Source organism: Streptomyces sp. NPDC053367 (genome assembly GCF_044545925.1).
GTDB lineage: Bacteria > Actinomycetota > Actinomycetes > Streptomycetales > Streptomycetaceae > Streptomyces.
Window position 1 is genome coordinate 15,276 of the sequence record NZ_JBITYN010000015.1, and the last position, 57,308, is coordinate 72,583.

A 57,308-nucleotide genomic window follows, 5' to 3' on the forward strand; every position below is an offset into this window, starting at 1 on the left:
TTCGCCGGGGGCCTTACCCCCCCCCCGTTTCGGCGGGCGTTTGGATTCCCGGAGGCCCCAACCCGCCATACCCCCCCCCCCCCCCCCCCCCCCCGCATCGTCGAACTCACCACCGACCACCTCCACCACGACGCGGATCACACCTACCTGACGATCATCCGCCACCCCGTCGTCCTGCCACCGAAGCTCGCCCGCCTCATCAACGACCACCTCGAAGACGGATCCCGGCACGGCAACGAAGCCAGCAGGTACCTGCTGCCGGGCCGAGCCCCCGGGCGCCCCCGCAACCCTGCGGGACTGTCCGACAAACTCAAGCGCTACGGCCTACCCGCCCGCGCAGCCCGGAACACGGCCATGATGCAAGCACTCGTCGACCTGCCACCCGTCGTGCTCTCCGACTTGATCGGCATCCAGCCGAGAACTGCGGAACGCTTCGCAGCCATGACCGGCGAGAACTGGTCCGACTACCTGGCCGCGACCCGCCCAGACCCGCACCAAACGAGTTGATGGGGTGTGTGCATCAGGCAACGATAGGACGCCCGGCGGGATCGGTGATATCTGCACGTTCATGCCGTGCTTCTCATGCTTCCCAAAATAGAAGGGCCAGTCGGCCGCGATTCGGTCGATCGGCAGCAACGTGCTGTCCAAGGATCGAATGCTTAGTGGAGGCGGCGGTGCAGCCCGCGGGCCGCAGGTCCGCAGCCAGAGCGGCGAGGACCGCACCCGCAGCGACCGCCTCAAGCGCTGAACACTTCGCGAAGCGCTGCAGGCGGCCGCGAGCCGGCAGGCCGGAGACGACGAAAGGCGGATCAGCGCGCCGGCTCAGACGTGCCTCGCGCCTGGTCGCGGCTGGCGACCACCAGGTATCCATCGTTCTCGGGGTCGAAGGTGGTGGACTGCACCGTGAGCCCGACACTCCGCAACTGCGCCACGAGGTCCTCGTACCGGTAGGGCCAGATGGACAACCGCTCCGAGCAGGCTCGCACTGCCCCATCCGGCTCGATCTGGGCGACCACGATCTCGAGGAAGTGTTCCTGCTCCCAGCACTGCTCGATCTGCCAGTAGTAGCTGACGACCGCATCGCGGTCGTCGCGGCGGATGAGTCGATCGCGGACGTCTACCCGTGAGCCGGCGGAGCGCACGAGCTCCCAGTTGCGTGAGTGGAGCACAAGGCGTCCGCACGGATTCAGCAGCCGCGACATCGCTTCCAGTGCGGTCAGGCGCCCGGCTGCGCCCTCGGCGTGCCCGAGCGAGTTGCCGACGCAGAACACCAGATCGAACGTGGAGTCCTCCAGGTGGTCGGGCAGCTCATCCCAGCTCGCGCGGAGGGCTCGAAGCGAGACACCCTGCTCGTCGGCGGCCTTCTCGGTCCGGCGAACCATCCCATTGCTGGCGTCTGCGGCGACCACGTCAAGGCCAAGACTCGCGAGACCGACGGCGAGCTGGCCGGTTCCACACGCGCAGTCGAGGACGCGCGCGTTGGGCGGCAGAGAGCCCACAACATCGCTGTAGTAAACCGCGGCTGCCTTGGCGGGGGTCAACCTGTCGTCACCGATCAGCCACTCGTATACCTCGGAAAGCGCCCCATAACCAGCCACCGCGATAACCTCCATCACTCGACGCCACGCGGGCTAGACCGCGCCTGCGATTCGGACCTTGCGCCTCGCACTGTGCCGGGCCGTGTCAGCGCATTGAGCAGGACCCAACCACTTCCGGCCGCTGAGACTCCACCGGATTTCGTGGGAAACCACGACACGCCGCACCGACGCAGGTCCCCACTCCACCAGCGCCCCATCGGCCACGATGGGTACCGCGGCCGACAAGCGCGCGTTCACTGCGGAGCGCTTTACAGGTCATCTCATTTGGTGAGTCGGCGGTAGCAGATGAGTGTGCAGGCGATGCTGGTAAAGGCCAGGAAGTGGCTGGCTTTGCGTTCGTAGCGTCGGTGGAGGCGTCGGCATCCGGCAAGCCAGGCCATGGTGCGTTCGATCGTCCAGCGGTGCCGGCCCAGCCGCTGGCTGGAGTCCGTCCCTTTGCGGGCGATCCGGGGCGTGATGCGGCGGTCGCGTAACCATCGCCGCAGGTGGTTGTAGTCGTATCCTTTGTCGCCGTGCAGCTTGCCCGGCCTGCGCCGCCGTCGACCACGGCGGGAGCGGATCGGCGGTATGCCCTGCACGAGCGGGATCAGGGCCTGGCTGTCGTGGACGTTGGCACCTGAGATGCCGACGGACACGGGCAGACCCGTGCGGTCGTTGATCAAGTGGACCTTCGAGCCGTACTTGCCCCGGTCGACAGGATTCGGGCCTGTCAGTTCCCCCTTTTCAGGGCCCGCATGTTCACCGAGTCGATCGCACACCGGGACCAGTCCAGCTCGCCGCGGGCACCGAGCTCGTCGAGGACCAGGCGGTGGAGCTTGGCCCACACTCTGGCCTTCGACCACTCGGTGAACCGGCGGTGGGCCGTGGCTCCCGAGGGCCCGAACGAGGCGGACGGCAGCTGCTGCCACGTGCAGCCCGACGTCGCGACGAACACGATCGCGGCCAGCACTTCCCGATCTCCGTGCCGTCGCCGACCACCGCCTTGCGGACGGGTCGGCACCTCCGGCACCACCCGCTGGAACAACTCCCACAACTCATCCGGCACCAGCCGCTCAACGATCCCCACGGCGACAGGCTATCGAACACGCCAAATGAGATGACCTGTAAGACCGTGTCCTACGTGGTGAGGCGTCGTTGACCTCGGTATGGGGCGGGGCACATGGAGTTGGATTGTTCCGGACGGGATGTGGGAGATCGCGAAACCGCTGATCCCGCCGTCGAAGGTGCGGCCGCAAGGCGGCGGAACGCAGGACACGCCTGATGAGACGCTGTTCGCGGCCATCATCTACGTACTGATCAGCGGCTGCGCATGGCGCCAACTACCGCCTTGCTTCGGCATATCGAAGTCGACCGCCCACCGCCGCTTCCTGATCTGGTCGAGAGCCGGTGTCTGGGGGCGGCTGCACGAGGCCGTGCTGCACCGACTCGACGACGCAGGCCTCATCGACGTCACCCGCGTCGTCCTCGACACCGCTCACGTCCGCGCCAAAAAAGGGGGGCGAACACACAGGTCCGAGCCCCGTGGACCGGGGCAAACCGGGTTCCAAGATGCACATCCTGTCGGACGCGAACGGCCTGCCCCTCCTCGTCGGCGTCTCCGCCGGCAACACCCACGACAGCGAAGGACTGAAGCCGATGGTGGAGGGTCACCAAACGAGACACGACCCCCACCGCGGCCGCCACTTCAAGCCCCAGCGCCTGCACGCCGACAAAGCCTACGACCGGGCCGACCTGCGCAGATGGCTCCGTGGGAAGCGCATCGGCGTGCGCATCGCCCGCAAAGGCATCGAGTCCAGCGAGCGATTAGGGCGCCGCAGGTGGGTAATCGAGCGGACGATGTCCTGACTGTCCGGCTACCGCCGACTCAGCCCCCGCTACGAACGCGATCCCCGCAATTACCTGGCCTTTCTCGGACTCGTCGCCGCCCTCTGCTGCCACAAGCGACTCATCCGCCTCACCACATAGGACACGGTCTTATCCGGGCAGTTGTGCAGCGTCTCAGTGGCGCACGAACTGTGTCCGCTTCGCTACGGTCCGGCACTCACGGAGGTCTTCACGAAACGGGATCTGCTCCACGAGCAGTGCACGGGTACGGACTTGGTGGCGGTGTTGGACCGGGAGCCGGTACTGGAGGGGATGCCGTTCATCCTCAGGCCGGACGGTTCCTACGACGTGCATCTAAACCGGTTCTTCCGGGCCTTGCCCACGTTGGGCTGTCGCTCTGCTGAGAGCTGGAAGGGGTACGCGCTCGATCTGGCGGTGTGGGGGCGGTTCCTGCATGAGCGGCGGGAGTGCTCTGTGTGGACGGCGGAGAGGGCGGACTTCGATGCGTTCTACGCCGCCCGCCGTCTGTCCGAGGTCCCCTTTCGGGTGACAGCGGAAGACGTGGAACCGGTCGTGGGCGGCGCTGGACAAGTTCTACCGGTGGGCGATGGATGAGCGCCTGGTGAGCGTCCAGGCCCTCACCTTGGACAATGAACAGCTGCGATCCGAACTCGCGCGCTGCGGCACTGTCACCGCTATCCTCAGCCGCGCGGGAAGAGATAGGTGATGATCCCGACGATCGTGCCGATCACACCGGCTACTCCACCCAGTACGCTCCAGACGAAGAGGATGACCTCTCGCTGACTGCCGCCTGTCACACGGTGATTTGCACTCCTTCGAGCAACGAAACCCTGCAGCCCCTTCGGCTCGTTCAGCAAGATCGTCCGGGTCAGGTATGTGTCAACCGGGTATGCAGCGACCAACATAAAGAAGGCTCCAACGCCGATGGCCCCTCCGACCCCGGAGCGGAAGTAGAACAGGCCCATGCCAGCAACGAAAATGCACCACTGCTCAAGACGGTTGAGCCACTTCGTCAGACCGGACCCCAGAAACCTTGCTTGAGCGAAGGTGTCGGCAATACGGGTCGCAGCCCGTTGCTCCCATGTTTCACTGCCGCCACTCAGGCAGGCCTCGGCAAACGGCTGCCTGCCAAAGGGGCGCCAAGTGCGCGTGGTCTTCCCGATCTCGATGGTGATTCGCGGGTCCTCAGCGGCCAGTGAGCGGCGTTCGAAAGTCACACCTGTGATCACTTGGGAGCCCTGCATGTCGGTCTTGAAGGCATCGAGGTCAGTCCACCTACGCGCCGTCGTCGTCCTCCATCGCACTCCGTTCTGGTCGGTCGACTCAGATAGCTCCTGGCGAGATATGACCAACTGGCCATGCGGAATTTCCTCTTCCAGTATCTTGACCAGTTCCTCAACGTTCCGCCAGGAGAACCAGCAGCCACGTCGTCTGAGACTCATCCCCCACTCGACCATGGCGGGAAGATAGCGGCTGCTGATCATCTCGGGAAGACGACCCCTGGAAGTCTCGATGCTTCCTCGCCGACACTGGAGTCATCGAACAGTGAGCCTTTTCAGCGTTGCCACCGATCGGGTGATGACCTTGGTGCCCGCAACGGACAGGGCTCCCGTGCCGTTGGGTGAGGTGTTCGAAGTCTCAACCTGTCGGTCCAGGAGCCCTGTTGGTTCCTTATCCTGCCGCACTCGATCTGCCTCATGCGCTGGTCGAGTGGGTCACGATGCTTATCGTCACCCGTGAGGGTGACCGCCGCTGCAATCTCCCTCCGCACAAGCGCGCCCTCGTCGCTCTCTCCTACCTGCGCAAGCACGACACTCTCGCGCAGATTGCCGCCGGGTTCGGCATATCCGTAGGCACCGCTCACGCCTACACCACCGCCGTCGTGCGGCTCCTCGCCGACCGGGCGCCGGGCCTGCTCAAAACCCTGCGCGAGCACGACCCGGACTACGTGCTCCTGGACGGCACCCTCAGCGAGTGCGACCGCCTGGGCGACGGACGCGCTGATTACTCCCACAAGCACCGGCGCCACGGCGTGAACGTGCAAATCGTCACCGATCCCCAAGGCCAGCTTCTGTGGATCTCGCCGGCCTTGCCGGGCCGCGCTCACGATCTGACCGCCGCACGCACCCACCGCATCATCCGAATCTGCGAACGCCAGGGCGTCCCGATCGTCGCCGACCGCGCCTACATCGGTGCCGGCTCCTGGGTCACCACCGCCATCCGCCGCCCGCCCAACGGCGAACTGTCACCGACCGAACGGACGCTGAACCGAGCACTCGCCCAGGCCCGCGCTCCTGTCGAACGAGGCGTCGCCCGCCTGAAGTCCTGGCGGATCTTTCGCCAAAGCCGCTGCAGCCCGAACCGCATGACGGACATCGCCGCCGCGGTCCTCACCCTGGAGAGGCAACGCTGAAAAGGCTCATGGAGTCCGTGGCTTCCGTCGGGTAAAGATGCAGGTGAACGAGAGTGCTCCCCGCGCATGCGGAGATGGTCCCACCACGTACGCGATCGCGCTCCCCGCGCCCGCGGGGATGGTCCCGACCCCGAGGCGGACGACGTCCGACACGAGGAGTGCTCCTCGTTCCCGCGGCGGTAGCCACATCGCGCGGGAGCCGGTCGGGTCGCCCACCAGGTACCCGCACATGCGGGGTTCTTCGTCCAGGCGCTCCTGGAAGACTGGCTGCACCTGTGCTCCCTGCACAGGCGGGGGTCGTCCCGACGAGCTCCTCGCGGGCGCCGTCGACCGGGGTCCCATCCCGCGCAGGGCGGTGCCGGCGGTCTGGCCGCGCTCGCCGCGCGTGGGGGAGGCTCTCCAGGGCGACGTATTCGAAGAGCAAGCTGCAGTGCTTCCGGCGCTGGCGGGGAAGGTCGAATCAGCGGCACCGCTTAGCTGGCAGCGGAGGCATGGCGGCCTGCGGAGCTCGGCCCCGTCTTTATGGTGATTCGCGCGTGTTGCCGGGATTCATTGAAAGTCATAAAATCCGTGGCGTTCGTCGGGTAAATGATGCAGGTGAACGAGAGTGCTCCCCGCGCGTGCGGGGATGGTCCCACGTAGAACGTCGCCGCGGCGCCGGACAGCAGGTGCTCCCCGTCCCGCGGGGATGGTCCCACCGCACTGAACACGAAGGTCGAGATGCCGTCGTGCTCCCCGCGCCCGGGCATGGTCCCTACGGGAGTAACCACGAAAGCGTGGACTGCGTGTGCTCCCCGCGAATGCGGGGATGGTCCCAACGCGCTCAAGCCCCGGCATTCGACGGGATCGCCCGCGGGAATGGTCTCCGAGACCTCCAGCACCCTTGCCAGGTACATCGTGCTCCCCGCTCATGCGGGGATTGGTCCCGTGCTGGCTTTGTTCATGAGAACGGACAGCAGATGTTCACCACTTCGGGAGGCGGCAAAGCCCATCGAAGGATTCGAACGGCGCGTGGGTTTCAGGCCCGAGCGCCAGTTTTGCGGAAGGCTTTGTGAGTGCTGTCCCCTGCGGGGCGGCTGTCAGACCCCGTTCATAGGATCACGGCATGTCTGATGCCTTCACCGTCTTGTGGACCCATGACACGTGCCGTGCGCTGCGCAAGGCGGGTCGCGTGGGAGAACGCCCGCCGGTCGCCTTCAGCGGCGTTCACTCATCCCTGCCCGCGTGGACGGGTGCTCGTGCTGGGGACGAGGTGTACGCGCTGCATGTCAACCGGCGCGAGGTTTTCGTGGTGAGTCAACTGCGGGTGATCGACACGGAACGACGCGACTGCTGCGGCGCGGCCCCCGCGACGTGGGAGGACCCTGCGTATCCCGGGCACGGCGACTGGGCGATGCTCGGCGCCGGCGGCTGCGGCGCCATGGCGGTGCATGTGGACGCGACGCCCGTGCGCTTCGATGTGGCCATCCCCGGTGAACTGCTTGCGAGGCTTACCTGGCGCAACCGCCGAGGTCAGACCCGCGGTCTGAAGTACGTGGTGGATGGCCGACTTGAAAACTCGGTCAGCCTTCAGGGTTTCTACCGTCTGACCCCCGAGGCCGCTGGCGAGTTGGCGGAATTCGTCGGCAGCTCTGCCCCTTGATGCTGAGGGACGGGCGAGGCATAAGCCCCGGCAAGCGTCGCCGCCCTCTACCGCAGTAGTTGGGGAAAAATCGAACAAGGTCGAGTGCGGTGCCTCCCGAAGTGGTGAACATCTGCTGTCTGTTCTCGGGTTCTGGCCACTTTCCGTGGAGTGCTGACTGAGTGTGATGTCAGCGGTGTGTGGTGGGATGGCTGGACCTTTGCTGCCGTGACCTGCTGGGAGTCCGCCTTGATGCCCGTGTACTCGTCTCTGACCCACGCCCTGGCCCAGGCTTTGGTCGATGTCCTGTGGTTCGTGGAGGGTAGTGATGACGAGCAGATGGATCCGGACGACGCCGTCAAGGTCATGGAGGGCGTCGCTCACGTGGTCAGCAAGCTGTCGGGCGAACAGCGGAACGAGTTGATCGAACTGCTGGGGGCGATGGCCGCCGCCGAGTCCGACCCGGCACGGCGCGAGTTCCTGGAAGGGTTCCCTGAAGGCTTCGGACTCCTTGAGGACAGGGTCTGATCTGTGCTCTACGAGCAGAGCAGGGCGAAGCCGGCCCGGCCGAACATCTGGCGTTTGAGCATCTTGGTTCGGTTGACGTGGCCTTCGACGACGCCTGAGCTCCAGGGCAGGGTGAGGCCGGCGATGACCGCATCGCGGTCACGGTCGATGCCCGCGGCGAGTGTGTGGAAGCGGGGGGGCGTCTTGCCGGACGGCATCGAGCCACTGCGGCAGCCCTTCGCCCTGGCGCTCGGTGAGCATCTGGCCGAAGGAGCGGACGTGGCTGGTGAGGGCGCCCAGTTCAGGGCAGTGGACCAGAAAAACGGCCTCGAGTCGAAGTTGCTCCGTCTCGTTGAGAATTTCCGGCCGGCGAAGGATCCATCCGGCAACGACACGGGGTCACGGTGGCCGAGCTGTGACGGGACCCGGCGAGAGCCGCTTCTCCCGAAAGTAGGCGCGAACCCGCTGGCAGCTGCCCTGATAGCCGAGCGGTACGATCTCTTCCCACACCGTCTAGGCGTTCGTGCAGCCCTGGTTCCAGCGGGCTTGACGGCGACGCTCCAGGGTCGGGAACGTGGCGCTGCTCGGATCCGCGATGATCCTTTCGACAGCTTTCACGGCCCTGGCCAGGGCCGGTGCGAAGCGCGCCGCCGCCGGTGCAGCCGCCTCCTGCTCCTTGCGCTCCGCCTCGCGCCGCTGCTGCAGCCCCGGCCAGGCGGGGGCCTCTTCACACCCCCATGCGCTGTCCGCGCGTACGCGGTGCCGCCTTCTCGGACTTGGTCAGGCGCCGGTCCCAACTGCCGTGTGCGGTACAGCTGTAGGCACTTAAGCCGGCCCCGTCCCCGTCCCCGTCCCCCAAATCCGTAACACCCATGGGCTAAAGGACCGTTGACAGAAGTGATCGGCTGGGCTCCGCCTGCTCCTGCGCCGCCGGGTGCCCGCAGGGCCGCCCGGCGGCTGGGATATGTTGACGTCCGGGCCCGGCGTGGCTGAGGGCTCCGGGGTCCCGGGGCTCGCGCCCCGCGTCCCGTGGGTCCGTAATGCCCCATTTGTCATGCACTCATCATGGGTTGCCGTACGCACTGGAGGTCGGTGTGCATCCGCACCGCAGATCCTGGCTCCTCGGGCTGGTCGTCGCCCTCACCGCCGTTCTCGCCGCGCCCACCCCGGCCTCGGCGGTCACCGTCACGCCCGGGGCGGTCTTCAACGACCCCGCGGGCACGGCCGCCGACCAGAACAGGATCCGCGACCATCTCGTCTCGCTCATCGGCGACGCCCCGGCGGGCAGCTCGGTGCGCATGTCGATGTACACCTTCACCGACGGCCCCGTCCGGGACGCGCTGATCGCGGCCAAGAACCGGGGCGTCTCCGTGCAGGTGATCCTCGACCACTTCTCCTCCGAAACCGTGACCGTGGGCGGGGAGCTGGAGACCCTGCGCACCGCGCTGGGCACGGACCGGACCCAGCCCTCGTGGCTGCTGGACTGCGGCAGGAACCGCGGCTGCATCGGCACCCGCCCGCTGACCAGGTCCGACGGCTCTCCGGACTACCCGATCAACCACAACAAGTTCGTCCTCTTCTCCCACACCGGAGGGGCGGACAACGTGGTGGTGCAGACCTCGTTCAACCTGACGACCCACCAGCGCGAACGCCTGCACAACAACGCGGTGACCCTCGTCGACAAGGGCCTCTATGACATCTACCGGGCCTACTTCGACGACCAGGTCGCCTACGCGGCCGGCGCCGGCCTGAGCCACTACTACAAGACGCCGACCAGCACCACGAATCCGGCGTATAAGGCGTACTTCTTCCCGCGCAAGGAGACGTCCGGCACCACCTACCAGACCGACGCCTCCACCGACACGGTCAAGCTGATCCTCGACAAGGTGAACTGCGCGGCTGGCTCCGAGGTGCGCATCGCGGCCAACCTCTTCTACCGGACCCACATCGCCGACAAGATGGTCTCCATGGTGGACGCGGGCTGCTCGGTGATCCTCGCCCACGACAGCGACCCCAACGGCGGCGGCGACGGTGTGAACTCCATGGGCCAGACCGTCGAGGGCATCCTCTCCGGGCAGCTCACCCAGCGCGTGGAGTGCTGGGAGACCCCGCCCGCCGGGCGCACCGGCAACATCGGTCTGCACTCCAAGTACCTGCTGGTCAACGGCACATACGACGGTGTCGCCGGCAAGAAGATCGTCTGGACCGGCAGCCACAACTACTCCTACCAGGCGCTGCGGTCGAACGACGAGACGCTGCTGAAGATCGACGACGCCACTGTCTTCGACCAGTACAAGGCCAACCACGTGCAGCTCATGCACTACTGCGCAGGCAGCTGACCCGCAACCGCCGGCCCCTATGAACGGCGGCGGCAACGGCCGGAGGGCCGGGCTCCCACGGGAACCCGGCCCTCCGGAGGGCGTGATCGTCCGGTTCGTCCGACCGGCGGATGCCCCTTTTCGGCCGGTGGCGGCGGCGTGCTGGTGGGCCCGGACGATGGTGGGGTCGATCTGGACCAGCCAGTCGATGTCACCGGCCGCGTCCGCACGGGCCTGGATCTGCTGCAGGGCACGGGCGAACACGCCGTCCAGGGCGTAGCGGCGAAAACGGGTGTAGACCGTCTGCCAGGGGCCGTAGCGTTCGGGCAGGTCACGCCAGGAGATCCCGGTCCGGATCTTGTAGACCACCCCGTTGATGACCTGCCGGTCCAACACCCGCGGCCGGCCCGTCACAGCCCGCGGTATCAGCGGCGCGAGTAACTCCCACTCGAATTTGGTGAGTTCATGGCGACGTATCACCCCACCATGATCCACCATCCGATGATCTTTGAAGACGGACCCTAGGGCATCGCTCCCGGAGCAGATCCCGTTTCGTGAAGAAGACCTCCATGGGTGCCGGAGAGTAGCGAAGCGAACACACTTCGTGCGCCACAGAGACGTGGCACAACTGCCCAGATAAACACCGAGACGACCGGCCTGGACGACGACGCCCGCATCGTTGAGATCGCCATCTACAGCCCCGCCGGGCACGTTGCCCTCGAAACCCTCCTTAACCCGGGCGAGCCGATCCCCGAGGATGCGTCCGAGGTGCACGGCATCACCGACCAGATGGTGGCTCAGGCGCCCTCGTTCAGCGAGGTGCTACCCAAGCTGACCGAAGCCCTCGCCGGCCGCCGCCGCCTGATCTACAAAGCGTCATTCGACAGTGCCCGGCTACAGCACGAACTGGCCCGCCACCACCAGCAGGCCGGCCACCCCGCCCCCGATGCTGCGGCCCAGGCATGGCTTGGGACATGGCAGGCCGAAGACGTGATGAAGCCGTACGCGGAATGGGTCGGGGAGTGGTCTGACTACTGGGGAGGTTACGCCGGGCAAGGGCTCCACGGCGGGCACCGGGCGCTCGGCGACTGCAAGGCCCTACTCGAACGACTCAAGGAGATGGCGAAGGGCCGTGGGTTCGCACTTTCCGAAGGGGGCTCGAAGCCGAACCGACGGGTGGTACGACCATAGCCGCACTTGACGGGCCAGGGTTTGCGATGATCAGGTGAGCCCAAGGGCGGCTGGCGGCCGGGTCATGTCTCGCTTGTGATGGCGTAGGCCCTCGGCGGTATTTTCCCACCGGTTAGGCGGAGCGCCTTCCAGCAGCGGCCGGAACTCGCTGATCTCGTTGCTCTTGCCATCGATCGTGTCCGTCCTGGTCCGCGGCGCGAGAGGCGGCGGCACGATGGGTGAGCCAGCCGCCGATCGCCACGTCGAACGTGTCACCGTCAATGCGCTGCGGTGCCCGGCGCACGGTCGCCTCGCTGGGCGCACGGTAGGGCCGGCCCGGATCGCGCAGCGTAGCCCCGCAGCAGAACAACAGCCGGTCAGAGTCATCGGTGGCCCACTCGGCGATCGCGGTCAGGGACTTCGCTCCGGCCAGGGCAGCGCCGGAAGTCACGGTCAGGACGTACGGCAGCGGTGACGGCGGCCCCGACGACAACGCGATTTGGGCAGGCCGGGCAACCGCTCCAGCAGGTCGGGCAGTTCGCCGGGGCACGCCGGATCTCAGCCCACGAGTTGGCCCAGCCCGTCGGGTATGGGTGATGCTGGCGCAGCAGGCACGGTCTTCCGTTGTGGTGATTAGTGAGCCTTTTCAGCGTTGACGCTCCAGGGTGAGGATGGCTGCGGCGATGGCGGTCATGCGGTTCGGACTGCAGCGGGCCCGGCGGAGGATTCGCCAGGTCTTCAGCCTTGCGATGCTTCGTTCGACTGGTGCTCGCGCCGCTGACAGGGCTCGGTTGATCGTCTGCTGGGTCGTGGTGAGGTCCCGGTTGGGGAGCCGTCTGATGGGTGTGGTCACCCAGGGGCCGGCGCCGATGTAGGCGCGGTCGGCGAGGACGGGGACGCCCTGGCGTTCGCAGATCCGGATGATGCGGTGGCTGCGGGCCGCGGTCAGGTCGTGAGTGCGGCCGGGCAGCGTGGGCGAGATCCACAGCAGCTTGCCGGTGGGGTCGGCGACGACCTGCACGTTCACGCCGTGGCGGCGGTGCTTCTGGGAGAAGTCGGCGCGGCTGTCCCCGACCCGGTCACACTCGGCGAGTGTCCCGTCGAGCAGGACGTGATCAGGATCGGCTTCCCGCAGAACCCGCAGCAGTCCGGGTGCCCGGCCGGACAGGTGCTGGACGACTGCTTTGACGTAGGCGTGGGCGGTGCCGACGGATATGCCGAAGCCGGCGGCGATCTGCGCGAGTGTGTCGTGGCGGCGAAGGTAGACCAGGCCCACGAGGGCTCGCTGGTGGGGCGGGAGCTTGCAGCGGCGGTCACCCTCACGGGTGACGATGAGCATGGATACCCACTCGACCAGGGCGTGCGGCAGGTCGAGTGCGGCAGGATGGGGAACCAACAGGGCTCCTGTGCCGATGGGTTGAGACTTCGAACACCTCCCTCAACGGCACGGGAGCCTTGTGCGTTGCGGTCCTCGTACTGACTCGGCCGGGGTCACTCGATCAGTGGCCACTCTGAAAGGGCTCAGTGAACTTAGACACTCCATGATCACCAGAAGCCGTGCCTGCGCGCATATCGACAGCCCGTCATGAACCGCCCAACACCGCCGACTTGGGCATCAGGCCCTTACCAGAGGCTTCGGGCCGACCGCGAGAACGACGGAGCCCTGCCTCCTGCATCGTCCCGGTCACCCTTAGCTTTCCAACTTGCGCCTGCCGGGCAATGGGATGAGAATTGAGGAAGGAAATGCATCCCATTCCCGGCTTTGGGCGCGGAAGTGGCAGTTCCCTTCGCCATCCGGTCTTGGACTAGACGCAGGTTGCTCTCGATAGCTGAGGGCCCCGTCCGCCTCGTCTTCTCGGGGCATTCCCCTTGACGGACGCAAACGGCAACTACACCATGACCGCGATGACGCTGCGCGAGTGAAGCTCGCGCGAATTCCGGGGTACTGCGATCGTCAGCCGCTGCTCAGACTGGGCAACATTAGTGCTTCCTAGTCAATTCCAGCCAACCACACCAAGGCAGGGAGCAGTCATGACGAAGGTACTTGGAACGAGCGACACGGATGACGGAGTTCTTGGAGTCAGTCAGGCCTCCGGGAAGGCTGGCGTTGCCGGTGTCGACGAAAACGGCGGCAACGGCCTTTACGGACGTGGCCTCAACGGTGTGTGGGGACATGGAAAGGGGGGCGACGGTGTTCTGGGACTGACCGAATCCGCCGCCAAGTCCGGCGTCGCCGGAGTCAACGACCACGGCGGTAACGGACTGTACGGCAGGGGGCGGACCGGCGTGGCGGGAGACGGGAAAGGCGGGAACGGTGTATACGGGGTGAGCGATACCGAAGACGGCGTCATTGGGGTGGGCATAAATGCCGCCAAGGCAGGCGTGGCGGGCGTCAACGACAACGGTGGCAACGGCGTATACGCCAGGGGCCGCAATGGCATAGTCGCGATAGCTCTAACAAACCCGGGCGGGGGCAAGGCGGGTGTATTCCAGGGTGACGTTGAGGTCACCGGCGACTTGATCCTGACGGGTGGAGATGTAGCAGAAGAGTTCAATGTCTCTGAGCAAGTGAGCGGACCCACCGAGGTCGGCCCGGGCACCGTCGTGGTCCTGGACAGCGATGGGTCGCTGGCGCCGTGCGAACACGACTACGACCCCAGCGTGGCGGGTGCCGTCGCCGGCGCTGGGGACCGCGTCCCGGCTCTCGTGCTCGATCGTCAACCGCGCGAAGTAAAGGACGGAGTGCGCCGATCGGCTGTGGCTGTCACCGGCAAGGTCTGGTGCCACGCGGATGCCTCATCTCGACCCATCCGTGTCGGCAACCTGCTCACGACGTCCTCGACTCCCGGTCACGCGATGGCCGCCCTCGACAGAGACGCAGCCTTTGGCGCCGTCCTCGGGAAAGCACTGACCCCCCTGGTATCGGGCAGAGGGTTGGTCCTCGTCCTCGTCGGCCTCGGCTGACTCACCGTCAAGCAGTTGCGGCCTCCAAAAGGTCTGGTGCCGCGCCGACGCGTTCGTCGAGGGCGATTCAGGTCGGCGACCTGCTGACGACCTCCTCGACTCCTGGCCACACCGTGGTTGCGACCGACCGTGAGGCCGCATTTGGCGCGGTACTCGGGAGGCCCCTACTCCCTTGGCGTCGGGGACAGTATGGTCCTGGCTCTCGTCGGCCTGGGTTGAGATTTTCGGCATCCAGCTCGAGCGTCCGCCGCCCCATCGCTCGGCGCTTGGGGAAGTTGCCTCTCCAGGAGTGTACGGATTCGTGTCGAACTGACGGGACATCCAAAAATGCCAAGACTTCGAATAGCAATCCACAGTGCCCGTGATCGAGGCGTGCTGCCTCAGTACAGGCCCGATGGAAATGTGCGTGAACTCGTGCGTCGTCTGGATATGCTGGCACCGATCTCCACGCGCCACCTCATTGTGTTTCTGGACAGTCTGCGCATAGAGCCTCAGAATCCTCCGGTTGAACCGCCCCCGGCGTCCACTAGACCGGAGATTACGGTACGGACTGAAGGGTCCGGCGATTCCACTGTCTTCGTCATCGACGGCGTTCGGTTCGCCAGCGGGGCCACCGTGACCGTCAGAGTGGTCGACGACGCACTTACGCAACGAAATTTCCAGCAAAGCTCCAATTCTGGAGGCGAAATGCATATGCGTCAGAGCATCTCGTGCATATCTGGCATTGCGTTGCACATATCGGCGACGGACAGTCGACCAGACCAAAATGATCTCACGGGGGTCTTGTGGAGCAATACTGTAACGCTCTCGTGCCCATGAGTGTGCGATCAGCCACCCGGCTGCACGGGCCGCCATCCGCCCCGACTCCGGCCAGCGGTGGAACGGGCTGCCGCTCCGGTTGGCTGCGTAACTGCCGTCCGCGAGAGGGCCTTCGGCGCCATCCTCGGCAAGGCCCTCACGTCTCTGTCCAGAGGGAACCGGCCTGGTGCTGATTCCGGTCGAGCGGGCCTGACCGATTGAGAAGTACGCCATGACATCACTGACACAGAGCATTCGTAGAATCCACCTCTACGCGCCCCCGCGGGTCATCAGCCTCCGCGAGGTGGCCGACAGCCTGGGGGCCGAACGACCGGTCTCCGCACGCGACGTGCTGCGCCGCCTCGATGCGGTGCCGGGCGAACTACGGCTGGCCGAGTCGGTCACCACCGATACTGCGCTCGGCGGGCGCGTCGAGATGGTCCTGCGAAGCGACGGCACATACACCTCGACCGGGCACATGCGCGCCACCGGCTTTCCGTCGTTCGCGTTCGTTGTGTACCCCACCGTGGACGGTGGCGGAGGCCGGTTCCGGGCACTGGCGGTGCACCAGGGGCGTGTCTTCGGCACCGACACGCCGGGGGACCGTCAGAAGAACTGGTCAGAGGACGGCCGTAACGAGGATATCCGGCAGAACTGGCTTACCTTCGCCCGCGACACCCGGCTCACCGTCCGCAAGGAATGGGAGGTGTCCGGGGTCCTCGGGACGCTGGGAGACATCGCGACGGCGGTCGCTCAGTTCGTCGGCGCCGCAGCCGTTACGGGCTCTGGCGGCACGGCCGCAGCGCTGGTCATCGGCTCCCAGCTTGGAGAGGCCGCGCGGGAGCCCTGGCCGTTCCCGCAATTGCCGGTCGGAGTGACGATCGCCTCCGGCGTGCTGCTGGTCTTCGGCCCGGCCGCGATCGTCCCGGCGCTGGCCGTCGGGGCTGCCGCCGAGGCACTCGTCAAGCACCGACCGCTGTCCGAGGAGGAGGCCGTGTTCGCCGCCAAGGTCTTTGGACCTACACTTCCCAGCCGCGAGCAGATCATCCTGACCAACATCAGCGGGCTGGACAACCGAGCGTTCGTCATCCCAGGCGCCGGTGGCTCCTACCTGGTCAACCTGGGAGAGCAGTTCGACGACCCGATGGCACCCAAGGGAAGTGCCACCCAGCGTGGACAGATGCTGATCCACGAGCTGACGCACGTATGGCAGGCCAAGCGCTGGCCTGCTGCGACGTACTTCTGTCAGGGCGTCTTCGAGAGCACCTACGAACCCGGCGGCAACGCCAGCAAGCCGTGGTCGGCCTACGGAATCGAGCAGCAGGCCACGATAGTCGAACGATGGTACGCAGCTGACCCAGGCTTCCTCGCCGGTGAGTTCCAGAAACCACACCCCGACTTCACCCGCAAGACGGCCCACGCCTACGACCACTACATCAACGCCCATATCCGCGCGGGCATCACCTGATGCCTCGGGCGCGCGAGGGCCGACAGACCGGCGCTGTACGCATGCGCACGCCGCCGACGTGCTGAGCCACTCACGCCGACATTGAGGACGCCGCCGCTGGCCTGTTCCGCACAGGGATGCTCCCGACGGCTACTTTGCACCGTGGGTCAGGGAAAGGACACCGGGGCCTTACTTAAAGGCCGACCGCGTCGTCTCCGCGCCAAGATAACCTCCCTGTACCTGGCCTCCGCTGCCTACGCCACAGTCCTCACCTGCGGATATTGGACACCCCGACAGCCTCTCTCGCTTTCCGCCGCACTGTTTCTGCGCCGGCCTGGCGTACAGCGCACTGGGTGTCGCCACGGCAGTCCGTCCAAGGTAGGGGCCGGCCCGGCCCACGGCTTGCGAGCCAGGAGAACTGGACGAGGCCGGACCGAACGCGGGCGCCGCTCGCGCCTCTGGCGGGGATTTCCATACACACAGCGGAGCCCCGGCGGGCAGGCTCAGCTAGCGGTGTCAGCCGATGTCGTCGGCGCGTGGGGACGGGCGTGGCAGAGCGCCGCCCCGACAGACAGGCCGAACAGGTCACAGATGCGGCGGGGGTCGCCGCCGGTGGCTTCTGCCTCGTGAAGTAGACGGTCCTCGCGAAGTCGACGGGCGGGCATACCGAGAGTGTCGTTGATCCACACGTGGCTGACTCGGCCCGTGCCGCAGGCGGTGGTCTGGGAGATGAATAGGTGCGGATTGGCGGTGCGCGGCCACCGCTTGGCTCGGCATTCCCGGTACTTTTCCAGGCGGGCGCGTACCTCGTTGGCAAGCAGGACGGTGTGGTCTTGCAGGAACTGCCGCCCGTCGCCCAGGTCAGTGAGCCTTTTCAGCGTTGCCACCGATCGGGTGATGACCTTGGTGCCCGCAACGGACAGGGCTCCCGTGCCGTTGGGTGAGGTGTTCGAAGTCTCAACCTGTCGGTCCAGGAGCCCTGTTGGTTCCTTATCCTGCCGCACTCGATCTGCCTCATGCGCTGGTCGAGTGGGTCACGATGCTTATCGTCACCCGTGAGGGTGACCGCCGCTGCAATCTCCCTCCGCACAAGCGCGCCCTCGTCGCTCTCTCCTACCTGCGCAAGCACGACACTCTCGCGCAGATTGCCGCCGGGTTCGGCATATCCGTAGGCACCGCTCACGCCTACACCACCGCCGTCGTGCGGCTCCTCGCCGACCGGGCGCCGGGCCTGCTCAAAACCCTGCGCGAGCACGACCCGGACTACGTGCTCCTGGACGGCACCCTCAGCGAGTGCGACCGCCTGGGCGACGGACGCGCTGATTACTCCCACAAGCACCGGCGCCACGGCGTGAACGTGCAAATCGTCACCGATCCCCAAGGCCAGCTTCTGTGGATCTCGCCGGCCTTGCCGGGCCGCGCTCACGATCTGACCGCCGCACGCACCCACCGCATCATCCGAATCTGCGAACGCCAGGGCGTCCCGATCGTCGCCGACCGCGCCTACATCGGTGCCGGCTCCTGGGTCACCACCGCCATCCGCCGCCCGCCCAACGGCGAACTGTCACCGACCGAACGGACGCTGAACCGAGCACTCGCCCAGGCCCGCGCTCCTGTCGAACGAGGCGTCGCCCGCCTGAAGTCCTGGCGGATCTTTCGCCAAAGCCGCTGCAGCCCGAACCGCATGACGGACATCGCCGCCGCGGTCCTCACCCTGGAGAGGCAACGCTGAAAAGGCTCAGTGATAAGCATCGTCTGCAGCTCCTTGGACGTGAGCGCGTGGAAGATGATCAGCGATGCCAGCGCCGCCTTAGAACTCCTAACGAAATGATCTTCGAGGTGGTTGGATCACTCTGGGACCGATGATCCGGGGGTGTGGGGTGGCTCGGCCGAAGCCGTGGGAAGTCGACGACGAACTGTGGTCGGTGATCGAGCCACTGCTGCCGAAGGTCGCACGTCGAGCCCTCCTGTGTGAGAGCGGTGGGCAATGGTCGTTGCCTGCATCGCCTGCGCTGCGGCAACGGCGTCGCCGTGTTCCTTGCCCTGAGGGGCAAGCATCGCCCGCAGGTTCCACACCTGCATGGTCATGTCCGTGTCCTGCGACATTCCGGCGAGGGTCAGGGCTCGTTCGAGCTGCCTGCCTGCCTACGGCTGCGAGCTGTCCCGCATCGATCATCGACCAGGCCGCGGTCGCGACGCAATCGGATGCCACGCCGTACAGGCGCAGGCGTACGCGCTGTGTAGCGGAACGCCGTTGGAGGTTCAAGGCCTCGTCCGCACCGGCCAGCGCTGCCACTCCAGGGCAATGTGCCCGCCGCGCTCGGCATCGCGCTGTACGAGAGTGTCAACGCGATCGCGCAGCCTGATGACATCGGATGTGCCGACGCGCTGCGGGCGCGAGGTTGACGTGGTCATCAGCGGTACGGCTACGGCAGCGGCGGTGCCGCTGGCCGCGCCGACGAAACTCGGCGGTGCACTGACGAGTCCTCCGGTAATGCAGCGCATGCTGCAGCAGACTTGGGCTTCCCCCGGGGCACGAACCCCAGATCGGTGACACGCAACCTCGGATGTGACCACGACTGCGGCTTCTGCTTTCTCGGGGAGAAGCGGTTCGAGGGCCTGGAGTGGGGCGACAGAGTGCGGCTGCTCACCATGCTGCGGGATGCCAGGGTTCTCTGGCCCCAGATCACTGGAGGCGAGGCTCTGATCGACCCCCAGTTCGCCGCCGCGTAAGAGCACGCCACCGGGCTCGGAATGATGGTCCAGATCTCCACGAACGGCAGCCAGCTGCACAAAGCGCGGATACAAGACCTATTCGCCCGTCTGCGGCCCTACCGCCTGACGGTGAGCCTCTACGGGGCCACCGGACAGACCTACGACGCCGTCACCCGCAACCGTGAGGCCTTCGACCGGTTCACCCGCGGCTTGGACGCCTCCCGCGAGGCCGGCCTGCCCGTCCGGATCAACGTCATCGTCGCCGAGGAGAACGCACACGAGGTGGAGGGGATGGTCCGCCTCGTGGAAGACCGCTGGGTCTTTCCGTACCAGGTCTTCACGAACATGTCCCCCACGATCGACCGGGAAGCGACGCCGCTCGCCTCGCAGGCCCGGAAGTACGTACAGACCCGCCGCGTCTTCAGCGGCTGCAACGCCGGTCACACGTTCTTCCACGTGGACCCGCACGGCGTCGCCTCGGTCCGCACGATCGGCCGCGACCCCAGCGTGAACCTCATGACGGAGGGCCTGACCGCTCTGCCCCGACTCGGCGGCATCGCCGAGTCTCTCCACCTCCGCACCGGTGGATGCTCCGGCTGCTCGAAGGCCGGCACCTGCAGGACGTGCCGCCCGCTGGCCAAGCTCCACCAGGAAGCGGGGACAACCGATCGCTCTATCAAGGGCACCAGCCCCGGCCAGGGGCTGCGTCCGCTGCGTGACCCCGGATGCCGCGCAGGAGGAAACGTTGGAAGAAGCGTCAGGCCGAGCGGCACTGTTCAGCTGTGAAACGCAGTGGATAGGGTTCCTACTCAGGCCTCACGTGCTTTGGGCCGGGTACCGATGGCCGTGATGGCGGCAGCGGCCGAGAGCGCGGCCAGTACGGCGAAAAGCGTCGGGTACCCGCCGAGGGGGCCGGCGATGAGCGTTCCTGCGAAGGGGGCAAGGGCTGCTGCTGCGTGGGCGGGTGCGCCGAGGAGTCCGGAGAGCCGGCCGTAGTGGGCGGTGCCCCAGCGGTCGGTGACGGCGGTGGCCTGGAGCAGGGTCAGGTTGCCGCGGACGATCCCGGCCAGCACCGAGAGCACGACGAGCAGGGGATAGGGCCCGGGGACGAGGACAAAGGCGGTCGTGGTGAGTCCGCCGAGCCCGACGAGGGTGGCGGTACGGGTGACGGTGCCGGTATGGCGGGCGAGGGCGGCGTAGAGGGTGCGGCCGAGGGTCTGTCCGGCGCCTCCGAGTCCGAGGGCCAAGGCGGCTTGGGTGGTGGTGTAGCCGCGTTCGAGGAAGAGGGGGACGAGGGTGATGACGACGGCGTACATCGCGAATGCGGACAGGGTGAAGGTCGCGGCGAGCATCCAGAACGCCCTGCTGTGCTCGGCCGGATCCGGCGCTGCGGCCGGTCGGTGAGGGCTGGCGTCGGAAGCAGGTGGCCAGGGGGCGCGGAGGGCGAGGGCGTGGGTGGGGATGGTCAGGGCGGCGAGGATCGCGGCGAGGACGGCGTAGGTGGTGCGCCAGGAGTAGTGGTCGGCGAGGACGGCGGTCAGGGGTGCGAAGACGGTGGAGGCCAGTCCCCCGGCGAGGGTGACGATGGTCAGGGCTCGGATGTGGTCGGGGGTCCACCAGCGGGTCAGGGCGGCGAAGGCGGGCGGGTAGAAGGTGGCGGCCATCGCCGCCCCAGCGATGAGCCATCCAGCGGTGAAGACAGCGAGGTTGGGGGCGGCGGCCACGATGAGGAGGCTGAGCGGGCCGAGGACGGAACCGGCCGTCATGACAGCGCGGGGGCCGCGGTGGTCCAGGACGCGGCCGACGTAGATGCCGACGGCCGCGGAGACGATGAGTGCGGCGGAGAATGCGGCCGTGGTCAGCCTGGCGGGCCAGCCGGTGTCGTGGGTGATGGCGGGGTTGAGGACGGGGAAGGCGTAGTAGAGGACGCCCCAGCTGGTGATCTGCGTGGCACACAGGGCGGGCAGGACGGCGCGTGGCCGCGACCGGACCCCCGTCCCGGTCGCGGCCACGCCGGCCTTGGTGTTCGGCACCGTCAGCAGCCGCCGGAGGAAACCGCGGCGGGAGCGCCGATGGTGAGCGTGGCCGGCGCCGCGCAGCAGCCGCCGCTCTGCTCCTGCTCGGCCGTCTGGGGCTGGTCGAAGAGGCCGGCGCCGCCGCAGACGCCCGTCTCCGGCAGGGTGAGCTCGACGCGCTCGGCGGCCTCGCGGTCGCCTGCGAGGTGGGCGGCGATCGAGCGGACCTGCTCGTAGCCGGTCATGGCCAGGAAGGTCGGGGCACGGCCGTAGGACTTCATGCCGACCAGGTAGACGTCCTTCTCCGGGTGCGAGAGCTCGGCCTGGCCGTGGGGGTAGACGGTGCCGCAAGAGTGCTGGTTGGGGTCGATCAGCGGCGCAAGGGCGAGGGGAGCCTGGAGGCGCTCGTCAAGGCCGAGGCGGAGTTCGTCCAGGAAGGCCAGGTCGGGGCGGAAGCCGGTCAGCACGATCACCTCGTCCACGGCGTCGAGGCGGCGGCCGTCCTCACCGACTAGGACCAGGCGGTCGTCGGCGTCCCGCTCGAAGGCGTCGGTGCGGAAGCCGGTGACGGCGTCGGCGTAGCCGTCGTCGACCGCGGCCTTCGCGGCCAGGCCGAGGGCGCCGCGGGCGGGCAGCTGGTCGGCCTCACCGCCGCCGAAGGTGGAACCGGAGATCCCGCGGCGCAGGATCCACGTCGCGTGCGTGCCGGCTCCGTCGTCGGCCTTCGCGAGGTCGGCGAGGTAGGCGAGAGCGGTGAAGGCGGAGGCGCCAGAGCCGATGACCGCGGTCCGCTTGCCCGCGTACCGGGCCCTAACGGCCGGGTCCTTCAGGTCCGGGACACGGTAGGCGATCCGGTCCGCGGCCGCCTTCTCCCCCAGAGCCTTCAGACCGCTGGCACCGGCGGGACTCGGCGTGGACCACGTGCCGGAGGCGTCGATCACCGCGCGGGCGAACAGGCGCTCCTCGCGGCCGTCTGCGGTCTCGATGTGGACGGTGAAGGGCTGGGTGTCGCGGTCGGCGTCGACGATGCGGTCCCGGCCGGCCCGGGAGACGCCGGTGACGCGGGCGCCGTAGCGGACGCGGGCGCCGAGGGCGTCGGCGAGGGGCTGGAGGTAGAGGGCTGCCCATTCCCCGCCGGTGGGGTAGGTGGCCGGATCGGGCTTCACCCAGCCGGTCGGCGCGAGGAGCTTCTCGGCGGCCGGGTCGACAACTTCAGCCCAGGTGGAGAAGAGACGCACGTGCGACCACTCCCGGGTCGCGGCCCCGGCGTGGGAGCCGGCCTCCAGGACTAGGAAGTCCAGACCGCGCTCGCGGAGGTGGGCGGCGGCGGCCAGGCCGGCGGGGCCGGCCCCGATCACGGCGACGGGCAGCTCGGTGGTGGTCTCGCTCATTGCAGGTCTCCAGGTCCTCAGAGGCAGGCGGTGGGTGGGATGGGGCTCGGGTGGTCAGCAGCAGCCGGCGCCGATGGCGACGGCCTCGCGCTTGGCCTCCGGCGCGCAGCAGGAGCCGGCTGCCTCCGCGTCCTTGCTGGTGCCGCAGCACGGGGAGGACTGGGAGGGAACCCTCTCGACGGCCGGCTGGGCGGGCGCCGAGGTGCAACAGGAGGCCGACGTCTCGACACGGTTCGGGGTGGTGGGTGCGGACTGCTCGGTCATGACGACTCCCTCGGTGCTTCGATGTTTGTCGATGGCTTGCGTGATCAGCATGGCACCTGTTTCGATGAACGTCAACATAGACGTTTATCTAATCCTTGGGGGGTTGCGATGGAGCACGCCGAAGCCGTCGTCATCGGGGGCGGACAGTCAGGACTGGCCGCCGCGCACGCGCTGGCCAGGACGGGACTGAAGCCGGTGATCCTGGAGGCGTCGGACCGGGCTGCCGGGTCGTGGCCGTACTACTACGACAGCCTGACCCTGTTCTCCCCGGCCCGGTTCAGTGCGCTGTCCGGCCTGCCCTTCGGCGGAGACCCGGACCGCTACCCGCACCGCGACGAAGTCGTCGCCTATCTGGACCGCTACGCCGCACGCCTGGACGCGGAAATCCGCACCGGCCATCGCGTGGCCCGGGTGACGGCGGAAGCGGGCGGGGCGTTCCAGATCAAGCTGGAGGGCGGGGCCGCCCTGACCGCCGGGGCTGTGGTCGCGGCGTCGGGGAGCTTCGCCAGCCCCTACCGGCCGGCGCTGCCGGGCCTGGAGTCCTTCACCGGCCGCACGCTGCACGTCGCCGACTACCACAGTCCCCAAGCGTTCGCCGGGCAGCGGGTCGTGGTGGTGGGGGCGGGCAACTCCGCGGTCCAGGTCGCCGCCGAACTCGCCCGCACCAGCCGCACCACGCTCGCCACCCGGGCACCGGTGAAGTTCGCCCGACAGCAGCTGTGGGGCCGGGACGTGCACTTCTGGCTGACGCGCACGGGGCTGGACGCCGCCCCGCTCGGCCGACTGCCGCGCACCCCGCCGGGCCAACCCGTCCTGGACGACGGCCGGTACCGTGCCGCGCTCGCCGCGGGCGCGCCCGAGCGGCGGCCGGTGTTCACCGGACTGGACGGCGGCAAGGCGACGTGGGCGGACGGGACGGTGGAGGAGGTTGACGCGATGATCCTGGCGACCGGCTACCGGCCGCACCTGCCCTACCTCGCCGGCCTGCCCGGGGCCACGGACGCGTCCGGGCGGCCCCGGCACCGCGACGGCGCTTCCCTCGCCCATCCGGGGCTCGCGTTCGTGGGGCTGGAATGGCAGCGCAGCCTGTCCTCGAACACCCTGCGCGGCGTCGGCCGCGACGCGCACCGGGTGGCCCGCCGCCTTGCCGCGCACCTGACCCGTCGGTGAGATGCGCCTACCGACCTGATTCGACATGTGTCAACATAGACGTATGTCGAATGCGAAGGTTCTGCCGCTCCTGGAGCCCGAGGCCGTCACGCCGTGCTGCCCCCCTCTCAACGAGCGGCCCATGTCCGCGGACGAAGCCGAGGTCGCGGCGAAGATGTTCAAGGCCCTCGGCGACCCCGTCCGGCTGCGCCTGTTCTCCGCCGTCGCCTCCCACGAAGGCGGAGAGGCGTGCGTCTGCGACATCTCCGACGTCGGCGTCTCCCAGCCCACCGTCTCGCACCACCTGAAGAAGCTGAAGGATGCGGGACTGCTGTCCTCCGAGCGCCGCGGGACGTGGGTGTACTACCGAGTCGAGCCTGCCGTCCTCGCCGCCATGGGCGCTCTCCTGTCCGGTGCCGCGGGGGTCGCAGCGTGAGCGCAGCGCGGATCGAGGCGCTGCTGCCCGAACACGCCGAGCAGGTCCTGACGATCTACCAGGCCGGGATCGACGAAGGCAACGCCACCTTCGAGACGCAGGCGCCGGAGTGGACGGTGTTCGACAAGGCAAAGATGCCCCAGCACCGGTTCGTCGCCCTGGACGCCTGCGGCGCCGTGCTGGGGTGGGTGGCAGCCAGCGCGGTTTCGGACCGGTGCGCGTACGCCGGAGTGGTCGAGCACTCCGTCTACGTCCACCCCGGCGCCCGTGGCCAAGGTGTTGCCCGCGCACTGCTGGACGCCCTGATCACCTCCACCGAGGCCGCGGGGATCTGGACGATCCAGTCCGGGATCTTCCCCGAGAACACCGCCAGCCTCGCCCTCCACCAGCGGGCCGGCTTCCGAGTCATCGGCACCCGCGAGCGGATAGGCCGCCACCACGGCGTCTGGCGGGATGTTGTCCTGCTGGAGCGCCGCAGCACCGTGGTGGTGTGAGGCCGGTCAGCTGAGCAGGGTGCGGATCTCACGGGCGGCCTCGCGGGCCGTTCGTCCCACTCCGATCAAGGTGGCGGAGGCCGGGCCGGTCCAGTCCCCGTAGCCGAGGAAGTGCAGCCTCGGGTCCTCGGAGGCGCGAGTGCCGGTAGTGGCGATGTGGCCGCGGGTGCCGCGCAGGCGCAGGCCGGCGAGGTGGGCGAGGGCGGGGCGGAAGCCGGTCGTCCAGATGACCGCGTCGGCGTCCTGCCGGATGCCGTCCGCCCACTCCGCTCCTCTCGCCGTGAGGCGGGCGAACATCGGGCGGGCGGCCAAGAGTCCGGCGTCACGGGCCGCGCGCACCGGAGGCACGGCGACGATGTCGCCCAGGGACGCAACGCCGCCGGTGTCGGTACGGCCCTCGTCCAGGGTCTTGCGGCGGGCGGTGGCCGCGTCGAAGAGGGCGCGGCCGTCTATGTCGTCGGCAAGGTAGCGCGGCGGGCGCTGCGTCACCCACGTCACGGCAGCTTGGCCGGTGAGGTCGGCGGCGATCTGCGCGCCGGAGTTCCCGCCGCCCACTACGACCACCCGCTGCCCCGCGAACTCGGCCGGGTTCTTGTAGTGGACGGTGTGGAGCTGGCGGCCGGTGAACTCCTGGCGGCCTTCCACGGCGGGCACGAAGGGCCGCGTCCATGTGCCGGTCGCGCTGACGACTGCGCGGGCACGCCAGGTGCCGGAGTCGGTCTCCACCCGCAGCAGCGTTCCCTCGTCGTGGACCGCGTCGACCCACACGCCGTGCTGGATGGGGAGTTCGTAGCGCTTCTCGTAGTCGGCCAGGTAGGCCACCACGTGACCGGCGTCCGGGTAGAGGTGTCCCTCTTGGCCGGGCATGAGGCGGCCGGGCAGTGAGGAGTAAGCGGCCGGGGAGAACAGCCGCAGCGAGTCCCAGGTGTGCTGCCAGGCCCCGCCGGCGGCCGTCTGGGCGTCGAGGATGAGGTGCTCGATGCCCAGGCGGCGCAGGTGGTAGCCGACGGCGAGCCCGGCCTGACCGCCACCGACCACCACCACGTCCGTGTGCTGCGTCATGACGCGGACGGCTCCCCGGCGTCCTTGCCGTGCTTGCTGTTCATGAAGATCAGCGCGACCAGGGCGAGGCCGGCCACGGCGCCGAGCAGCTGCATGCCGATGAATGCGGCGATCGAGGACGGCGCGATGCCGGCGAAGGTGTCGGTGAACGTGCGGCCGATGGTGACCGCGGGGTTGGCGAAGGAGGTGGAGGAGGTGAACCAGTACGCGGCGCCGATGTAGGAGGCCACCGCCACCGGCGCGAATCGCAGCCGGTCCGTGCGTGCGAGACCGAAGATCAGCAGGATCAGGCCCGTGGTCGCCACCACCTCGCCCAGGAGCAGGTTCCCGGCCGAACGGTCGTGGGTGGACCACTTCACCAGGGGCTCGCCGAACATGGCGTCGGCCAGGATGGCTCCCGCGATCGCGCCGGCGATCTGGGAGGGCACGTACACGGCGAGCTCGCGGCCTGTGACGCCGGCGCCGCCGCGGCGGGCGGTCCACCACTCCGCCAGGCTGACGACCGGGTTGAAGTGAGCTCCGGAGACCGGGCCGAGTAGCGCGATCAGGACGCCGAGGCCGAAGACGGTGGCGGTGGAGTTGGCCAGCAGCTGCAGCGCGACGTCGCCAGTCAGCTCGGTGGCCTGGATACCGGAGCCGACGACGATGGCCACCAGGGCGGCGGTCCCGACCAGCTCCGCAGCCGCGCGGGCGATCAAGGGCCTACGGGGCGGGGTCCCGCCGGGCGCGGGCTGCGTCGACGTCTCGGAGGTCATGACGTCGCTCGCGGCGGGTTCGGTGGCGGTCAAGGCGTGGTTCTCCTCGGACAGGTGAGGCAAGGCGGAAGGCTTAAGGGCAGGACCGCTTGAGGTTCGCTTCTGCAGTGGCCCGCGCGGTCCGGGCGAGGCCGGCGAACTGACCGGCGAGCGCTTCGATGACCTCCGGGCGCAGGCGGTAGTAGATGAACCTCCCGCACGGCTCGGTCTCTACGACCCCGGCCTCGCGCAGCACTTTCATGTGGTTGGACAGGTTCGTCTGCTTCGCCCCCGTCTCCTCCACGAGATGGGTGGTGCACAGCGTCTCCCGCGCGAGGAGGGTCACGATCTTGAACCTGAGCGGGTCGGCCAGAACCCGGATCAGATCAGCGTCGACTGACGTCATCATCCGCTGATACTGTCACATCACCCGGGACTGATACCAGCCTGTGCTGAACCATGCCGCATACCGATGGCGTGCCGCAGCCTGCCTGCCATGAAGGAAGAACGATGACTGCCAGCCCGCTCGCGTCCGTGTTGTTCGTCTGCATCCACAACGCCGGCCGCTCTCAGATGGCCGCCGGGTTCCTGCGCCACTTCGCCGGCGACCGCGTCGAGGTCCGCTCCGCCGGCTCCATGCCGGGCGACAAGATCAATCCCTCCGCGGTTGCCGCGATGGCCGAGCTCGGCATCGACATCTCCGACCAGACCCCCAAGGTCCTCACCCCCGAAGCCGCCCAGGCCTCCGACTACATCATCACCATGGGCTGCGGCGACGCCTGCCCCTACTTCCCCGGCAAGACCTACCTCGACTGGCAGCTCGACGACCCTGCCGGCCAAGGAGTCGAGGCCGTCCGTCCCATCCGCGACGAGATCAAGACCCTCATCGAGAGCCTCATCGCCGAAATCGACGCCAAGAAGGCGTGACCGCGACCGGCACCTGCAAAAGTGACGGCGAAGGCGACTGAGCCGGAACCCGTCGCGGCGGGAGTCCGAACTCGGTGGGGCACGGAACCGGCGTGCTCACAAATGACCAGTCGCGAGAGCGGCTCCGATGACGTGGTGGCCCAATTGCTCGACGTGGGCCTCCGCCGTCGACAACCCGGTCGTGCTGCCCGACGGCCGCGTCGAGTCCAACGGCAGGCCCAATTGCTCGCGTGGGCCCGCAACGGCGACCGGCAGGTGAAGCCCAGCAAGATCAACCCCCCGGGTCTCCTGTACCTCAACTACTCACACCCGGATCTGGCCGCCCCTCGGGTCAGTGCTGCCCGGCCTGTTCCACGAGGCCCACCGGCAGCCTGACTCTGCTCGCCCGAGCTGGACTCCACCCGCCACCAGGTCGACCAGGCCATCGAACGCGCCGACCACTACCACGGCCGGCAACCGCTGTTGCTGTTCGTCAACATCAGCGCCACACGCGTACCGCACGGCCACTACCTCAACACCAGCAAGGATTCCCCCACCTCGCAGGCCGCCGCCCTCGCCTACACCGACGAACACCTCGGCCGGCTCCTCGACCACCGCGCCGAGCGAGGCCGCTGGCTGATCATCCTCTGCGCCGACCACGGCGACGCCTACGGCGACGACGGCTACCACGGGCGCGGCATCGCCCACCCCGCCGTCTTCAACGTGCCGTACGCCGCCTGGATACACCCCTGACCGCTACGCTCCAGCCGCATGAGCGATGACATGCCCGACGCCTCCGTGATCGTGGCACGCGACGCACAAGACCTCGTGGCCATGCTCAGCGCTCCTTTCCCCGACCACGGGGCGCATTTCTTGCCGCTGTCCACGTCGCAACCAGTCAAGAACCGGTCCGCCAGTTGGATCACTTCTTGCTGGACATCCACTCCTACGGTCCGTGCGAAGTCGGCCCTTTGCGCGAAGTACCGGATGGTTCCCCCGAAACCGCAGCCGATGTCCAGCAGGCAGTTGGGCTCGCCTGCGCTTCGCCGTCCGAAGAACCTCTCGGCCTTGCGTAAGAGAGCCTCGCCGTCATGCATATGGAACTTGCTTTCGTCACGGCCGTGTTGCAGCGAGTTCTCGGCCCTTGCGATGCGGCCTGAGTAGACAGGCATGTGCTCGGAAACGAAGGTCCCTGGATTGCGCATGGTGACCGGGCGCTCCTTTGCGGTGGGTGAGAGTGCTGGATGCAGCCTGTGGTGCGAGAAGGACCTTAGGAGCCAATGGGGCGCGAATCCGATGGCCCGGACGGAGGCTCCCCCCTCTCCCTGCCCCGCCGCCGCGAGCCGCCGCCCCGCCGGCTGGGACGGGGGCACGTCGTCGCGTCGGTGCACTTACTGGCTCTTACAAAAGCGAGTTGATCATGTGACTGTCGGCTTGATCGTTCGTTGATGTGGTCATGGGGAAGCGTCAGTCGCGGGCCGTGGATCGTGTCGGACGACTGTGGTCGCTCATCGCGCCGTTGCTGCCCTGCCGCCGCCGAAGCAGGTCGAGGGGCGGCCACGGGTGCCGGACCGGCAGGCCCTGTGCGGGATCTTGTTCGTCCTGCACACCGGCATCCAGTGGGAGTACTTCTGCCCCACGATCTCGGCTTCGGCTCGGGCATGGCGTGCCGGCGGCGCCTGGCGGCCTGGAACGAGGCCGGTGTGTGGGACCAGCTGCATCAGCTGCTGCTGGACAAGCTGCGGTCGAAGAACCAGCTGGACTGGTCGCGGGCGGTGATCGACTCCTCCCACGTCCGGGGCCGCGCGCAGGGGCCCAGAAGCGGACCCAGCCCGGTCGACCGCGCACGACCGGGCAGCAAGCACCACATCGTCACCGACGGCCAGGGCATCCCGCTCACGGTGTCGCCGACCGGCGGAAACCGCGGGCGACGTCACCCAACTCCTGCCCCTGCTGGACAGGATCCCGGCGGTTGCGGGAGTCGTCGGCCGGCCGCGTCGGCGGCCCGGCATGCTGTTCGCCGACCGCCGCTACGACCACGACAAGTACCGCCGGCTCCTGCGACAGCGCGGGATCCGGCCGGTGATCGCCGAACGGGGCCGGCCCCACGGCACCGGCCTGGGCACCTTCCGCTGGGTCGTCGAGCGCACCACCTCCCGGCTGCACGGCTTCCGCCGCTCGCGCATCCGCTGGGAACGACACGACGACATCCACGAGGCCTTCCTCGGACTCGCCGTCTGCCCGATCACCCACCGACACGTCCAGAGGCTTTGTTAGGGCTTGTTAGCTCCTTGGTGCCCGAGGACGAGGGCTCGGCGGAGATCGCGATGCGGGCCGCGCGCCTGGACCGACTTCCTGGGCGCCTTCGTGCACCTCGGTGACGGCACGACTCGGGTGAAGGACCTGTCCACCTCGGTGGTCGCACTGTTGGTGTCGGCGCGTGCAACATCGGCCTGGCCCCGGTGGTGATCCCCGCCCACGAGGCCCTGACCAGGGCCGCCTGGTTCACGTCGACCAGTACTATTTTCGGGCCGACACGATCTTCTTTGAACTAATTGAGTGAATGTCCGTCACCCGTGCGGGGAACCGGCCGTTGGGGTCGAGCGTGCTCCCTATGCTCCAGATGTCGTCACTGGTCCTGGCCAGGCCGGTGACCCTATCCGTGGGGCGCAAGAACACGCGGTTGTGGATCGACTCTGATCTTTGCATCGGTTCGGGGCAGTGTGCCTTGACTGCCCCGGCGGTGTTTTGACTCAGACGACGATGGTTTCGGGTTGGTTCGCCCAGGCAGCGAAGACGGCAGGGGGGACCCGATGGCCAAGGAAGCTGTCAGGGCTTGTCCCGTGCAGGCGATCGTGTTCGCTGAAGAGTAACTCCGCCCTGGCTGATCGTGTTGGGTCCAGCCTCTTCATGTGCTGACCCCGGCCGGCGTCCTGCGCCCGCTGCGCGACCCGGACGGTGTAGCCGGAACTGAACGAGGACGAGACTGGTGAAGAAGCAAGCGTGCACAAGGCCCGTGAGCGAGCGCGGCTGACCGGGGTCTGCCGGCCCCCTTGCACCGGGGACCGGCAGACCGCTTGCCGTACCGGGGTAGGGCTGCCGCGGCGTCCGTCGCGCCAGGGGCGGCGCGGGAGCGCGCCGCCCTGGCGTGTAACCGCTTCTATCAGGTGGCAGGCAGGATCTTCCAGAGGGTGACATTGGTGTTGCCGCGGTTGGAGTAGGCGTTGGTGTCGACGTCGTAGCGGGCGCCGGCGGCTGAGCTGGAGCCGTTGGTTTCCAGGAAGCCGCCGCGGTTGGCGTAGGTGTTCCACAGCTGGACGGTGTCGTTGAAGCGGACGAGTCCGTCCTGGGGGGAGGCGTTGACGTCGAAGATCTGCCAGCGGCTGCTGTTGCCGTCGCGGTCCTTGCCCCAGGCGGTGGACACGTCGTAGATGCCGCCGCTGTTCTGCTGGCCGCCGGTGGCGCCGCCGTTGACGTCGAGGTAACCGCCGTTGTCCTGGTAGAGGTTGCGCAGGTAGACGATGTCCCCGCTCCTGACGGGCGAGCCGACGGCCTGGCAGGAGCCGGAGGTGATCTCCCACGTCCCGGTCCCCGCCCCGCGGTTGGGCACGGTCGCGGTCGACACCCCGTACTTCGCGCCCCCGCCGCTGGCGCCCCCGTTGGTGTCGAGGTAGCCGCCGTCGCCCTGGAACAGGTTCTGCAGGTGGATCCGGTCACCGTAGCGCAGCTCGTTGGCCATGTCTTTCTCCCCTTTGGTACATGAACCGTGCTCCGGCAGACACCGGCCGTAGCGGACGCCGACCGGCACCGGAGACGTGCACCATGCTGGTGGCATCTGCCAGCGACACGCCCGACTGCACCCGACTGACCACACCTTCGTATCCAGTTACTTGACATTTAGGGAGAGATGCATATTTAGGCCGCCGATGCGAAGGAAGGGATGCGGCGGAGACGAACGCGCCCTTCATCCGCCGCCCGCGGTGGAAAGGGCTGTAGCCGAGCACAACCTCCTGCCCCGGGCTGTGTGCAGTCCAGGCCGACTGGGGTATTGCTGCACCGGGAACGCGACCACCCGGACCCAGCCGGAACAGTGAAGTGGCGCCTGGCACGGTGCTTACGCACATTGGTTGAGGCCGGCACGCGGCTTCTGCGGACCGTCGTCGGGCGGCCACCAGCGCGGCCGCGAGGAGGGGACAGGACAGGTGGTTTCTGCGCACGTGGCCCACTTCGGCATCTCGGTTCCGGATCGGGTCCATCACGGGTCGGCCGCATCGGCCGTCGGCTGGAGGCGTCGGCGGACACAACAGGCCTGACAGAAGATGAGGCTCAGCGCGCGCGTCTGCGTACGGCTGGTTTCCACCGCATGGCGGCCCGCATGATCCCCGATGCTCCTGCCGGGGACGTGGAGCGGCTCGCCCGGTGGATCACCGAGAGGCCGGTGCCACCCCGGCGGGAGGGCGCTGGCCTCTCGGCGAGTCATTCGTTCTCGGGCTTATCGGAGTCTTCTGCGGCAGGCCGGCGGGCGTCGCCAGCCAGGGCATCCGGTGGACGAGGATGTCGCGCAGCCGGGTCAGGGCTGCGATCTTCTCTTCCAGTTCGGCCACCCGCTGTGCGCCGACGACGTAGCCGTCGGCGCACGCGGGCGAGTACTCGAAGACCTCCGGCAGATCGGTGTCGAGATAGCGCACGAAGGACTTGACGTTCTCGACGGTGAACCCGGAGGCGAGCAGGTCGCGGACGTTGCGGACCCTGGTCACTGCGTGCGGGCCGTAGACGCGGTAGCCCGACGGCGTCCGGTCGGACTCCAGCAGGCCCTGCTCCTCGTAGTAGCGCAGGGCGCGAGTCGTGGTACCTGTCTGTGTGGCCAGTTCACCGATCAACACGCGGTCACCTCCGGTCGGGGTTGTCGGACTTGACGTATACCGGTGATCAACTCGCCAGGCGCACTACGGTCTTCCCGATGTGCCGGCCCCGGACGAGATCGAGCAGTGCCTGGGGTGCGCTGTGCAGCCCGTTGATCACTGTCTCGTCGTAGACGATCGATCCCTCGCGCAGCCAGTCGCGGAACTGTTCGCCGAATTCCCTGGCCCGGTCCAGGTGGTCCCACAGGGTGAAGCCGCGAATGGTCAGCCGCTTGCCCAGGACGCTCAGCAGGTCGCCTGGGCCCTCGTCGGGACGGGCGGTGCTCTGCCGGTTGAGGGCTCCGCAGACGGCGATACGGCCGTGCACGTTCATGACCTCGATGGCGGCGCGCAGCTGCTCGCCTCCGACGTTGTCGAAGTAGACGTCGATGCCGTCCGGGGCCGCTTCGCGCAGCCGGTCCAGTACCGGGCCGTCGTGGTAGTTGAAGGCCGCGTCGAAGCCGAGCTTCCCGGTCAGGTGGGCGACCTTGTCGGCCGAGCCGGCGCTGCCGATCACCCGGCGGGCTCCCTTGAGCCGGGCGATCTGCCCAGCCATGCTACCGGTGGCCCCGGCCGCGCTGGAGACGAGGACGGTGTCGCCCGCTCGCAGCCTCGCCACCTCCATGAGCCCTACGTAGGCCACCAGCCCGAACCCCAGGTGCATGGAGGGGCTGGGGTATGCCGCCTTGTCCACGCGGCGAAACGCACCGGCCTCGGCCACGGCGTACTCTCGCCAGCCGAAGCGGTGCACGACCAGGTCGCCCTCGCTCAGGGACGGGTCTGCCGAGGCAATCACCTCGCCGAGCGCGTCCCCGTGCATCACCAGGCCCACCTCGTAGCGTGGCAGCGGCAGCGAGGACCCGCCCGCCATCAACATCAACATGCCGGGATCGAGCGACATGAACAGGTTGTGAACCAGCACCTGGCCCGGTGCAGGGGCCGGGACTTCGGTCTCGACGATCTCGAAGTGCTCGAGGGCCGGGAGCCCGACAGGCCGTGCGGCGAGGCGGACCTCCAGCCCTGTGCCGGGCCGGCTGGTCAAAGCATGCAGCGTTGCGGTCTTCGAAGAGGGCTTCATGCCGCCGACGCTAGGCATTGACGCATGCGTGAAGGTCAACCCCTCCCGCCGCCGAGGATCCGACGCCGCCCGCCACCGCCGTGAAACCCTTCGCTCGGTGAGCGGCTCCGGCCGCGGTGGTCGACCGCGCCGCGGCGAGCGCTGCGGGCGCCATGCGGGCCGGTACAAACTCGGACGGCATCGGCACGATGACGGGGCCGCCTGTGTGCCTGGCCAGGCCGGCGACGAAGCCGCTGGTCACCTGCCGCCACATCGGAAGGTCCTGGTAGTCCTGGGCCGCAGTGCGTGAACGCCGAGCGCGCTGCGCAGCAGGTCGCCGACGGCCTCCGGGTCGGCGACCGTGGCGCCGGGCGGAGCGCTGTACGGACCGGAGGCGAGGGTGGTCTTGCCGCCGCCGAAGGGTCCATTCAGCCAGACGATCACGCGCCCCTCGTGGTCGCGGCGACCGTGTCGGTCTGCCGGGCCGGGGCCGCAAGGTGCCCGTCCCGACCCGGCCACCTGAACACGACCGGGAGGGCGCCTTGTCCAGGACGTCGCCAGTGGGCAGCAGATGGTCGGGCGTGCCGGCCGGGTGGACGGTCAGGCTGGGATCGGCGTGCTCGTCGTTGTCCTCGGTACGGACATGGTGGCCCCAGGCGTGGACGGTGGCCGCGAGCTGCTCGGCGAGCTGGGGGCCCTGCTCGCCGAAGGCGTGTACGACCCACTCCTACTCCTTTCCTCTGGGCGGTCACCGTCCTTGGTCTGAATGTGGATCAGGTAGGCGAGCGAGGCGTCGCCAACGATCGCGGGTGCGTTGCGGCCCTTTGCGATGCCGGTCACCCCCTCCTCCGGGCCGCGTAAAGCTGCGGTGGGCGGACCGATCCCCGGTGCTGCTCGGTGCCCAATGCCGTCATGGCGGACAACAGCTTCTCCGGACCGTGGGTGCGGCGGTACTGTTCGCCCCCCGGGGCGGGCGCGCCGGGGCGTGGGGCCCGGGCAGGTGCGGCCGGGTGGCCAGCCGAGGCATGCCGGGCAGAGGTCCTCGCCGGGAGCGGTGTCGGGGCGGCCGCAGTCGAAGCATTCGACGAGTGCCCGGTAGGTGAGCGCCTCGCTCACGGTTGCGCGCGGCAGCCGGGGCACCGCAGGCCGTCCAGGTCGCGGACCGGTGGCATCTCTGGACTCCGCGACATCGCTGCGGCCTGCGGCCTGGCCGAGTTCACCGTCCAGGGCATCGCACCGTCGCCGTCGGCCACGACTGGCTCGAGCCGTCGGCGGCAGCTGGCTGCCGGCCGTGATCGGCACCCGGCTGTGCTGACCCGTGAGTACTCGGGGCTGCCCTCGGCGTAGCGCTCCTTGCCCCGACGCCGATCACCACTCCGGCTGCGGGTACGAAGCCGCCGCGACGGTGCACCTGCGCTCAGGACCGGATGCGCAGGAGAGGCACCGCGGGCCGACGGAGCCGGACGTCACCCGCTAAAGAAAGGACTCTCTGAAGCCTGGTTCTGTGAGCAGCAGTTGCAATGATGAGGTGGGCGCATCGGCTCCTCCGCATTGGTTGGTGGGGTTGCTGATGGGCAGTCCGGCGAGGTTGCTGCTGGCGGCGCCGGTGCCGTGGGTGGTTGCTCCGTCGGCGTAAGGGCTGCCGTGATTGGCGCAGACGGTGCCGAACGCCGGCGAGGCGATCGGCAGGAGACCGCCGGCCGCGGCGGGGGCGGCGGTGAAGCCGACAGTCAGCACGGCGAAGCTGCAGGTGGCATAAGTCCGTTTCACGTGTGGAGCAACGATCGCCGTATCCGCGGGACACGCTAGCCACATGGCACGTGGGTGTTCGTCTTCGACGGCCCGGCCGAATGCCGCCATGGAGCGGAGCGCACCGGCTACCAGCGCTCGGCGTTCAGGCACTGGGGCGACGCGGACCGGGACGGCTGCAGCACCCGACGCCGAGGTCCTCAAGGCCGAGGCCGTCACCGCAACCGAGCAGGGACTGCGCCGCACCCTGTCCGGGGGCCAGTGGTACTCGCCCTAAGACGACCGCTACATCCATGGTCCGCGCAGTCTGGACATCGACCACCTGGTCCCGCTCGCCGAAGCCTGGAACTCCGGCGCCTCCACCTGGTCGGCAGCCGAACGGGAGGCATACGCCAACGACCTGGGCGACGACCACACGCTGATGGTCAAAGACGGACCAGGACCTCACCACGTGGGTGCACCGGGCGGAGGGCTACCGCTGCAAGTACGCCAGCGGCTAGAAGAAGCCGGACCGCGGGGCAGAGACGTGCAAGACGGGCAGATCGGCTCCGCCGCACTGGTTGGTGGGGTTGCTGATGGGCAGTCCGGCGAGGTTGCTGCTGGCGGCGCCGGTGCCGTGGGTGGTTGCTCCGCCGGCGTGAGGGCTGCCGTGATTGGCGCAGAAGGTGCCGAACGCCGGCGAGGCGATCGGCAGGAGACCGCCGGCTGCGGCGGGGGCGGCGGTGCAGCCGACAGTCAGCACGGCGAAGCAGCAGGTGGCATAAGTCCGTTTCATACGCAGAGCAACGATCGCCATTGCCGATGGACACGCAGGCCACATGCCACGCGCACCTGAGTTGCGGTCCGGTACTTGAACGCGATCGCGTCGATCACCTGCCGGTAATCACGCCACTGTCCGCCCCGCTTCGGCGTCCGGTCCGGCAGCAACGCTTCGATCCTCGCCCAATGGGCGTCAGTCAACGACACACATCAACCGACGATCAGATGATCCGAAGGCAACGCCCTAACAGCTCGGGACGACCAGCACACCGCAACAAGATCGTGTTGCGGGTGCTCGACGAGTCGTAACCGCAGGGCGACGCAGGGGCGCCATTCATCCGCTCGATTTGCGGTCGCGATAGCGGGTGTTACTTTGGCGGAGGACGCAATGCCAGGGGGACAGGATGTCCACATCCAGCCACGAGTCGCGAATTTCCGCTCCGGCCATAAAAGTCCCTGAGGGCGGCGGACCTGCGCATGGAATCGCCAACGCTTTCGACGCACAGGGATTTACTGGAGCGGCCACTCTCACCATCCCAGTGCCGGCTTCCAGCGTGCGGGGTATTGAACCCGGTTTAGCGGTGTCCTGGAACCCCGGAGGCGGCAACGGACCGTTCGGCGTGGGCTTTTCCATCTCAATTCCCACCGTCTCCAGGAAGACGAGCGACGGGATACCCGGCTACCAGGGGTCGGACACCTTTACTCTGTCCGGCGAGGGCGACCTGACTCCGGCTCTCGTCCGCAATGCGACAACGGGACGTTGGGGTCCGGATTCTCGGTCCGAGTCCAACGGTCCTATATGGGACGTGAGGTCCTACCGTCCTCGGATCGAGTCCCGATTCGCAGCGATCGAGATGTGGACAAACCGTCTCGACGGGCTCACCCACTGGCGAGTCGTCACACGCGACAATACCGAGTGGCTCTATGGACTGACCGCGAACGGAAGAATCTTCGATGCGCGACGCCCGGATAGGGTATTCCAGTGGCTCCCCGAAGTGGTGGAGGACTCCTGCGGCAACAGAATCGTTTACCACTACAAAGCCGAGGACGACGTCGGGGTTCCTTCCGTGCCGTCCGAGCAAGGCCGGGATCACCAAGCCAACCGTTACATCGCGCGCATCGACTACGGAAACTACCTGCTACAGGGTTCCGAGCACTTCTCCTGTCAACTCGTTTTTGACTACGGGGAATATTCTCCGACGGATCCTGATTGTCCCCCCGGTGACTGGGCGGTACGCCCAGACCCCTTCTCGACCTTTCGGAGCGGTTTCGAGATCCGCACCATGCGTCTGTGTCGGTCTATCCGCTTGCACCACTGCTTCCCCGATCAGTTCGACGGACAACCGTTCCTTGTCCGGGCGCTCGAATTCACATACGACCAGGGCGCCCTGGCTGGACTCGAGCACTCCGCAGGTCTGTCCTTCATCAGTCAGGTCACCGAGACCGGTTACCGCAAGCTGGCGGATGGGAGTTACCAACGTGCGCACAACCCCCCGCTGCTGCTTGGCTACTCGGCTTTCCAGCCAGACGGGCACGCCTTTCGGCGGCTGACGGCTGACGAGAAGTTCAGCGCCGTTCCCTCTCACCTCTCCCAGGGCCAGTACCTCATGGTCGACCTCGAAGGGCAGGGACTTCCCGGTGTGCTCTACAACGACAAGGACACCACCCTCTTCTGGGAGCCGCTGGGCGAGGGCCGCTACAGCGGACCGCTGAACCCGCGCACCTTCCCCCTCCAGTCCGACATCGGCGAATCCCGACTCTTCCTGACGTCCCTGCTGGGCGACGGTCGCCAGGATCTCGTCGTCAGCGAACCGGGCAGAGCAGGGTACTACCGTTCCGACGGCGAGGGACACTGGGAACCGTTCCGTCCGTTCTCGCAGGCACCGGCTGACCTTTTCAACCCGGTCGCGGAAATGGTGGACATGACCGGGAGCGGACGCACCGACATCGCATTGCTTGACCGCGCGATGATCCGGACATGGCCGTCACTCGGCCTGCACGGCTACGGCTTCCCCGAAGAGGCGCCCTGCCGGAACGATTTCCCTTTGCGTGCCGCTCCCGGCAACCAGGAGTTCGTCGCTTTCGCCGACTTGTTCGGTGACGGACTCCCCCATCGGGTTCGAGTTCGGGACGGCGAGGTCGCGTGCTGGCCGAATCTCGGACACGGCCGATTCGGACCAAAGGTGACCTTTCAGAACGCGCCGCGGTTCCCGGGTGGCCTGGATCCCGGCCGACTCTTCCTCGCCGACATCGACGATTCAGGGCCCGTCGACATGATCTACATGCAACCCGACCGCGTTCTTGTGTTCTGCAACCGGAGCGGAAACGGTTTCGCCACCCCGCTGTCCATTCCACCTGCCTGTCGCGTACGACGACCTGAGTCAGATCAACTTCGTCGATGTCTACGGCAACGGCACGACGTGCCTCATCCTCACCCGACTGACGCCGGAGGTCGTCCACCACGTATACGACTTCTCCGGCGGTTCCAAGCCCTATCTGCTGACAAGCGTGGTCAACCAGTTGGGGTCCACAACCAAAATTCACTACACGTCCTCGGTCAACCAGTATCTGGAGGACAAGCGACAAGGCCGCACCTGGGCCACTCGGCTGCACTTCCCCGTCCAAGTGGTGGAATGCATAGAGCGCATCGACGGGCCGAGCGGAACCCGGTACGTCACACGCTACCGGTACCACGACGGACGCTACGACCCTCAGGACAGGCAGTTCCGCGGCTTCGGCTTCGTCGAGACCTGGGACACGGAGGAGTATGCCGACTTCGATGCGGCGACTCAGGCATCCGCGGGGACAGTGCGCCATGTCGAGAAGGAGCTGTACGTCCCACCGACCTACATCCGCACATGGTTCCACACGGGAGAGCCCCTCGACGGGGAGGCACGGTCGCACCGGTGCGACCGGGAGTACTGGAAGGGAGATCCGCGGGCGCGGCCCCCTGCGGGGACCAGGTTCGATGCCGGCCTCGAAGAGCAGGATCCCGAGACCCGGCGGCAAGCCTGTGCAGCTCTCGCCGGAAGCATGCTGCGTCAGGAGGTGTACGGGCTCGACGGCTCCTCCCGTTCGCCGAACCCTTACAGCGTCGTGGACCGATGTGCCGGAATCCGGCTGGTCCAGCCTCGGGCAGGACAACGGTTCGCCGTCTTCCTCGTGCACCCACTCGAAACCCTGACGTCGGAGTACGACCGGGAGCCGTCCGATCCTCGGGTGACGCACGATCTCGCCCTGGAGGTCGACGAGTTCGGGAACATACGCCGGTCGTGCCGGATCGCCTACCCACGGCGCGACGGATCGCGCGGCCGGGTCTACCCCGAGCAGCGTCGGACGCATGTCACAGTCACCGATGCGACTTACGCCAACCATCTCGCAACCGACACCGCCCCCTACCGATGCATCGGCCTCGCCGTGGAGAGCCGGCAGTACGAGGTCGCCGGGCTGACAGCCCCGCCTGACGGTTTCGCCATCGACTCGCTGCGAGCCCGGGTCCACGAGGCGCTCCAGGATCCGCTCGCATTCGGAGCGCCGTTCCAGCCAGACAAATGCCAAGGGCGTCTGTTCTCCTGGACGAGATCGCTCTACTGGGACGAGACGCTGAGCCATCCGTTGCCCCTGGGTCAGACAGGTCCCCGCGGCCTGCTGCATCACGAGGAACATGCCGTGATGACACAGCAGATGGCCCACGAGATCTTCGGCGGCAAAGCCGACACGGATACGCTCATGCGATGCTGCGGGTACGCGCTCAGCGACCTGTACTGGTGGAACCGGGGCCTGATTCAGCACTACTCCGACGATCCGGCCGCGTTCTTCCTCCCGCGTCGCATCGACGGCCTCTTCCCGGCCGTGGATCCGGAAAGCAGCCTCAACCCCACCACCACCATTGCGTATGACCGATACCACGTCCTTCCGGTGGAGGTCACACACTATGTCCGAGGCAGCGAAACGACACCTGCCATCCCACTGCGCGTGCGGGCCGACAACGACTACCACGTGCTCGCACCCTGGCGGGTGGTCGACGTCAACGGCAATGTCACCGAGGTGGGCCTTGACCCGCTCGGTGTGGTCGTCGTGTCAACGACGACCGGTACCGAAGACGGGATTCCGGCGGGTGACGCCCCGCTGAGCGACTATGTCCCGCACCCGAACCCCTCTTTCCAGGATGTGGTGGAGAACCCGGCCCGGTATGTCCAAGACGCTTCGGCCTACTTCTTCTACGACCTGTTCGCCTGGGCCGAACGACAGCAGCCGCCGTCAGCCGTCGGTGTCCGACGACTGTGCCATGTCCACGAACCGCAGGACGACACGAGCCCGGCACTGCAGACAGGGATCACCTACACCGATGGCCTCGGCAGGATCGTTCAGGACAAGCTCAGGACAGACCCCGGTACAGGGGAGACCCAACGATGGATCGTCTCCGGGCATGTCGCCCGGAACAACAAGGGCCTGACGGCCAAGCAGTACCTGCCGCGCTTCGCGCACACCCCGGCCTACGAGCTCGAGCCCACCTCCGGCGGGACTCTGCCGCCCCCGATGGTCCTCCACTACGACCCTCTCGGACGCCTGATCCGCACCGACACCCCGAAGGGGTTCTTCTCCAAGACATCCTTCTCCCCATGGGCGGTGCTGAGGTACGACGAAGACGACACCGTGGTGGAAGCGCCCTTCTTCCGCGCATGTCCGCGGAGCTCGGCGACCACGGACGGCGACGCCGAACGCGACGCCCTCGACAAGGCCTCGGCCTTCTTCGACACCCCCGCGGTGGAGATCCTTGACGCGTCGGGGCGCCCGGTGCGCAGTCTCGCGAACAACCTCGGCGCCGTGAGCCCGGCGGATCTGGTCTCTGTGGCAGAGGGGTCCGGCCGCACGCCACAGCAGGTCTGGGACCAACTCGTGCACTACGGGTACCTGGTGCCGGACGCCGCCGTTCCCGAACGAGCCCGGCTTGCCGAAGACGTCGATCCGTACGAGGACACGTTCCGATCGGCCTTCGCCGACCGTTTCGGCGTCCTTGCCGCCCCGTTGCTGGACCTGTTGAAAGAGAACAGCCTCACCACCCTTCGCGTACTGGACGTGGCGGGTGACCACCCTCTACGACATGGCGGGAAACGCCTTGGTCACGCACAGCGCCGACGCCGGATCGCGCTGGCAGCTGGCCGACGTTCTCGGCAATCCGGTCCACAGCTGGGACGGCCGGTCACACACGACGCGTCTCTTCGACCGGCTGTCCCGTCCCGTCCGGGTCGAGGTCTGCGCTGTCGACGGCGCAGACGGCGGCATCACCGAGTGGATCACCTACGGAGAGCACGAGGTCGACGCCGCGGCGCACAATCTCAACGGTCATGTCTTCCGGCACTACGACCCCGCCGGCCTGCTGACCGATGCCTCCTACTCGCTGACCGGGCAGGTGCTCGCCACCACCCGGCAGTTCCGGGCCGACCCCGGAACGGAAGCGGACTGGACACCAGCCGCGATGTCCGACGTCGCCGACCGCCCAGCTTTCACCACCCTGTTCCGGTACGACGCCCTCGGGCGGGTCCGCCGACAGACCGCACCCAATGGGCTCAGGTCCAGGTACACGTACAACACAGCCGGACAGCCGACGGGCGTGACGGTGGAGACTCCCTCGGCCTCAGCCGGGACGGCCGTGGTCGAATCCATCGACTACAACGCCAACGGCCAGCGCACAGCCGTCCGGTACGGCAACGGAACCGTGACGGACTACAGCTACGAGGACTCCACGCTCCGACTGCTGGCGATCACCACGACCGGACCAGGGCCTGACACCTCCGCCACGGAGGGCCCGAGCCGCGTGCTCCAGGACATTCGCTACACCTACGACCCCGTCGGCACCGTGACACGGATCGAGAACCACTCCTTCGAGGCGGCGTTCTGCTACGGGCAGCCGGCCAACCCCCTCTCCGAGTACACGTACGACGCCCTGTACCGGCTGGTGCGTTCGACGGGGCGGCGCGCACCCTCGACGAGTCCGCCACCGCAGGACGAGTTCATGCTCTCCTGCCCGCCGCGACCTGAGGCACGTCGGGTACTGGAGGACTATGCGCAGGTCTTCGGCTACGACGACAGCGGCAACCTCATCCATGTCGGTGAGGAGGGACCCGTTCGGTCGACGAGCCGTCTCGACGTGGCGCCCGATTCCAATCGGCTGGCCTGCGAGCCCTACGACGCGAACGGAAACCCATTGGCATGGCAGGGCCTGCGCCGGCTGGAGTGGGGCTCTGCCGACACGCTGCTCCACACAGAACTGCCCGATGGTCGGGGCGAGTCGTCGTTTCTGTATGACCATGGCAGGGCCAGGGTCGCGAAACTCGAACGGCGGGCGGGCGTCGACGGCGGGCAACTCGACACCCGGGAAACGGTCTACGTGGGCGACTACCGATCGACCCGTGCCACCAGCGGCCCGGCGACCACGGAGCAGCAGACCGTCAGTGTCACGGACGACGGGACTTGCGTGTGCCTCGTCGGCTACGAGCCCGATGAGGATCATTGGAGTTACCGGTACCAGCTCCACGATGCCCAGGGCTCGGTCGCCTGGGAAGTGGATGCCCTCGGGCAGCCTCTGAACTACCAGGAGTATCTGGCCTACGGTGCCGGTGCCTTCATCACGGCCGACGAACGCGCCCAGGCGGAGGACAAGGAGTTCGGTTACTCCGGCAAGGAGTTCGACACTCGATCTGGTCTGTCCTACTTCGGCGAGCGGTACTACAGCGCCTCCCGCGGGCGCTGGCTGAGCCCCGATCCCCTGGGCAGCCCGGGGGGACTCAATCTCTACGCGTTCGTCGAGGGGAACCCGGTAAGCAAGATCGACACGACCGGCGAGATGGGTGTCTGGCTCTCCTCGGTCATCGGCGCGGTCGTCACACTGGGCACCGGTTACGCCGCGGGCTCGACGTTGGGCCACGCGATGGGCGTCGGCTCCGGCTTCCTCATGGGGACGCTGGCTGGTGCCGTGGGCGCGACCGCCGGCGGCGTGCTGGCGGGTGCAGGTGTTCCCGCCATCTTCACCACGGCGGCGTCGACAGCGCTGATGTCCGCAGCCGGCTCGCTCGTGGGGCACTTCACCGGACAGCTGTCCATGCGCCGCGCAGCGGCAGCGGGCTGGAGTCCGCTTGCCGTCTCCGCGATCGGGGGGTGACCTCCAGTCTGTTCGGCGGTGGTCTGCTCACGCTGGGGATCGCCGCACAGGTGGGCGAAGCCCTGCTGCCACCGCTGACGATCGGCGGTGCGGCCGGTCTCGGCAGTGGTCTTCTGGCGTCGGGTGCCGTTCTCGGTGCTGCCACCCTTGGTCGACGTGGCGGGCTTCAGGTGAACCCGGTGCTGCTTCACGATCCCCGTGCGATCGTGCCGGCCAGGTCCGAGACACAAGCGTCCATGCCGCGGCGTCGGCTCCTGATGGTCTTGGCCCCCCAATCCGAGGCAGTCGAACGATACCGGGTCTCCTTCGGGCAGAGTCCTCCCGGTTCACACCGCCAGCCGAATCCCGCCGGCGTACACCGTGAGAACCCGTACTACGAGCGGCGTCGGGAAAGAGGCCCGGCATACCACGTGGTGGCAGCCCACGGGATGGCGGGACATGTGATGGTGTCCACCGGCGCGCACGGGAACACCATGATGCCCATGGCGATCGAGGAATTCGCCGCCTACGTGGCGGAGGTCCTGCGGACCAACGACCTGTACCGATTGGGGCGCCACGGCGGGCCCAGCAACGCTCCGATCAAGTTCATCTCATGCTACGGCGGTTCGCTCGGATTCCCCTCCAACGCCCAAGTGCTCGCGGACATCACCGGCAGAACAGTGATCGCCTTCGCCGGCCAGAAGTCCGAGAGCTATGGCGGCCCCTGGAAGACATTTCGACCGCGGCATGCGCCTTGACCTCGACGTGCACCTGAGGAAAAAGACATGACCAAGCAGCGCTTCACAGTACCGAGCAGCAAGGCGATGCGGGCCTTCCAGAGGCTGAACCCCGAGTTCGATCTGCTGAGCTTCGATTTCCACGACCACGGTGCCGTGCGTGCACTGCGTTGGCAGGGAACGGACCCGGAGAAGGGCCTGGCGGGGCTCATGGCCATGCAGCGGGTCATGAGGCTCACTGGTTCCGAGGAGACCAGCAGGGCGCTCCTTGCGGTCGGCATCCATTCGGCACACCAGATCGGAGCGGTGTCGGAGTAACGGTTCATCCGCGAGCACGGCGGACTCTTCGCCGGCGAGGACGAGGCGCGCGCGGTGCACCGCCGCAGTGCTGAGGTCCGGTCCACAACGCAGCACGTCTGGGCCAACGTCCGAGACCTGGTGGCCTCGCGGCACAACCGGGCTACCCGTTTCCACAACGCGCAGAAGGACCTGACTGGCTACTTCCAGCAGATCCCGAGCTACCAGGACCTCTTCGGCGGGCTGGACTACCTGTCCTGCCCGCACTGCCGGTCCGTTCTCTCCCCGGCGGCGTACTTCGTCGACCTCATGCGGATCACCGACGAGCACGTGACGCATCCGAACATGTACACGATACCGGCGGGCATGACGCTGGAGCAGCGTCGGCCTGATTTGTTCTCCCTGCCGTTGAACTGCGAGAACACCGACACAGAACTGCCCTATCTGCGCGTGGTGAACGAGGTGCTCGAGCAGAAGCTGAAGCTCGACCTGGGCACCGACGTCTACCCGGCTCTCGCGCTCGCCCCCTATCCGTTCAATCTCCCGTTCAACCTTCCGTTGCAGCAGATCCGCGGCAACCTCGCCGCACTCGGTGCCACGGTCGCCGAGGTGTACTCGGTCCTCTCCGCTCCCCTTTCCGCCGGGCTGACCCGGGGCGGCACGGCGGGCACAGCCGTCCTCGCCTCCACCTCCTCCGCCCGGGACGGCTGTTACCAGGACATGGAGCTGAGGCTGACAGCGGGTCCCGGTGCGGGCCAAGCACGCCGGATCGCTCGCTTCGACGGCTCCTCGCGTACGGCACACGTCTGCCCCGACTGGCAGATCCAACCCACCGCGGAGACCGGGTACGAGATCAGGAACGACATCGACGTGGAGCGGGAGCGGCTCGGGCTGTCCCTGGAGCAGTACCACCTGTACACCACCCCGCACGTCGCGGAGGCAGACGTGGCTCCTCTGTGGGGCTATCAGGAAGAGTTCTCCTCAGTCCTGTCGGCATTCGCACCGGGTTCAGGACGGATCACCGTCGCCGAAGGCAGCATCAACGTACACGGCGACGCCGCCACGCGCTTCGGCACCGGGCTGCTCGTCGGTGACCAGCTCTGGTGCGGAGCCGAGATCCGGACGGTGGCGTCGATCACCGGACCGGACTCTCTCACCGTCGACCATGCATGGAGCGCACACGCCCAGAACGCCGCCTACCAGGTCGCTCGGTGGCCGAAGGGAGACGGGGCCGTCACCGTCCACAAGGGCAGCTCCCAGGTCACCGGCGAGGCGGGGACGCACTTCGAACGGCTGACGCCCGGCGACCAACTGCAGTGCGCGGGGCAGATCCGGACCGTCGTCGAGATCCGCAGCAGCTCGGCACTGCTGGTGGACAGCCCGTGGCACGTCGACGCTGTGAACGCCCTTCACACGGTGAACCAGGCGAGCCGACTCGACCGTATGACCACCTTCCTCGACCGCACCGGGCTGTCCCGCTCGGAACTCGATGCTCTGTTCCGGCAGGACACCAGCCCGCGGGAATTCGAATCGGGAGTGTCCCGGCGCTTCTTCATCAACGCCACGGGGGAGGGCCTGCCGCCCTTGCAGCTGGTGACGGACAGAGGGGACCCGGGAAACCCGTTCGAACGCGTCGTGGGGTTGTCGGTCAAGCGGCTGGACCGCCTCGGCCGATTCATCCGGCTGCAGCGCACGCTCGGCTGGAGCGCCTCGGACATGGACCGGGTCATGGCCTCGATCGGTGCCGAAGAGCTGAACGGACCGGCCATCCGGGCGATGGCGGCCGTCCACCGACTGGTCGCGGACGGCTCGCTGCCCATCGACGTCGTGACCAGCTTCTGGGGCGACCTCAAGACCATCGGCCGGAGGGACGAGGACAGCTGCCGGGACCTGTTCGACCGTGTGTACAACCCGCCCGGTCTTTTGCGCCGACAAGACCCCTCCACCGGATCCGTGCCGATCGTGTTCGACCCGGCCAGGCCCCTGGTGTGGAACATCGACGACCGGACCGTCGGCGAAACCAACTCGGCCGTCCGCGGTCGGCTCCTGGGCGCCCTCGGAGTCGGTGACGACAACCTCACGCGCACCGCCCACTTCGTACGCGACCTCCAGGGACGCCAGGACGCCTCTCTTGTTCTGGACCTGCCGACGCTGTCCTGGCTCTACCGACTGGTCAAGCAGGCGGCGTGGAGCCGGCTGACCGTAGACGACTACTTCACGCTGCTGTGGCTTCTGTTCTATCCGAAGCAACCGGGCCCGTACCCTCCGCCGACGGGATCGGTTCCCCTCGGTATCGCGGCCACGGAGCGCGTCCGCGACGCGGTCGAGTGGCTGCGCGCATCACCGTTCGACGTCCAGCAGCTCCGCTATGTGATCAGCGGCACGCGGGGCCCCGGCCCCGGTGGAAGCTCCGCGCCCGACGGCCTCCGTGACCTGATCGACTCCTTGGCGGCCCGGGCGCGGGAGACACGGCTCCAGCCTGACTCCTTCTTGTCCGAGCACATCCACATCGACGAGGCGCAGGTTCTGTTCGACGGTCTGGTGGCGGGCGGTTTCATCACCACTGCCGGAATCGCAACGAACAGCCGCCCCCGACACGCCGACCTGGCCTCACTCGTTCCACTGGACCAGAACTCATTCACCGTCCAGGGCATCGACCCGGCGCAGTCGGCGCAGATCTTCGCCGAGCTGACCAGGCACGCGCCCCCGTACATCATCACCGCGCCGGGGGCGGCAAGTGGCGTGCTGAGCGAAGCCTTCACCACCCAGACCTCGCTGGACTTCCTCTCTCCCGCAGTCCCCCTTCCACCCGACGCACAGCGCGAGGTCCGTGAGGTCCTGCTCCAGGCCCTGTCCCGCATCGACACACTTGCTGCGGTACTCGAACAGGCCGCCGTCGCCCAGGAATCCCTGGCCGAACAGGGCGTCGCCGGCTCCCTCGGCATCGATTGTGAACTGCTCCGCGCGCTGCTGTCCTTCTGCGCCGGCCAGGAGAGCCTCTCACCCCAGTGGACCCTCCTGTTCACTCCGGTGGAGCCCCATGAGGAAGTCCCGTCGGCGGTGTCGGAGGTGATGGCGGCACTGGACCGAGGCGCCGTCTGGGCCGGTGCCCTCGGCTTCACCGCGTTCGAAGTGGCGGCTGCGGCCACAAACCCCCGCCCGTTCGGCATCGCGGACACCCGGGTGCTCGACCTGGCCGCCATCCGGACGCTGGAACAGTACCGGCGTCTCACGGTCGCCTTCGACGACCGGAACGGAGCCCTGCTCGAGTACCTCAGGAAGCCGCCGGCCGAGGGGCTCAACGAACTGGCCGAACTCACGGGCTGGAGCCTCACCCAGACCGTCCGTCTGATCGATCACCTCTGGCCCGCGGGCGTTGAGCAGTCGACGAGCGATACGGTCGAGGGTGTCCGGCGGCTCAAGGCGGCGTTCGACCTCTGCGCCCTGACCGGGACGGACGCCTTTCTCCTCACCGGCCTGTTCGATCTGCTGCACCTGCCGGTGGGTGCCGTCGGCGGGCATCCCGACCCCGCGGCCTGGGCTTCGTACCAGACACAGGCGGGCCGCACCCTTGAGGCGCTCAGCAGTCGCTACGGTGACGCGTTTCCCGAGATCTCGGGGCGGCTGTCGAGCGAGCTTGACGCGGCGAAAAGGAACGCCGTGCTGGGGCGGACGATCTGGATGCTGCGCCCGCAGTTCCCGTCGCTGCGGACACCGACCGACCTGTACCAGTTCCTGCTGATCGACACCGAGATGAGCGACTGCGCGACCACATCACGCATAGCCCAGGGAATCAGCTCGGTACAGCTGTATCTGCAACGGTGCCGGATGAATCTGGAGCCGGGCGTCGACGATCTGGACATCGACCCCGAGTGGTGGGAATGGCTCAGCACGTACCGGGTCTGGGAGGCGAACCGGAAGATCTTCCTGTATCCCGAGAACTACCTCCATCCCCAGTTGCGCAGCGGCCGGTCACCGGAGTTCGAGCGGCTCTCGCAGTCCCTGCTCCAGTCCGACCTCAACCAGGACTCTGTCGCGAAGACCTTCCTCCGGTACTTCGACGAGCTGAACGGGCTGGCCGACCTGATACCGGTGGCCGGCCACCACGCCGACGTCTCGGAAACGCCCGCCGACGACGCGCCCACCCGGCTCTTCCTGATTTCCCGTTCCCGGACGGAGCCTTACACCTATTTCTGGCGCCAGTACGACCCTGTCGAATCCTGGTCACCATGGCAGAGGGTCGACCTCTCCATCGCCTCGCCCGAGATCGCGGCCGTGTACGCCTTCGGCCGGCTGTTTCTGTTCTGGGCCGAACTGGAGGACGGCAAGACCGGCACGATCGAGGAGGCCAATGCCTCGGCCCGGTACGTGCGAGCCGCGTCGCTGCATTACTCGTTCCTCGCCGTGTCCGGACAGTGGGTCCAGCCTCAGGTGCTGGCGGCCTCCGTGCCCACGGAGGTCGCTCCGGACTCCTACACGCACACGCTGCGCGAGAACGCAGCCGTCGAAAGGGCCCTGACACCCTCGGCACTCCACTGGCAGCAGCCGTACCCTCTCCGACTGCCGAGAGGGCTGACCGGGACCGGCCGGGTCGCGATCAATGCCGGTACCTGCACGGCCGCGGGAACGGGCACCGCCTTCGGACGGGAGGTCCGCCCTGGCGACCGGCTGCACGTGGGCGGCCAGGTACGCGTGGTGGCGGAGGTCGCCGACGACATCACCTTGCTGGTCGAAACGCCCCGGGCCAGATCTGCACGAAACGCCGCATTCAAAGTGGTCCCCCTCCAGCCGGACCGGGACGGATTCACGCCCTTCGACGGTCCCGGCTCGGTCGGTATCACCGCGGGCCTCACCCTGGTCGACGGCTACCGCACCCACTTCACGAAAGACTTCCAGGTCGGTGACCGCATCCTCTGCAAGGAAGAAGTGCGCACCGTTGTCCTGATCACCTCCGACACGAACATGACCGTCGACCAGAAATGGACGGTGGACACCGGCACAGGCCAGTCCGGGTACGTGGTGATACCCGGCGCTTCGGGGGCCGAACGGGTGCTGGTCATCTTCGGGGGCGGGCTTCCGACAGCGGCCGGAGTGGACCCCTCTCCTCCCAAGGTGACGCCGAACACCGGACGGGACCCATTCCTCCAGCAGCTCCAGGCCTTCGACCAGTCGGTCTTCTCATCGGCGAAACTGGCCAAGGTGGCGGCCCCAAGCGCCCCCGGCCAGGTGCCTCTCAACTATTCAGTGGTGCTGGACCAGGACCTCCAGGCCGTCAGCACCCGTATGGTGCTCACCGACTACAGCTACAGCGCGGCTGACAACCCGAAGCCGTACCAGTACTGGATAGACCGTTCGGAGCGGGTGGTGCGGGTCGTCCAGAACGACAATCCCGTCGCCGACAACTACTGGGGCAGCAATGTCCCCGGGACTCCGCCGCCGGCCCTGTCGGGTGAGCCGCACACCCTGCTCTACAACACCGCCGCCTCCGCCTCGCTCCGCAACGTCGGCAACCAGATGGGGTGGGCGATCTTCCACAACGGTGACGAGCCATTTCTCGTCCGGTCTTCCGAGAAGAGGCTCCGCCGGCTCTCGGACATGGCAATCAGCAGCCACATGCGGGACGTGGAACCGGGAGAGGCGCTGGTGCTGAGCACGAGCGCGTTCACGGACGCACCAGCGGGCTTCCAGGACCTGTCCTTCACCTTTACCCGGCTGACGACGGGTGTCATCCCCCGACTGCGGCAACGGCTGCTGGCCGGAGGCATCGACGCGCTGCTCACCCCGGGTTCCCAGTCGTTGCCGGAGCTTCCCTTCAACCGCTTCTACGCGGCACCGGGCGGGGAGCCTCCACCGCGTGTGGTCCCGCCCCCCGACAGGCTCGACTTCGACGGTGCCTTCGGCCCGTACTTCCAGGAGATGTTCCTGTTCTGCCCCTGGCTCGTCGCCGCTCGTCTCCAGGGCGATCAGCGCTTCGAGGAAGCCAAGACGTGGTACGAGTACGTCTTCAACCCGATGGAACGGTCCACGGCCACCGACGGGCACCCCAACGACCGGTACTGGCGCTACCTTCCGTTCAGGAATCTCACCCTGGACTCGCTGATCGCCGATCTCACGAGCGCCAAGCACATCCGGGCCTACAACAAGCACCCGTTCGACCCCGATGCCGTGGCCCGGCTCCGTCCCGGTGCCTACCCCAAGGCCGTGGTCATGGGCTACATCGACAACCTGCTGTCCTGGGCCGACCACCTCTTCGCCATCGACACCTCGGAATCCATCACCGAGGCGACGCAGCTGTACGTGCTGGCGTCCGAGCTGCTCGGTCCGCGCCCGCAAGAGGTCGGCACCTGTCCGGTGCCGGAAACACAGGACTTCGCCCACATCCGAGCGCACTACGACGGGCACGACATTCCTCAGTTCCTCATCGACCTGGAGAACGGGCCTCCGGATCTGATGAACGCGCCGACCGCTTTCCGGGCCGTGCCGGTCAACGACATCAACGCCTATTTCTGTGTGCCCGAGAACTGCGAGCTGATCACTTACTGGGACCGGGTGGACGACCGGCTGTTCAAGATCCGCCACTGCCTCAACCTCCAGGGCGTCGCGCGAAAACTGGCGGCCTACGAACCGCCGCTCTCCCCCGGTGAGGTCAGCCGCGCCCGCACCGGCACCCGTGGTCAGACGTCGACGGCCCCCCCCCCCCCCCGGCACCCGGGCCCCAGTCGGTCTACCGCTTCACCACACTGATCGAGAAGGCCAAGAACTTCACCAACAACGTCATGGCCCTCGGAACCGAACTGGTCGCCGCGCTCGAGAAGCAGGACGCCGAACAGCTCGCCGTACTCCACACCAGTCAGGAAGCGAGCCTGCTCGACCTCACGGTCCAGATCAAGCAACTACAGGTGCAACAGGCCGTGGAGACCGGTGAGGCCCTCGAAGCCGCCTGCGCTGCGGCGGAGATCCGCCGGTCCCACTACCAGCGGCTGACGGACGCGAACCTCTCGGCGCAGGAGCAGCAGAATCTCGATGCCATGGAAGCGGGTCTGGTCTTCAACCTGCTGGCAAGCGTGGCCAGGACGGCTTCATCGATCGCCTACACCATCCCTCAGGTCGGTTCGCCCTTCGCCATGACGTACGGCGGTGTCCAGCTCGGGAGTTCGCTGGCGGCCGGGGCCACCGTCTTCGAGATCGGCAGCGCGGTCTCGCAGTTCAAGGCGCAGCAGAGCCTGACGATGGCGGGTTACCAGCGCCGCGCCGAGGACTGGCAGCTGCAGATCTCGCTGGCCGAGAGCGACAAGGCATCGGCACTGGCGCAGCTTGCCGCCAATGACGTCCAGCGGCAGGCCGCGGAACGCGACCTGCGGCTGACACTCGCCACCGTCGCCCAGAACCGCGAGACCCAGTCGTTCATGCGCAAGAAGTTCACCAACGAGCAGCTGTACCAGTGGATGGCGGGACGGCTTTCCGAGGTGTACTTCCAGGCATGGCTCCTTGCGCTGGAACTGACCCGCGCCACTGAGCGGGCGTTCCAGTACGAACTCAACACCTCACGGGCCTTTTTGGGCTTCGTCCAGTGGGACAGTACGAGAAAGGGTCTACTCGCCGGAGAAAGCCTGGCCCTGGCGTTGTCGCAGATGGAGAAGGCATATCTCGACGAGAACACGCGGGCGCTGGAGATCGAGAAGACGGTCTCTGTCGCCCATGTCGACCCCCGAGCGCTGCTGGATCTCAAGGCGACCGGCGAGTGCACATTCCACCTCTCGGAACGGCTGTTCGACTTCGACTTCCCCGGCCAGTACTGTCGTCGGCTGAAGTCCGTGTCCGTGACGATCCCTGCCGTCATCGGGCCTTACCAGACCCTCCACGCCACGCTGACGCAGTTGGCCAACGCGACCGTACTGAAGCCGGACATCGGGGCCGTCAGATATCTCCTGGGCTCGACCACCGTTGTGCCGTCTGCCGAGGTCCTGCGGCCCAATCTCAGAGTCAGCCAGCAGATCGCCCTGTCCCGAGGGGTCCATGACGGTGGCGTCTTCCAACTCGACTTCAGCGACCCGCGATTCCTTCCGTTCGAAGGTACCGGAGCGGTTTCGACCTGGCGGTTGAGCATGCCGCCACAGACGAACCGGTTCGACTTCTCGAGCATCTCAGACGTCCTGGTCCACCTGACCTACACCGCACGGGACGGCGGGACGACGCTGCGCGATCAGGTCGTGGCGGAGCCGGAACTCAAGGAGTACGTAGGAAGCCCGCTACTCAGCATGGCACAGCTCTACTCGCAGGAGTGGCACGCCTTCATGGCCGACCATTCGGATGCGACAGCGCAGACGCTGAGGTTCCGGGTGCTGCCCGATGTCGTGCCCCCGCACCTCGACCACCCCCAGCTCGTCGGCTTCTTCTTCCTGTTGCTCACCCCCGAGGGCGCCGATCGGCCTGCGCCCGCAAGTGCCCCTTACCTCGACTTCCGACTGGACGAGGATGTGGACGTCAGGTTCGCGCCCGGCCCGGACGGCACCTTCTCCCACTCGCTCAGCCAGCCTGTGGACATGGCGCGGGTCTTCCAGCACGACCAGGCGCTGGAGTTCTCTCTCGCCGGCACACCCAGCCACCTCAAGGACGACGGTTTCCTGAACCCGGGCGCCGTCGAGAACATCGTGCTGATCCTTTATTACCGGGCAAAGGTGAACTGGAACCGGGCAACGTAGTGGGACGCCGGTAAAAGGCGAAAACCTTCGAAAGGGAAAGCCATGGTTAGCGAACAGTGCAGGAAGAACATCGAGAAGAACAAGGACAGGATGTGTACCGATAAATACTGTGTATCCATCAGCTTCGCCCTGGACAAGCACTGTTCTCAGCACGATCCTCCCCTCAGGCCGGACGACCCGATCGGGCCGACATACGACCCGGATCTGAAGGACTACTGCTACTGCTGCTGTTCCTGTTTCAGCAGCGGAACCCCGATCGAGGTCAGTCCGGGCGAGTTCGCACCGGCACGTGACATCGTCCCCGACGAGACGATCCTCTCCGCGGGAACCGACCTGCGGTGGACTCCACGCAGAGTCGAGTCCGCCTCGACCTGGGAGGACCTCGAAGGAACGGTGCGATCCATGTATCTCGTGCGATACCGCTGGGACGATGAGGGTGAAGCGGGGACCCGGGACGTCATCGTCAGCCCAGACCATCTGTTTCTCGCCGAGGACGGCACGCTGGTCGCCGTCCAGAACCTGAGCAGGGCGGCACTCCGACTGCGGCGCGCCGACGGCGGGCTCGCCGACGTCGTCGTCGTGGCCCAGGGCAGCAGCACAGGAGGAGTGACCACCATCCAGATGGCCGGGGACTTCGACGGCTCCGACCTGACCGGCCATCTGGTGAACACCTATGGCCTGGTGTCCTCGGACTACAAGGTTCAGGTGCACTACGCATCAGGGCATGTGGCCCGGGAGCTCGTACACCAGGCCGACAACCCACGACGAAACATGTCTGTCGGCACACCGGAGTACCACGAGGCATTCCCGGACGACGCCTACTCCTATTTCCTCAGCCATCCCGAAGACTGGCCTGAGGGGTTCACCCCAACCCAGCGCCAGGAGACGCACATCCCCGCGGCCGCAGCCTGTTATCTCACCGATGCGCAGGCTCGTGACATCCGGCGACAAGCCCCGATGGACGGTGCGGAGAACACCTACCGCGCCCAGTCCCTGCTCTACCTGTTCAACGTATCGAGGTCGTTCTACCCCGGAGTCGACTTTCTTCTGGACTGGGACAACTCACTACCCAACGCGTACACCTGGGATCAGTGGGGTCGCAGAACGGTGCTCGTCACCGGCGGCCTCGTCAGGCTGACCGAAATGCGCCGCGACGGCCTCGCGGTCGTTCTGTCCGCCATGCTGGCCTACGAGTCCCCGGAGGTCTGTTGCGTGGGCGAGGCCGACTGTTCGGCCATCTCGGACGTCATGCACAGGCTATGGGACGGCGACCTTTTCGTGAGCTGCGTGGAGCACGGACTGGCGCAAGTGAAGACACTCCTTTCCTACATTTCCGCCGAACACGCGCGTCCGGACCCGGAGAACCCGTGCAATCAGCCCGGTGTCGCGTGCCGCCTCGACTGCTACAGCGCCGGGCGTTCGATGTTCCCTGTTCCCGCCTGCGCGGCCCCGAAGCCCATGTTCTTCGAGGTGCGGGATGCGCGTGCGCTTTCGCCGACGAACGTCCAGATCGTTTTCAGTCGGCTCCTGGACGTTCGTAGCGCGGAAAACCTCGACAACTACGCGTTCGACCCGGCCGCCGAGGTCCACAGGGCTGCCGTGTTCCCCGACCAGCCCAATCAGGTGAGGCTGGAGGTCGGCGAACTCGCACCGGCAACGACTTACCTGGTTCGCGTTTCGAGCGTGGTCAGCGACGATGACGTACCGCTCGATCCGCACCACGCAACGGGCATGTTCACCACGAAGTAGCTCGACGGCATCGGATCCCGCGTCCGACAACCGTGGACCGCGCTCACCGGGCGATCATCCACCGTGCCCGGGCGGATGGTTGTCGCGGGGTACACCCCCGTCGTCGAATTGCATGGCCTCGCCCCAGCGGTTCAGTCCGGGATTCTCCTCGTCCGCGACCGGACAGTGCTCGGTCGGGAGGGATGCCTTTCGGGAGGCGACGCATCCACATGCGGAACAGATCCTGGGGTCACTCTGCCGCCGCAGTCTCACCTTGTAGACGGCGCGATCAGGTGGATCGACGAGGTGTTCACACCTCTGGCAAGCCCCGAACCTCGCCTCGAAGACTCCAGGGGAGACCCGGGCGAACCCGGTACTCCCCCACCGCGCGATCGCCTTGCCGGCCTTCCAGGCCAGTGCCGGGCTGGACGGTGTGTACCGTGCTGCCGACGGGTCTTGCTGCACCGGCGAGGAGTCACCGTTCACTGCCTCCTGGTCAGGGTCCCTGTCATCCTCGTACCGCCGGTTCGCTGAGTCCGAGAACAGCACTCTGAGCAGGTCCGGGTGGCCCCGGCAGTTCGCCAGGTGGAAGAGAAAGGTTTTGTCGACCAGAGCGCGCCGCATGACCGCGACCGGGACCGGCTGTCCCAGCCCCAGCGCCAACCCAAGATCCGAGCACAGTTTCGTGGGAGAAGTCGCCTCTTCCGCGAAGAGGAACTCAAGTTCACGCGGCGCTTCGGAGTTTTCGGCTGACGCCATAGCAGCTCCGTCCATCGAATGAGTGGGTGCCCCGACCGACAGGCCGCCTCGCAGACATCTCGCCGAGATCACCGTCGGCCAGACGAGGTGTCATAGGGACGCGTCCACATATCCCTTTGACACCCATCATCGCGCTTGACTCTCACAGCGCAACAGCTGCCGGCGAGCGAGATCGCTGCGCCTGCTGCTCTACCCGGCGGATGACGTTGCCGTGCACCACGGCGATGGCGTGATAAGCCGCTGCGCGGGTTCCAACTCACGGGCCTGCCTGCTCAGCGGGTGTACGGTTTTTACTGATCGTTTCAGAGTGAGGTTCGTTGTGGGGCTTGGCAGTCGGGTGTCGTGTCGGCAGGACCTGTCGGGTGTCTGCTGATCTTGTGCCTGGCGACCTGTGGGAACGAGTGGGTCCGCTGTGCACAGAACTTGGACGATGCCCCGCAACGCGCCCGGTCGTCCGCCGGCAACCGCCAGGGATACCGATATCGCCTGGGCGGACGAGGAGGTAACGGACCTTCGCCCGTCGACCGGGCTCGGCTCATCGCAGCCTTCTTCGCCATCCTCTTTCACGGGCCGCTACCCACGGCCCCTGTTCGACTTCAACACCGGCGCACTGCGGTGGTCCTGGCGCCTTCAGCATCTGCATCTGCATCTGCATCTGCATCTGCAGGAGTCTGTTGCGGTCATGGCTCCGAGCATCGCCTCACCTGTGGAGCCGGGTGGGAAGACGACCTGCGACAGCAGGTCACGGACCGGAACCGAGGGACGAGTGAGCGGTGTACCACTGTCGAGGCTGAGAATTGCGTGCTACGACGTGGTAGCCCGGGGTTGCCGTCGCTTGTATGAGGAACCATCGTCAGACCGTCGTCGGCGCAGTGGCACAGCTTGGTTCTGAGGACCACGTCGTCACCGATCCGGCCCACGACGATCAGCCGGCTTCCGACATCATCGAGCGAGCGCCGACACGCGACCCAGCAGGACGACCGGCGTCAGATACAGGGGCGAACCGGCTTTCCTTCCTCCGCACCGAAGGGCCCACGCTTCCGGCCTTCACCGGGCCGGCCCAGGCCGAAGACCTGGCCGGGGAAGTCGAGCTCCTTCTGCACTTCCCAGATTTCGCTGTGGTCCCCCGGTGGGAGGATGCGCGCTGGGTCGCCGACGGCGGCCCAGCCGATCGGCACCATCGAGTCGGCGGGCAGGGCTGTGCGCAGCTGTACGACGCCGTCGATCCTCACCTCGGAGCGGGTCCCAGCATCAGCGACGGTGCGCCGTGGCGTGACCTGCCGGAACGCCATGGGTCGTGGCAGACGGCCCACGAACGGTTCGCGCGCTGGTATTTGACGAGGTCATGGACGGCGGGAGCAGCCCCGGACCGGCGCCGGACGGCCCCTCCTCGGGCCCGACGTGGTCATCGCGGACAACAGACCCGCGTGATCGCCACCCGCTTCGACAACTGGCCACCCGCTCTACAAGGCCGGACTCCGCCTCGCGGCACTCATCGTCTGGCTCCGCGACCCCACCCAAGATCGTTTGGCAGACCGTGTCTAGGCCGGGTGTGTGCCAGGGCCTTGGCCTGGTCCGGCCAACGGGGTGGGGGACAGATCGGTGGGTTCCTCGCCGGCTTCCAGGAGGGT

46 protein-coding genes and 12 pseudogenes (1 of these 58 only partly in view) are annotated in these 57,308 nt (G+C 67.4%); 32 read left to right on the forward strand and 26 right to left on the reverse strand.

What is annotated here, in order from left to right:
- A pseudogene (locus ACIGXJ_RS34205) lies at positions 1-507 on the forward strand (hypothetical protein); the annotation flags it as partial.
- A 28-nt stretch (positions 508-535) separates the two neighbouring features.
- Here ACIGXJ_RS34205 and ACIGXJ_RS34210 read toward each other — a convergent pair.
- The 3 genes and pseudogenes from ACIGXJ_RS34210 to ACIGXJ_RS34220 all read right to left on the reverse strand — a co-directional run.
- Positions 536-718 (reverse strand): annotated as a pseudogene (locus tag ACIGXJ_RS34210) (IS5/IS1182 family transposase); the annotation flags it as partial.
- A gap of 91 nt (positions 719-809) precedes the next feature.
- The gene (locus ACIGXJ_RS34215) at positions 810-1,613 is read right to left on the reverse strand and encodes a class I SAM-dependent methyltransferase (protein WP_399653908.1); all 804 of its coding nucleotides are present in this window, start codon (positions 1,611-1,613) and stop codon (positions 810-812) included.
- Between the two features lie 245 nt (positions 1,614-1,858).
- Positions 1,859-2,658 (reverse strand): IS5 family transposase gene (locus ACIGXJ_RS34220; RefSeq protein ID WP_399654265.1). Its coding sequence is split into 2 segments (ribosomal slippage): positions 1,859-2,320 and positions 2,323-2,658, totalling 798 coding nucleotides; the frame shifts between segments, so codons are not numbered across the junction.
- Positions 2,659-2,743: 85 nt separating this feature from the next.
- On the opposite strand from ACIGXJ_RS34220, the pseudogene ACIGXJ_RS34225 reads away from it, so the two are divergent.
- Positions 2,744-3,563: pseudogene (locus tag ACIGXJ_RS34225) on the forward strand (IS5 family transposase).
- 36 nt (positions 3,564-3,599) lie between these two features.
- The gene (locus tag ACIGXJ_RS34230) at positions 3,600-4,037 is read left to right on the forward strand and encodes a hypothetical protein (protein WP_399653911.1); all 438 of its coding nucleotides are present in this window, start codon (positions 3,600-3,602) and stop codon (positions 4,035-4,037) included.
- A gap of 86 nt (positions 4,038-4,123) precedes the next feature.
- On the opposite strand, the gene ACIGXJ_RS34235 is transcribed toward ACIGXJ_RS34230, so the two are convergent.
- Entirely contained in the window at positions 4,124-4,927 is an 804-nt protein-coding gene (locus ACIGXJ_RS34235; protein ID WP_399653914.1) for a hypothetical protein, read from the reverse strand.
- Positions 4,928-5,106: 179 nt separating this feature from the next.
- Here ACIGXJ_RS34235 and ACIGXJ_RS34240 point away from each other — a divergent pair, with 179 nt between their 5' ends.
- The 3 genes from ACIGXJ_RS34240 to ACIGXJ_RS34250 all read left to right on the forward strand — a co-directional run bounded on the left by ACIGXJ_RS34240 (position 5,107) and on the right by ACIGXJ_RS34250 (position 8,005).
- Positions 5,107-5,856 carry a transposase family protein gene (locus ACIGXJ_RS34240; RefSeq protein ID WP_399653916.1) on the forward strand — a complete coding sequence of 250 codons (750 nt, stop codon included), beginning with the start codon at positions 5,107-5,109 and terminating at the stop codon, positions 5,854-5,856.
- A gap of 1,105 nt (positions 5,857-6,961) precedes the next feature.
- The gene (locus tag ACIGXJ_RS34245) at positions 6,962-7,498 is read left to right on the forward strand and encodes a hypothetical protein (protein WP_382584679.1); all 537 of its coding nucleotides are present in this window, start codon (positions 6,962-6,964) and stop codon (positions 7,496-7,498) included.
- 150 nt (positions 7,499-7,648) lie between these two features.
- A complete protein-coding gene (locus ACIGXJ_RS34250; protein ID WP_399653918.1) occupies positions 7,649-8,005 on the forward strand; it encodes a hypothetical protein in 357 nt (118 codons plus the stop codon).
- Positions 8,006-8,013: 8 nt separating this feature from the next.
- On the opposite strand, the gene ACIGXJ_RS34255 is transcribed toward ACIGXJ_RS34250, so the two are convergent.
- Positions 8,014-8,202 carry a hypothetical protein gene (locus tag ACIGXJ_RS34255; RefSeq protein ID WP_399654289.1) on the reverse strand — a complete coding sequence of 63 codons (189 nt, stop codon included), beginning with the start codon at positions 8,200-8,202 and terminating at the stop codon, positions 8,014-8,016.
- Positions 8,203-9,054: 852 nt separating this feature from the next.
- Here ACIGXJ_RS34255 and ACIGXJ_RS34260 point away from each other — a divergent pair.
- Positions 9,055-10,323 carry a phosphatidylserine/phosphatidylglycerophosphate/cardiolipin synthase family protein gene (locus ACIGXJ_RS34260; RefSeq protein WP_399653921.1) on the forward strand — a complete coding sequence of 423 codons (1,269 nt, stop codon included), beginning with the start codon at positions 9,055-9,057 and terminating at the stop codon, positions 10,321-10,323.
- Between the two features lie 243 nt (positions 10,324-10,566).
- Here ACIGXJ_RS34260 and ACIGXJ_RS34265 read toward each other — a convergent pair.
- Positions 10,567-10,800: pseudogene (locus tag ACIGXJ_RS34265) on the reverse strand (transposase); the annotation flags it as partial.
- A 75-nt stretch (positions 10,801-10,875) separates the two neighbouring features.
- Here ACIGXJ_RS34265 and ACIGXJ_RS34270 point away from each other — a divergent pair.
- Positions 10,876-11,493: a 3'-5' exonuclease gene (locus ACIGXJ_RS34270; protein WP_399653924.1), complete on the forward strand. Its 618-nt coding sequence runs from the start codon at positions 10,876-10,878 to the stop codon at positions 11,491-11,493.
- Positions 11,494-11,605: 112 nt separating this feature from the next.
- Here the strand turns inward: ACIGXJ_RS34270 and ACIGXJ_RS34275 are convergent, their stop codons facing one another.
- Together ACIGXJ_RS34275 and ACIGXJ_RS34280 are read right to left on the reverse strand one after the other, a co-directional pair.
- Entirely contained in the window at positions 11,606-12,022 is a 417-nt protein-coding gene (locus tag ACIGXJ_RS34275) for a transposase family protein (RefSeq protein WP_399653927.1), read from the reverse strand.
- Positions 12,023-12,118: 96 nt separating this feature from the next.
- Positions 12,119-12,868: a transposase family protein gene (locus ACIGXJ_RS34280; protein ID WP_399653929.1), complete on the reverse strand. Its 750-nt coding sequence runs from the start codon at positions 12,866-12,868 to the stop codon at positions 12,119-12,121.
- 635 nt (positions 12,869-13,503) lie between these two features.
- On the opposite strand from ACIGXJ_RS34280, the gene ACIGXJ_RS34285 reads away from it, so the two are divergent.
- Together ACIGXJ_RS34285 and ACIGXJ_RS34290 are read left to right on the forward strand one after the other, a co-directional pair.
- Positions 13,504-14,436: a hypothetical protein gene (locus ACIGXJ_RS34285; RefSeq protein ID WP_399653931.1), complete on the forward strand. Its 933-nt coding sequence runs from the start codon at positions 13,504-13,506 to the stop codon at positions 14,434-14,436.
- 1,030 nt (positions 14,437-15,466) lie between these two features.
- Positions 15,467-16,702 (forward strand): hypothetical protein, encoded by a 1,236-nt coding sequence (locus ACIGXJ_RS34290; protein WP_399653933.1) that lies wholly within the window; start codon positions 15,467-15,469, stop codon positions 16,700-16,702.
- A gap of 482 nt (positions 16,703-17,184) precedes the next feature.
- On the opposite strand, the gene ACIGXJ_RS34295 is transcribed toward ACIGXJ_RS34290, so the two are convergent.
- A complete protein-coding gene (locus tag ACIGXJ_RS34295) occupies positions 17,185-17,568 on the reverse strand; it encodes a hypothetical protein (protein ID WP_399653936.1) in 384 nt (127 codons plus the stop codon).
- 95 nt (positions 17,569-17,663) lie between these two features.
- Between ACIGXJ_RS34295 and ACIGXJ_RS34300 the strand changes: the two genes are divergently transcribed.
- From ACIGXJ_RS34300 to ACIGXJ_RS34310, 3 genes are all read left to right on the forward strand, one after another.
- On the forward strand, positions 17,664-18,413 hold the full coding sequence (locus tag ACIGXJ_RS34300) for a transposase family protein (RefSeq protein ID WP_399653916.1): 750 nt from the start codon (positions 17,664-17,666) through the stop codon (positions 18,411-18,413).
- 818 nt (positions 18,414-19,231) lie between these two features.
- On the forward strand, positions 19,232-19,414 hold the full coding sequence (locus ACIGXJ_RS34305; RefSeq protein WP_399653938.1) for a hypothetical protein: 183 nt from the start codon (positions 19,232-19,234) through the stop codon (positions 19,412-19,414).
- Between the two features lie 111 nt (positions 19,415-19,525).
- Complete coding sequence (locus ACIGXJ_RS34310; protein WP_399653941.1) at positions 19,526-20,182, forward strand: hypothetical protein; 657 nt, start codon at positions 19,526-19,528, stop codon at positions 20,180-20,182.
- Between the two features lie 23 nt (positions 20,183-20,205).
- On the opposite strand, the gene ACIGXJ_RS34315 is transcribed toward ACIGXJ_RS34310, so the two are convergent.
- The 3 genes from ACIGXJ_RS34315 to ACIGXJ_RS34325 are packed head-to-tail and all read right to left on the reverse strand — an operon-like array spanning position 20,206 to position 23,066.
- Positions 20,206-21,429: an MFS transporter gene (locus ACIGXJ_RS34315; RefSeq protein WP_399653943.1), complete on the reverse strand. Its 1,224-nt coding sequence runs from the start codon at positions 21,427-21,429 to the stop codon at positions 20,206-20,208.
- 2 nt (positions 21,430-21,431) lie between these two features.
- A complete protein-coding gene (locus ACIGXJ_RS34320; RefSeq protein WP_399653947.1) occupies positions 21,432-22,802 on the reverse strand; it encodes an NAD(P)-binding domain-containing protein in 1,371 nt (456 codons plus the stop codon).
- A 54-nt stretch (positions 22,803-22,856) separates the two neighbouring features.
- The gene (locus ACIGXJ_RS34325; protein WP_399653949.1) at positions 22,857-23,066 is read right to left on the reverse strand and encodes a hypothetical protein; all 210 of its coding nucleotides are present in this window, start codon (positions 23,064-23,066) and stop codon (positions 22,857-22,859) included.
- Positions 23,067-23,174: 108 nt separating this feature from the next.
- On the opposite strand from ACIGXJ_RS34325, the gene ACIGXJ_RS34330 reads away from it, so the two are divergent.
- The 3 genes from ACIGXJ_RS34330 to ACIGXJ_RS34340 are packed head-to-tail and all read left to right on the forward strand — an operon-like array spanning position 23,175 to position 25,145.
- Positions 23,175-24,236 carry a flavin-containing monooxygenase gene (locus ACIGXJ_RS34330; RefSeq protein ID WP_399653951.1) on the forward strand — a complete coding sequence of 354 codons (1,062 nt, stop codon included), beginning with the start codon at positions 23,175-23,177 and terminating at the stop codon, positions 24,234-24,236.
- A gap of 43 nt (positions 24,237-24,279) precedes the next feature.
- Entirely contained in the window at positions 24,280-24,651 is a 372-nt protein-coding gene (locus tag ACIGXJ_RS34335) for an ArsR/SmtB family transcription factor (protein ID WP_399653953.1), read from the forward strand.
- Complete coding sequence (locus tag ACIGXJ_RS34340; protein WP_399653957.1) at positions 24,648-25,145, forward strand: GNAT family N-acetyltransferase; 498 nt, start codon at positions 24,648-24,650, stop codon at positions 25,143-25,145. The genes ACIGXJ_RS34335 and ACIGXJ_RS34340 overlap by 4 nt, the downstream gene beginning before the upstream one ends.
- A 6-nt stretch (positions 25,146-25,151) precedes the next feature.
- On the opposite strand, the gene ACIGXJ_RS34345 is transcribed toward ACIGXJ_RS34340, so the two are convergent.
- Genes ACIGXJ_RS34345 through ACIGXJ_RS34355 form a run of 3 tightly spaced genes read right to left on the reverse strand, consistent with a single transcriptional unit; the run spans position 25,152 to position 27,350 of the window.
- Positions 25,152-26,207, reverse strand: a complete 1,056-nt coding sequence (locus ACIGXJ_RS34345) for an ArsO family NAD(P)H-dependent flavin-containing monooxygenase (protein ID WP_399653959.1) — start codon at positions 26,205-26,207, stop codon at positions 25,152-25,154.
- A complete protein-coding gene (locus ACIGXJ_RS34350; RefSeq protein WP_399653962.1) occupies positions 26,204-26,995 on the reverse strand; it encodes an aquaporin in 792 nt (263 codons plus the stop codon). Before ACIGXJ_RS34350 ends, ACIGXJ_RS34345 begins: the two co-directional genes overlap by 4 nt.
- 40 nt (positions 26,996-27,035) lie before the next feature.
- Complete coding sequence (locus ACIGXJ_RS34355; protein WP_399653964.1) at positions 27,036-27,350, reverse strand: ArsR/SmtB family transcription factor; 315 nt, start codon at positions 27,348-27,350, stop codon at positions 27,036-27,038.
- A gap of 101 nt (positions 27,351-27,451) precedes the next feature.
- Between ACIGXJ_RS34355 and ACIGXJ_RS34360 the strand changes: the two genes are divergently transcribed.
- Positions 27,452-27,868: an arsenate reductase ArsC gene (locus tag ACIGXJ_RS34360; protein WP_399653967.1), complete on the forward strand. Its 417-nt coding sequence runs from the start codon at positions 27,452-27,454 to the stop codon at positions 27,866-27,868.
- A gap of 462 nt (positions 27,869-28,330) precedes the next feature.
- Entirely contained in the window at positions 28,331-28,600 is a 270-nt protein-coding gene (locus tag ACIGXJ_RS34365) for a hypothetical protein (RefSeq protein ID WP_399653969.1), read from the forward strand.
- Here ACIGXJ_RS34365 and ACIGXJ_RS34370 read toward each other — a convergent pair.
- Positions 28,531-29,052, reverse strand: coding sequence for a methyltransferase domain-containing protein (locus tag ACIGXJ_RS34370; RefSeq protein ID WP_399653972.1), 522 nt, complete (start codon positions 29,050-29,052; stop codon positions 28,531-28,533). The genes ACIGXJ_RS34365 and ACIGXJ_RS34370 overlap by 70 nt on opposite strands.
- Positions 29,053-29,295: 243 nt before the next feature.
- On the opposite strand from ACIGXJ_RS34370, the pseudogene ACIGXJ_RS34375 reads away from it, so the two are divergent.
- Positions 29,296-30,124, forward strand: a pseudogene (locus ACIGXJ_RS34375) (IS5 family transposase).
- A 63-nt stretch (positions 30,125-30,187) separates the two neighbouring features.
- Positions 30,188-30,389 (forward strand): annotated as a pseudogene (locus ACIGXJ_RS34380) (Tn3 family transposase); the annotation flags it as partial.
- Positions 30,390-31,010: 621 nt separating this feature from the next.
- Here the strand turns inward: ACIGXJ_RS34380 and ACIGXJ_RS34385 are convergent.
- The 5 genes from ACIGXJ_RS34385 to ACIGXJ_RS34405 all read right to left on the reverse strand — a co-directional run bounded on the left by ACIGXJ_RS34385 (position 31,011) and on the right by ACIGXJ_RS34405 (position 35,665).
- Positions 31,011-31,586, reverse strand: coding sequence for a hypothetical protein (locus ACIGXJ_RS34385; protein ID WP_399653975.1), 576 nt, complete (start codon positions 31,584-31,586; stop codon positions 31,011-31,013).
- Positions 31,587-32,271: 685 nt separating this feature from the next.
- The gene (locus ACIGXJ_RS34390; protein WP_399653978.1) at positions 32,272-32,730 is read right to left on the reverse strand and encodes a MerR family transcriptional regulator; all 459 of its coding nucleotides are present in this window, start codon (positions 32,728-32,730) and stop codon (positions 32,272-32,274) included.
- A 46-nt stretch (positions 32,731-32,776) separates the two neighbouring features.
- Positions 32,777-33,826 carry an NADP-dependent oxidoreductase gene (locus ACIGXJ_RS34395; protein WP_399654268.1) on the reverse strand — a complete coding sequence of 350 codons (1,050 nt, stop codon included), beginning with the start codon at positions 33,824-33,826 and terminating at the stop codon, positions 32,777-32,779.
- 237 nt (positions 33,827-34,063) lie between these two features.
- A complete protein-coding gene (locus tag ACIGXJ_RS34400; protein ID WP_399653981.1) occupies positions 34,064-34,249 on the reverse strand; it encodes a hypothetical protein in 186 nt (61 codons plus the stop codon).
- Positions 34,250-35,278: 1,029 nt separating this feature from the next.
- Complete coding sequence (locus tag ACIGXJ_RS34405; RefSeq protein WP_399654292.1) at positions 35,279-35,665, reverse strand: hypothetical protein; 387 nt, start codon at positions 35,663-35,665, stop codon at positions 35,279-35,281.
- Between ACIGXJ_RS34405 and ACIGXJ_RS34410 the strand changes: the two are divergent.
- Positions 35,630-36,048, forward strand: a pseudogene (locus ACIGXJ_RS34410) (DUF1524 domain-containing protein); the annotation flags it as partial. The gene ACIGXJ_RS34405 and the pseudogene ACIGXJ_RS34410 overlap by 36 nt on opposite strands.
- Before the next feature lie 2 nt (positions 36,049-36,050).
- Here ACIGXJ_RS34410 and ACIGXJ_RS34415 read toward each other — a convergent pair.
- Positions 36,051-36,329: a hypothetical protein gene (locus tag ACIGXJ_RS34415; protein WP_399653984.1), complete on the reverse strand. Its 279-nt coding sequence runs from the start codon at positions 36,327-36,329 to the stop codon at positions 36,051-36,053.
- Positions 36,326-36,520: a transposase gene (locus tag ACIGXJ_RS34420; protein ID WP_399653987.1), complete on the reverse strand. Its 195-nt coding sequence runs from the start codon at positions 36,518-36,520 to the stop codon at positions 36,326-36,328. Before ACIGXJ_RS34420 ends, ACIGXJ_RS34415 begins: the two co-directional genes overlap by 4 nt.
- 197 nt (positions 36,521-36,717) lie before the next feature.
- Between ACIGXJ_RS34420 and ACIGXJ_RS34425 the strand changes: the two are divergent.
- The 9 genes and pseudogenes from ACIGXJ_RS34425 to ACIGXJ_RS34465 form a co-directional block, all read left to right on the forward strand.
- Positions 36,718-37,575, forward strand: a pseudogene (locus ACIGXJ_RS34425) (SpvB/TcaC N-terminal domain-containing protein); the annotation flags it as partial.
- A 1,039-nt stretch (positions 37,576-38,614) separates the two neighbouring features.
- Positions 38,615-39,634 (forward strand): annotated as a pseudogene (locus tag ACIGXJ_RS34430) (toxin TcdB middle/C-terminal domain-containing protein); the annotation flags it as partial.
- A 2,158-nt stretch (positions 39,635-41,792) separates the two neighbouring features.
- Positions 41,793-41,888 (forward strand): annotated as a pseudogene (locus ACIGXJ_RS34435) (hypothetical protein); the annotation flags it as partial.
- 78 nt (positions 41,889-41,966) lie between these two features.
- Positions 41,967-43,475, forward strand: a complete 1,509-nt coding sequence (locus ACIGXJ_RS34440) for an RHS repeat-associated core domain-containing protein (RefSeq protein ID WP_399654271.1) — start codon at positions 41,967-41,969, stop codon at positions 43,473-43,475.
- Complete coding sequence (locus tag ACIGXJ_RS34445) at positions 43,472-44,212, forward strand: hypothetical protein (RefSeq protein ID WP_399653990.1); 741 nt, start codon at positions 43,472-43,474, stop codon at positions 44,210-44,212. Before ACIGXJ_RS34440 ends, ACIGXJ_RS34445 begins: the two co-directional genes overlap by 4 nt.
- A 27-nt stretch (positions 44,213-44,239) precedes the next feature.
- Positions 44,240-44,509 (forward strand): hypothetical protein, encoded by a 270-nt coding sequence (locus ACIGXJ_RS34450; protein WP_399653992.1) that lies wholly within the window; start codon positions 44,240-44,242, stop codon positions 44,507-44,509.
- A gap of 120 nt (positions 44,510-44,629) precedes the next feature.
- Positions 44,630-51,232 carry a neuraminidase-like domain-containing protein gene (locus ACIGXJ_RS34455; RefSeq protein WP_399653995.1) on the forward strand — a complete coding sequence of 2,201 codons (6,603 nt, stop codon included), beginning with the start codon at positions 44,630-44,632 and terminating at the stop codon, positions 51,230-51,232.
- A gap of 32 nt (positions 51,233-51,264) precedes the next feature.
- On the forward strand, positions 51,265-53,190 hold the full coding sequence (locus ACIGXJ_RS34460) for a hypothetical protein (protein ID WP_399653998.1): 1,926 nt from the start codon (positions 51,265-51,267) through the stop codon (positions 53,188-53,190).
- 42 nt (positions 53,191-53,232) lie between these two features.
- Complete coding sequence (locus ACIGXJ_RS34465; RefSeq protein ID WP_399654001.1) at positions 53,233-54,939, forward strand: hypothetical protein; 1,707 nt, start codon at positions 53,233-53,235, stop codon at positions 54,937-54,939.
- Positions 54,940-54,993: 54 nt separating this feature from the next.
- Here the strand turns inward: ACIGXJ_RS34465 and ACIGXJ_RS34470 are convergent, their stop codons facing one another.
- Positions 54,994-55,677 (reverse strand): hypothetical protein, encoded by a 684-nt coding sequence (locus tag ACIGXJ_RS34470; protein WP_399654003.1) that lies wholly within the window; start codon positions 55,675-55,677, stop codon positions 54,994-54,996.
- Between the two features lie 537 nt (positions 55,678-56,214).
- On the opposite strand from ACIGXJ_RS34470, the pseudogene ACIGXJ_RS34475 reads away from it, so the two are divergent.
- Positions 56,215-56,308: pseudogene (locus tag ACIGXJ_RS34475) on the forward strand (DUF4389 domain-containing protein); the annotation flags it as partial.
- A gap of 355 nt (positions 56,309-56,663) precedes the next feature.
- Here the strand turns inward: ACIGXJ_RS34475 and ACIGXJ_RS34480 are convergent.
- A complete protein-coding gene (locus ACIGXJ_RS34480; protein WP_399654294.1) occupies positions 56,664-56,969 on the reverse strand; it encodes a hypothetical protein in 306 nt (101 codons plus the stop codon).
- Here ACIGXJ_RS34480 and ACIGXJ_RS34485 point away from each other — a divergent pair.
- Positions 56,937-57,026, forward strand: a pseudogene (locus tag ACIGXJ_RS34485) (transposase); the annotation flags it as partial. The gene ACIGXJ_RS34480 and the pseudogene ACIGXJ_RS34485 sit on opposite strands and share 33 nt — an antisense overlap.
- 192 nt (positions 57,027-57,218) lie before the next feature.
- Here the strand turns inward: ACIGXJ_RS34485 and ppk2 are convergent.
- Positions 57,219-57,308 carry the end of a polyphosphate kinase 2 gene (ppk2, locus tag ACIGXJ_RS34490; RefSeq protein ID WP_399654006.1) on the reverse strand. Its footprint extends 897 nt past the window's final position, so 90 of the gene's 987 nt are visible here — the last part of the coding sequence; its start codon lies off the right edge, out of view; it ends in the stop codon at positions 57,219-57,221.

What these genes read in the sequence shown, in the direction of transcription:
- ACIGXJ_RS34385 (WP_399653975.1), bottom strand. Translation starts at nt 31,586, where the DNA reads ATGGCCAACGAGCTGCGCTACGGTGACCGGATCCACCTGCAGAACCTG.
- ACIGXJ_RS34255 (WP_399654289.1), bottom strand. Translation starts at nt 8,202, where the DNA reads ATGCCGTCCGGCAAGACGCCCCCCCGCTTCCACACACTCGCCGCGGGC.
- ACIGXJ_RS34245 (WP_382584679.1), top strand. Translation starts at nt 6,962, where the DNA reads ATGTCTGATGCCTTCACCGTCTTGTGGACCCATGACACGTGCCGTGCG.
- ACIGXJ_RS34405 (WP_399654292.1), bottom strand. Translation starts at nt 35,665, where the DNA reads ATGGCGGCATTCGGCCGGGCCGTCGAAGACGAACACCCACGTGCCATG.
- ACIGXJ_RS34370 (WP_399653972.1), bottom strand. Translation starts at nt 29,052, where the DNA reads ATGCGCAATCCAGGGACCTTCGTTTCCGAGCACATGCCTGTCTACTCA.
- ACIGXJ_RS34285 (WP_399653931.1), top strand. Translation starts at nt 13,504, where the DNA reads ATGACGAAGGTACTTGGAACGAGCGACACGGATGACGGAGTTCTTGGA.
- ACIGXJ_RS34355 (WP_399653964.1), bottom strand. Translation starts at nt 27,350, where the DNA reads ATGATGACGTCAGTCGACGCTGATCTGATCCGGGTTCTGGCCGACCCG.
- ACIGXJ_RS34330 (WP_399653951.1), top strand. Translation starts at nt 23,175, where the DNA reads ATGGAGCACGCCGAAGCCGTCGTCATCGGGGGCGGACAGTCAGGACTG.
- ACIGXJ_RS34345 (WP_399653959.1), bottom strand. Translation starts at nt 26,207, where the DNA reads ATGACGCAGCACACGGACGTGGTGGTGGTCGGTGGCGGTCAGGCCGGG.
- ACIGXJ_RS34335 (WP_399653953.1), top strand. Translation starts at nt 24,280, where the DNA reads ATGTCGAATGCGAAGGTTCTGCCGCTCCTGGAGCCCGAGGCCGTCACG.
- ACIGXJ_RS34395 (WP_399654268.1), bottom strand. Translation starts at nt 33,826, where the DNA reads ATGAAGCCCTCTTCGAAGACCGCAACGCTGCATGCTTTGACCAGCCGG.
- ACIGXJ_RS34215 (WP_399653908.1), bottom strand. Translation starts at nt 1,613, where the DNA reads ATGGAGGTTATCGCGGTGGCTGGTTATGGGGCGCTTTCCGAGGTATAC.
- ACIGXJ_RS34290 (WP_399653933.1), top strand. Translation starts at nt 15,467, where the DNA reads ATGACATCACTGACACAGAGCATTCGTAGAATCCACCTCTACGCGCCC.
- ACIGXJ_RS34470 (WP_399654003.1), bottom strand. Translation starts at nt 55,677, where the DNA reads ATGGCGTCAGCCGAAAACTCCGAAGCGCCGCGTGAACTTGAGTTCCTC.
- ACIGXJ_RS34325 (WP_399653949.1), bottom strand. Translation starts at nt 23,066, where the DNA reads ATGACCGAGCAGTCCGCACCCACCACCCCGAACCGTGTCGAGACGTCG.
- ACIGXJ_RS34480 (WP_399654294.1), bottom strand. Translation starts at nt 56,969, where the DNA reads ATGGCGTTCCGGCAGGTCACGCCACGGCGCACCGTCGCTGATGCTGGG.
- ACIGXJ_RS34460 (WP_399653998.1), top strand. Translation starts at nt 51,265, where the DNA reads ATGGCCCTCGGAACCGAACTGGTCGCCGCGCTCGAGAAGCAGGACGCC.
- ACIGXJ_RS34360 (WP_399653967.1), top strand. Translation starts at nt 27,452, where the DNA reads ATGACTGCCAGCCCGCTCGCGTCCGTGTTGTTCGTCTGCATCCACAAC.
- ACIGXJ_RS34415 (WP_399653984.1), bottom strand. Translation starts at nt 36,329, where the DNA reads ATGAAACGGACTTATGCCACCTGCTGCTTCGCCGTGCTGACTGTCGGC.
- ACIGXJ_RS34320 (WP_399653947.1), bottom strand. Translation starts at nt 22,802, where the DNA reads ATGAGCGAGACCACCACCGAGCTGCCCGTCGCCGTGATCGGGGCCGGC.
- ACIGXJ_RS34465 (WP_399654001.1), top strand. Translation starts at nt 53,233, where the DNA reads ATGGTTAGCGAACAGTGCAGGAAGAACATCGAGAAGAACAAGGACAGG.
- ACIGXJ_RS34235 (WP_399653914.1), bottom strand. Translation starts at nt 4,927, where the DNA reads ATGATCAGCAGCCGCTATCTTCCCGCCATGGTCGAGTGGGGGATGAGT.
- ACIGXJ_RS34450 (WP_399653992.1), top strand. Translation starts at nt 44,240, where the DNA reads ATGACCAAGCAGCGCTTCACAGTACCGAGCAGCAAGGCGATGCGGGCC.